Here is a 57,671-nt window from a genome sequence, read left to right as displayed (position 1 = left end):
GCCGTACGCCACCGTTGCGGCCGTCCCCTCCAGCACATCGTCCACCGGAAGATCCAGCGCCGTTCTGATGAATCGCTTGCGCGAGGTGGCAAGAAGCATCGGATAACCGAGCCCCACCAGATGATCCAGCGACGACATCACCTGCAGATTGTGCTCGTAATCCTTCGCAAAACCGATTCCCGGATCCAAAATGATGTTCTGCTCCTTAACGCCACCGGTACGTGCAATCTCGACACTGTCCAGCAGATCCCGCTTCATATCCTCCACCAGATCGACATAATTCATGTCGCGGCGGTTATGCATCAGGATGACAGGACAATCAAGCGCCGCTGCCACGGCAGCCATGTCGGGGTCTTCTTTAAATCCCCAAACATCATTAATGATATGCGCCCCGGCCTCCACCGCCTGTCTCGCAACCTCCGCCTTATACGTATCCACGGACAGCGGAATATGCGGAGCCTGCTGGCGAAGAGCTTCAATGACCGGCAGAATCCGAGCCAGTTCCTCTTCCTTGCCGACCTTCTGGTGTCCCGGGCGCGTCGACTCTCCCCCGATATCTATAATATCGGCTCCTTCCTCGAATAAGCGAAGAGCATGCTCCACCGCACGCCCGGGATCGTGATAACGGCCGCCATCGGAGAAGGAGTCTGGCGTCACGTTCAAAATCCCCATAATCAGCGTAGATTGGCCAAGCTTCAGCACCTGGCCGTTTCGCAGCCGATATTCACGTTCATAAATGGTTGTTTTCATGGCGATATAACCCTGCTTTCTTTCGGTATGCCTGCAGCAGCTTCCCGGTGAGCGGCCCGGCGAGCCCATCTCCGATCCGGTGAGAAGCGCCTTCCACATCAATCAACCTCGTGACAGGCACGATCTCCTGTACGGAGCCTGTCGTAAATACTTCATCCGCCCCGGCGAGCGCCCCCCAGCGGTAACGCCCTTCCTCGGCTTCGACGCCCAGTTCCTCGGCCAATTCAAGCACGACCGCCCGGGTGATGCCCGGCAGCACCCCGGTGCTGATCTCCGGTGTATACAGCTTGTTTCCCTTTACAAAAAACACATTGCTCACAATGCCCTCGGCGACATGACCATCCGCCGTCAGCATAAGCCCTTCGGCCTGCGTGCCCGTGGCCGCATTGCGCTCGTCTAGCTCCCGCTTGGCCATCACATTATTCATATAATGGAGCGACTTCAGTCGCACCGGCGTCTCCGGCGAATTTCTTGTAACTGACAACAGCTGCAATGCGCGGCCCTCAGTATATAGCGCCGCCTTGAGCGGCGGCAGCGCCTTGGTGAACAGGAGTGTGGCCGGATCCGTGTATTGACCGCTTGGCAGCCCCAACGGGGCTTCGCCTGCGGTCACGGTATACCGGACATACGCCTCAGATAGCCCATTCGCCGCCATCAGCTGCTGAAGCCAGCCGGTAATCATCACCGGATCAGGCTGATGATGAATCCCGAGCAGCCGGCAGCTGTCTGACAGACGCTTAAGATGCCGCTCAAGCAAGAAGGGGACGCCGTTATATGTGCGAAAGGTCTCGAACAACCCCATGCCATACAATAGCCCGTGGTCCATTACCGAGACGGCAGCTTGATCCTGCCTCACAACCGAGCCGTTTAATCCAACATAGCTCATGCTTTCGTTCCGGCGCTCCGCTTGAGGAAGTTGCGCAGCATCTGGTGACCGTGGTCGGTAATGATCGATTCCGGATGGAACTGGACGCCCTCAACCGGATAATCCTTGTGACGCAGCCCCATAATTTCGCCTTCCTCAGTCCAGGACGTAATCTCCAGGCAATCCGGCAGGCTCTCCTTCTCGACAATAAGAGAATGATAACGGGTCGCAGTGAACGGATTCGGGAGTCCCTCAAATACCGATGTGCCTGAATGGTGGATAGCCGACGTTTTGCCGTGCATCAGCCGCTCCGCACGAATCACTTTACCGCCAAACGCCTGGCCAATCGCCTGGTGTCCCAAGCATACGCCGAAGATCGGAATGCTACCTTTGAAATGCGAGATTACATCCAGGCTGATGCCCGCCTCATTCGGCGTGCACGGCCCCGGAGAGATCAGAATATGATCCGGAGACAGCTCTTGAATCCCTTCAATGTCAATCTCATCATTCCGGCACACCTTGATCTCCTCGCCAAGCTCGCCGAGGTACTGTACCAGGTTGTACGTAAATGAATCATAGTTGTCGATCACGAGTATCATGTTAGTTCCCTCCCATATGGACAGCCGGGGCTGCCGCTTCTTCTTCACTGCAGATCAGGGCCGCGACAAGCGCCTTCGCTTTATTGCGGCATTCCCTGTACTCCCGGTAAGGGTCCGAATCAATCACGATGCCCGCACCGGTCTGGATGTACCCGACGCCGTCCTGCACCACAAGCGTCCGAATAATAATGTTCAGTTCCATATCCCCGTTATAATCAATCCACCCCATCGAGCCGGTATACGGCCCCCGGGTGACAGGCTCAAGCTCCTCAATAATCTCCATCGTCCGAATCTTCGGCGCGCCGGTAATCGTGCCGCCCGGGAACGTCGCCGCAATCACATCATAGGCGTTATTCCCATGGCTGAGCTTCCCTTCCACCTGGGATACCAAGTGCATGACGTGCGAGTAACGCTCCACGGTCATCAGTTCCGGTACATGCACCGATCCATATGCGGCAATTCGGCCGATGTCATTGCGTTCGAGATCGACGAGCATAATATGCTCCGCGCGCTCTTTCTCACTGCCGGTCAGCTCAGCCTCCATGGCGGCATCCTCCTCCGGATTCGCCCCGCGGCGGCGGGTTCCCGCAATGGGACGCGCCGATACGACATCGTCCCTTACCTTGACAAGCAGCTCCGGCGAACCGCTCGCCAGCGTGAACCCGGGAGAGGTCAGATAGCCCATGTAGGGCGAAGGATTGAGCACCCTCATCCATTCGTAGATATCCTGAGGATGCGCATGGAGCTTGAGGTGCCGGCGAACCGACAGATTCACCTGGAACACATCCCCCTGCCGGATATACTCCTGGATCGCCAGCACCGCCTGCTCGAAATCCTCCTGCGGAAAATCACTTTCCAGCCGGTCCCAACCTTCAACCTTCGGCCCAAGCAGCTCCCCGGCTTTCTCCAGCCTTTCGTTTCGCAGCTGCTCAGCGGCAGCGTTCTCCTGATCCGCGCCAAACATGTCCCTCCACTGGGCATGCATCCGCCGCGCCCGCTCATTCGTATCCCGCAGCAGCGCTTCGAGCCTGAGCTTCTGCGAAGCCGTCAACTCCCTCCGCTCTCGCTCCGGGGTCTTCCGCACTTCCTTCCCTTCATCCAGCCATGAAACCGGCGCATGAACAGAACAGTACAGCGCATGCTCAATGTGGTCGTATATCCACAGCTCTTCCATTCGCATCCACATATAATCCGGAAACCCGGGCTCATCGCTAGCCAGCTGTGGCAGCTGCTCCAGAGAGCGAGCCACATCATAGCCGAGGAAGCCGACACATCCGCCGCGAAAATCAGGCCAGCCCGGCACTTTCGGGGAGGCAAAGGACCGCATCCAGCGCTCCAGAAGCTCCAGCGGCTGCCCTTCGGCGGTCGTTCGCTGTCCCGTCGCCAGCTCCAGCATCTCGCCTGACCCGCCTTTGCCTGTCAGGACGGACACCGGGTGAAGCCCCAAATACGTATACCGTCCGCCCTTTCCGCTCTCAAGCACAAATGCGTACGGCGAGCCCGCCTTCCACGCCTGTTTCCACGACGCAGGCAGACGGCCTCCTTCTCCCGACACTTTCACCAGATAAGGCAGCACGGTCCATCCTTCCTCAGCCCATGCTAGCCAGTCTGCCAGCTCTACATTCTTCACCATGCCTGTCCTCCTCGCGCCTTATAACAAAGCCGCACTCTTACTATTGCCTGTCAGTATACTGCATCCCGCCCCGCTTGAAAACCCCATACGCTGCAGTCGCCAAATAATGGGGCACGAAGTCTCCGGGAGCGGTGAAGGTTAAACTGTAGTATTCAGTATTTTGCCGCATTCGATTCTGATTCTCCCTGGTCCGCCTGGGCCGTAAGCATTTGAGTGCGGTTATGTTCGTTCTTCCTTTGATGCGATAGATCTCGCGGCGGATCTGGCCAGGCCTATCCCGTCGAGAATTACAAAAAAGCCCCCAATGCTCTGAACATTGAGGGCCTGGCATATCGAATATAGGAGATTATGCCTCGAAATTGTACAGCGGAGTGCTCAGGTAACGTTCGCCGTTACTTGGAATGACAGCGACCACGCGCTTCCCTTTGCCCAGCTCCTTGGCTACCTTCAGCGCTGCATATACCGCTGCACCAGAGGAGATACCGCCCAGCACGCCTTCTTCTTTAGCCACCTTGCGAGAGGTTTCAAACGCATCATCATTCTCAACATGAATGATCTGATCATAGATTTCCTGATTCAGAATTTCAGGAATGAAGTTTGCGCCGATTCCTTGGATTTTGTGAGGACCTGGCTTGCCTCCGGCCAAGATTGGAGAAGCCGCCGGCTCAACGGCATAGATTTTAATATCAGGGAACTTATCTTTAAGCACTTCCCCTGCACCCGTAATCGTACCACCGGTACCGATACCAGCCACAAATGCATCCAACGAGCCCCCGATGGACTCAATCGCCTCTACAATTTCAGGACCTGTCGTTTCGCGGTGAATTTTCACGTTCGCTTTGTTCTTGAACTGTTCAGCCATGAAGTAGTCCGGATTCTCCTTCAGAATCTCCTCCGCCTTCTTAACCGCACCGTTCATTCCTTCCGATCCCGGTGTCAGCACCAGCTCCGCGCCATAAGCGCGAAGCAGGTTGCGGCGCTCCATACTCATGGTCTCAGGCATAACGATGATCGCCTTGTAGCCTTTGGCTGCTGCTACCATAGCAAGACCGATCCCCGTGTTGCCGCTTGTCGCTTCAATGATCGTGCCGCCCGGCTTCAAGCGGCCTTCCTTCTCGGCCTCTTCCACAATGCTGACAGCAATCCGGTCCTTCACGCTCGCTCCCGGGTTCTGGTATTCCAGCTTCAGATAAATCTCCGCACTATCCTCCGGTACGATCCGGTTCAAACGCACCAGCGGTGTACCTCCGATCAGTTCTGTCACATTATTTACGACTTTTGCCATGAGTGAAGCCCTCCTCTGGATCTCAATATAATTTACAAACAGTAATTATGGATAACAAGCTCAGTTAAACCCTCTTCGTTGTGCGGATAGGAAGCATTCGCCCCACATCCTGATATCCGAGTAAATAGGTAGGTTTTCGTACATTCATCTTATCAAACGATATTGATTATTGTCAATATCATAGGGCAAGCGAATTCACAATTTCCGGGTAAATTTTCCTAGTCCATTCGGATGTGCCAACCGGCGCGCAGCGCCGATATTTAAAACAAGCCTCTGCCCGTTGGCATGCACGAAACATTTCCCGCTGGGCAAAGGCTATTATTTTCAATGAGTTCAATGGTGATGCATCGATGCACCAAGTGTTACGGCAGAACGCCGGCGAATATTTTTGCCTCATATTTCTCCCGCAGCTGCTGCTCCAGTTCGGACAACGAAACCGCCTGCTGCAGCGCAAGCTGCTTGCGAACCGCTTCGCGGATGCTCTCCTCGCTAAGTGTAGGCGGCTCGATCACATCATGCACATAGACGATGCCATACGTGTCTTCAAGGCGAATCGGACCGGCAATATCTCCGGCTTCCAGCAATGTAGCCGTCTCAAGCAGCGCTTGGGACTGAAAGGGATCATCCTCTTCCACCAGACCGATTCTTCCCCCATAATCCCGGGTGTATTCATCAATGGATACTTCTTGCGCCAGATCCGCAAAGTTTTCGCCATGCTCCAATCGATCCAGTACCTGTTCAGCTTCATCCAGGGTTGCAACTTCGATTACTGATATGTCTACTTGTTTTTTGGGGCGATATTGATCAGGATGCAATTTCAAATACTCGTCGATCTGATGTTGATCGATTTCAATGTCAGCTGTGGCAATCTTCTCGAGCAACAAGCGATATACCGTCTCATGTCTCAGCTCTTCTTCCGGAATGCCCAGCTGGCTCTCCATCTCCGCGATAAAGCGCTCCTTGGAGCCATAGCTTCTGCTCATCCGCTCAAACTCTGCCTCTAATTCCGCTTCACTTATGTCCAGTCCGCGTCCGCTGGCCTCCAGTGCGACAGCACGCCGGTTCAGCATCGTCATCAGCACATCGCGGCCATAACGCTTCTTCAGCTCGCCAACCCACTCGTCCTCAGTAATTGCCTTGTCCTGTACGGATGCAACCGCCGGAGAAGTTCCCTTGAATTGCTTGATCCCTTCGATGGAGCCTCCTCCTGAAAACAGCATCCAGCTGCCCATAAAGATAACGCCTGCTGTCAAGACAATGACGGTCGCCCACAATCCCTTCTCTTGTCTCGTCATTACGGTCGCTCATCCCAATACTTAAGATTTGGCCCGTGCCAGCACGGATTTTAACTGCTCTTCATCAAAGGTATAAGCTTCATTGCAGAAATGGCATGTAATTTCAGCCTGACCATCCTCTTCGATCATCTGCACAAGCTCTTCCTGGCCCATGCTGATCAGTGCCCGCTCGACCCGCTCATGGGAGCAGTCGCACGCAAAATGCACTTCCATCTCGTCCAGCTTGGTGAAATCCGGAACGACCCGCTTCAGAATGTCCTCCAGATCAAGGCCTTCTTCCAGCATCTCTGTAATCGGAGGCACCTGCTGCAGCGCCTTCTCAAGCTCCGAAACTTCCTCGTCCGTCACGCCCGGCAGCAATTGAATAATAAACCCGCCGCTGCGAGCAACCGTGTAATCAGGCGCTACAAGCACACCGAGACTTACGGCAGAGTTGGTCTGTTCAGATACGGCAAAATAGTACGTAAAATCCTCAGCCAGCTCGCCCGACACAATCGGAACGCTGCCCCGGTATGGCTCCTTGAGCCCCAAATCCTTAATGATATGGATGTGACCCGAGCGGCCGACAGCCGCAGCGACATCCATTTTGCCCGGCCGAATATTCGTCAGCTCGACATGCGGATTGTTAACATATCCGCGAACCTCACCATGAGCATTCGCTTCAGCCGCGATCAGCCCGATCGGTCCGTCACCGCGAACCTGGATGCTGAGGCGCTCCTCGCCCTTCATCATCGCACCCATCATTGCTGCTGCGGACACCGTCCGGCCTAAGGCGGCCGTTACAACGGGGTAGGTGTCATGTCTCCGGCGGAGCTCCTCCACCAAGTCTGTCGTACGGACAGCAAATGCCCGTACTTTTCCGTTTAATGCGGTTCCTCGCAAAATACGGTCATTGTGATTCCCCATCTTCAAGCCCCCTCATCTGCTTATGTCATAAATTAGATTGTACATTGTTAACGTTTCTATATAGGCATTAGTTGCGTTCATATATAATTCTTAACCCTTCAAGCGTCAAGAGCGGCGCAATCTCGTCAATCGAATCCGTCTCGCCAGCGATCAGCTCAGCCAAGCCTCCGGTGGCGATAACTTTAACATTGTCTGCCCCCATCTCGGCTTTTATACGCTTCACAAGCCCGTCAACCTGCCCGGCATAGCCATAGACGATGCCAGCCTGCATCGCGTGAACCGTGTTGCGCCCGATCACCTTCTTCGGTTTCTCCAGCTCGATCCGCGGCAGCTTGGACGCCCGCTGCACCAATGCTTCCGTTGCGATGCCGATCCCAGGCACGATCGCGCCGCCCAGGTAATTGCCCTTCTCATCGATGCAATCAAAGGTCGTTGCTGTGCCGAAATCGACGACGATCAACGGACCGCCTCCGTACAGCTCAACGGCCGCCACCGCGTTCACGATCCGGTCAGCTCCGACCTCTCGCGGATTCTCATAGCGGAGATTAAGCCCGGTTTTAATCCCCGGCCCTACAATGAGCGGGTCCTTATGCATGTACTTCTGGCACATCTCCTCCACCACGCCAACCAGCGGCGGGACCACGGAAGAAACGATAACCCCTTCAATTTCGCTTACCATGATATTGGACATCTGGAACAAGTTATGAATCAGGACGCCGTATTCGTCCACCGTTGCCCGGCGTGCCGTGCTGATCCGGAAATCATGCAAAAGCGTCTTACCTCTGTATACGCCAAGCACGATATTGGTATTGCCTACATCAACGACCAAGATCAAGCCGTGCCGCCTCCCTTCTTCGCGTTCAGATCCAGACTGATATCCAGGCTGCTGAAAGAATAGGTAAGCCGCCCAACCGAAATGACGTCCACCCCGGTTTGAGCGATTCCTTTAATCGTTTCGAGCGATACATTCCCTGACGCCTCGACTCGAACATGCGGAGCTTTGGACTTGATCATTCGAACCGCTTCCGCCATGGGCTCCAGTCCCATGTTATCGAGCATGATGATATCCGCCCCGGCCTGAATCGCTTCCTCTACCTGCTCCAGGCTTTCCGTCTCCACTTCAATCGTCATCGTGTGCGGGATATGGGCCCGGGCGCGGGTCACCGCGGCAGTGATGCCGCCAGCTCCCTTAATGTGATTGTCCTTGATCATGACGGCATCATACAGCCCAAACCGGTGATTGGCGCCGCCGCCGACACGGACCGCATACTTCTCCAGCATCCGGTGGCCCGGCGTGGTCTTGCGTGTATCAACCAGCCGGGTCGGCAGCCCCTCCAGCGCCTCGACATAAGTGCGCGTTCTTGTAGCAATGCCCGACATGCGCTGCAGCAGATTAAGAGCCAGCCGTTCCCCGGTCAAAATATGATGCGTGCTGCCCTCCACTTCCGCCAGAACCGTCCCCTTGCTCACCCGGTCACCATCCTCGACCATGGCCGTGAACTGCAGGGACGGGCTTACTGCGCGAAACACGGCTTCGGCTACCGGCATGCCTGCGATAATCCCGTCTTCCTTCGCATGTATGATCGCCTTGGACTCATGCCCCGGCGCAATTGTCGTCTGGGTCGTAATGTCTCCGGAGCCGACATCCTCTTGCAGCCAAAGCCGAATCCAATCCAGTAGACCCTCGTTATATCCATTAAACATCATCGCTGATTTCCTCCGTCATTCCTTGATCCCGGGTATGAATAATATGCTTCTGCCAGGCAGAATCATTCCGCTCCGGATAATCCTCGCGAAAATGCGCGCCGCGACTCTCTTCCCGGTGCAGCGCACCCTGTACCACCAGCAGCGAAGCGGTGAGCAAATTGGCAAATTCGTACTCCTCCCGCTTCGACAGCAGCGCTTGGAACAGCGGAAGCTGCCGCCCAAGCTCCTCCTGAGCCCGCAGCAAAGTGTCACGGCTGCGGCACAGGCCAGCGTAACGCACCATCACCTTTTGCAGCTTCAGCCGCTTCTCCACCATCGCCTGGAAAGGACCTTCAGTCCGGCCCAGACGGAATGACACTGCCGGGATATCCGAGCTTCGCTTCGGCAGGCTCGGAATCTGATTCACGATCCGGCTGCCATACACAACCGCCTCCGACAGCGAGTTGCTGGCAAGCCGATTGGCTCCATGCACCCCGGTCGAAGACACCTCCCCACAGGCGAACAACCGCTTGATGCTGCTCTCGCCATGCAGATTGGTCTTGATGCCCCCCATCATATAATGCGCAGCAGGGGAGACCGGAATCCAATCCGAGGATAAATCCAGTCCATACTGCATGCAGGTCTCATAAATCGTCGGAAAGCGGTGTTTTACCATCTCCGGCGATTCATGCGTAATATCCAAGTACACGAAGGTTGAGCGCGTCTCCTCCATCTCGCTGACAATCGCCCTGGCAACCACGTCTCTTGGGGCAAGCTCCAGCAGCTCATGGTAACGATGCATGAAACGCTCGCCTTTTATATTCCGCAGCACAGCCCCTTCGCCCCGGACGGCCTCCGAGATTAGAAAGCGCGGAGCGCCAGGATAACTGAGCGCGGTCGGATGAAACTGAATAAATTCCATATCACGAATCTGCGCGCCGGCCCGATAAGCCATCGCCACGCCATCCGCTGTTGCGACCTCCGGATTGGTTGTATAGCGATACAGCTGTCCGGAGCCGCCAGAGCAGAGGATCGTCGCCTGTCCGCGTACGAATACACGCTTCCCGTCCGGCATTTGCACCAGAACGCCAAGACATTCCCCCTGCTCCGTTACCAGGTCGATCACAAAATGATCATCCCATACCTCTACATTGTGAAGCATTTCAACCTGAATGGAAAGGGCTCTGACAATTTCGTAACCGGTAGCATCCCCATTGGCATGCAGAATCCGCCTGTGGCTGTGCGCCCCCTCCTTGGTCAAGGCCAGCTGGCCGTTCACCTCATCAAATATCGTGCCCAGGCGAATCAACTCCTGCACACCGGCCGGGCCTTCATTGACGAGCACATCCACCGCCGCTGAAGAGCAGAGGCCAGCTCCGGCCAGCAGCGTATCCTGCCGATGATAAGCCGGAGAATCATCCTCCGCCGTGACGGCGGCAATCCCGCCTTGCGCATAGCGCGTGTTGCTTTCGAGCAGCGATTTTTTGGTGATCAGCAACACACGATGCGTCGCACTCGCCAGAATAGATGTATATAAGCCGGCAATTCCGGACCCGATTACGATGACATCGGTTTCGACAACCGGCAGCTCCTGCAGATCAAAGTCAATCAGATATTGCGGTATCATGATCATTCACCTGTCTTTTCACGAAAGAGTAGCGCATGCTACTTCACTTGTAACATGCGCTCTAACGAAGTTCTGGCTTTCTCGGCAACGACAGGCGGCACATAAATTTGCGGCTTCATCGTCTCCAGAGCTTTTACCAGTTTTTTAAGGTTATTGACTTTCATGTTCGGACACACCAGGAATTTGGTTGCGAAATGGAATTGTTTATCCGGGCTGTCCAGACGAAGCTGATACCCCGTTCCATCTTCCGTTCCCACGATAAATTCCTTGGCCGGTGAATTTTTGCAATATTCAAGAATGGCGGTTGTGCTGCCTACAAAATCACCCATGGCGACCACTTCCGGACGGCATTCCGGATGCACCACGAACTCAGCATTCGGATACTTGGCCTTCATCTCCACGACATCCTTCACTGTCAGCATGTCATGGGTGTTGCAGTACCCTTCCCATATGATCAGCTTCTTATCCGTATGCTGCTGCACATAGTGGCCCAGGTTTTTGTCCGGTACCCATATTATCTCATCGGAATCCACCGATTGAATCACCTTCACCGCATTGGAAGATGTACAGCAAATGTCGGTCTCCGCTTTGATCTCGGCCGAGGAATTAATATAGGTGACCACTTTGGCATTCGGATGCTGGGCTTTCAGCTTCCGCAATCCATCTACGTTCACCATGTCTGCCATTGGACATCCGGCACGTTCGTCAGGAATGAGCACAGTTTTGTTCGGTGCCAAAATTTTGGCGCTCTCCCCCATAAAATGAACGCCGCAGAACACAATCACCTCTGCGTCCGTTTGCGCTGCCTTCTGGGCCAGCAAAAAGGAATCCCCTCGAAAGTCGGCTACTTCTTGAATTTCATCCCGTTGATAATAATGAGCCAAAATGATAGCATTTCGTTCCTTTTTCAATTGCAACAACCGTTCACGCAGCTCGCGATTCTGCTCCGCCTTACGCTCCAGCGCCAAAGCCTCCATGATCGACCCTCTCCCCTTATGTTGTGCGGCAGCTTGCCGCCGAATAACCAGATAGATAATCGGATGGCCACCAAGTTTGTGAAAGGAAGCGCATCCTTATGTAACATTAAATTTACACAATTCGCGTATTTCCTGTCAATGTGATAGAAAGCACAAAAAAACCGGAAAACGAATCTTCGTTCTCCGGTTCTTCAATATAATTCGGTATTTGGTGCTTTATCGGCCTGTTTTTACGCTAATGGTCCGCCGCTGCCTTTGTCCGAGCCGCTTGGAGGGTCCTTACGTTCCTCATCCTCACTGCTCCGGCTCTCGTCATCCATCGGATTGTTCGGAATTTCTTCCGTAGGAAGCGGTTGTTGTCCCTCTTCCTTTCCTTGGATACGCACCTTCACGTCGCCGATATTATCGACCGTCGGTTCGCCGCCTTCGGAGGAGCCTTCATCGTCGCTATTGCCTCCGCCGCTGTTGATCGAACCTGTCTCAATGAGGCTCTTGATCTGATCAAGCTCCAGTGTTTCCACTTCAAGGAGGGTGTTCGCAATCAAATGCACCTCTTTGGCATGGTCGGTCAGAAGCTGCTTACACTTCTCATAGCACTCACGGATAAACCGCTGCATTTCCTGATCGATCTCGTAAGCAATCTGGTCACTGTAGTTCTGTTCGTGTCCAATATCCCGGCCAAGGAATACCTGACCTTGGGAAGTGCCAAACTGCATCGGTCCGAGCTTCTCACTCATCCCGTATTCAACGATCATGCTGCGGATAATACCTGTCGCTTGCTGGAAGTCACTGTAAGCCCCGGTGCCGATTTCACCGATGAACAGCTCTTCGGCCACGCGACCGCCCAGAAGTCCGGTAACGCGATCAAGCAGCTCCTGCTTGGTAACCAGCATCCGGTCTTCCTTCGGAAGCATGATGACATATCCGCCAGCACGTCCGCGCGGAATAATAGTCACCTTGTGCACCATGTCGGCATGCTCGAGGAAGTAACCCACAATCGTGTGTCCTGCCTCGTGGTAAGCGACAATCCGCTTCTCGCGGTCACTGATCACGCGGCTGCGCTTCTCGGTACCGACGATCACGCGGTCAATCGCTTCATCCACTTCCGTCATGGAAATATCTTTACGATTGCGGCGTGCTGCAAGCAAGGCCGCCTCGTTCAGGAGATTCTCCAGGTCTGCGCCGGTGAAGCCCGTCGTACGCTTCGCGATAATGTCGAGCTTGACGTCCTTCGTCAACGGCTTGTTCCGTGCGTGAACCTTCAGTACAGCTTCCCGGCCTTTTACATCTGGGCGATCAACCGTAATCTGACGGTCGAAACGGCCCGGACGGAGAAGGGCTGGGTCCAAAATATCCGGGCGGTTCGTCGCGGCTACGATAATGATCCCTTCGTTCGCACCGAAACCGTCCATTTCAACAAGCAATTGGTTCAGCGTCTGCTCGCGCTCGTCATGACCGCCGCCAAGACCGGCGCCGCGCTGACGTCCTACCGCATCAATCTCATCAATGAAGATAATACATGGCGCGTTCTTCTTCGCGTTATCGAACAAATCCCGCACACGGGATGCACCGACACCGACAAACATCTCTACGAAGTCAGAACCCGAGATGCTGAAGAACGGAACACCTGCTTCGCCCGCTACCGCTCTGGCCAGGAGTGTTTTACCTGTTCCCGGAGGACCTACAAGCAGAACCCCCTTCGGTATGCGTGCGCCAACGGTATTGAATTTGCGAGGATCCTTTAGGAAGTCAACCACTTCGACAAGTTCCTGCTTCTCTTCGTCTGCCCCGGCCACATCTTCAAAAGTAATCCGTTTCTTCTCTTCATTATATAATCGGGCTTTGCTCTTGCCAAAGTTCATCACTTTGCCGCCGCCGCCCTGGGCCTGATTGAACAGGAAGAAGAACAGAGCGAACATGATGACAAGCGGGATAAAGGATGATAGCAATGTCAGCCAAATGCTCTGGCCCTCCATCGGCACAACCTTCAGTTGAACGCCGTTGCTCTCGCTGGCCAAAGTCAACTCTTCCATTGCTGCATCCGTAGCAGGAATATACGTTGTGAAATTCTGCGACTTATCTTCCGGGACGTCTCTATATTTACCGGTCACGAGGTATGCGTAACCGTCAAATTGAACCGTCATTTCCTCTATGTTGTTGGCTTTCATTTCTTGCCGCAGCTGATCATACCTAGGGGCGTCTACCGATTCGCCACCGTTAGTAACGAATTGTACTATGCCCACTACGACCAAAAATAGAATCAAATAAAAACCAGAATTCCGGATGAACCGACTCATCCCCTACCTCCTCTCAAGACACATAGATATTTTACCACGCATGTCTGGCCATCTCAACAAACGGGGATGGGCAGCGTTCCATGACCACTCGTGCGAATTATTTGCTGTAGATTTCCGGTTTCAAAATCCCGATGTAGGGGAGGTTCCGGTAATGCTCGGCATAATCAAGCCCATACCCGACCACGAACGCATCAGGCAACACGAATCCGGTGTAATCGGCTTGAAGATCAACCGTGCGCCGCGCCGGTTTGTCGAAGAGTGTGCACACGGCAACCGACTTCGCCTTCCGGTTCTGGAGCATTTCAATCAAATGACTGAGCGTAAGACCACTGTCAATAATATCCTCAACGATCAACACATCTCTTCCCTCTACAGACACATCCAGATCCTTGATAATCTTGACGACACCAGAGGACTTGGTCGATGCGCCATAGCTGGATACCGCCATGAAGTCCAGCTCAAGCGGTACTGTTATCGTTTTAACCAAATCTGCCATAAAAATAAACGCACCTTTAAGAACGCAAATAACTAGCGGATTGCGTCCCTCGTATTCGGCGCTGAGCTTGGACCCCAATTCCCTGATCTTGGCTTGAATCTCTTCCTCGCTGATAAGTACTTCCTGAATGTCGTTATGCAACGTTAGCCGAACCTCCTACGTTATACTATGAAAGCGTGAAACTTCGTTCATCACTTGCTACATTTCCACAAGCTCCATACGGAGCACACGCGATGTATGCTGCCCTACGGCAGCATGTATCGATCGCCTTACACCCGGAATCCACACGATATTCCCCGAAGGATCACAGACGATCGGAATACGGGACCTTTCGGAAGGAGGGATTTTCTCGTCAATGAGAATATCTTTCACCTTTTTGGTGCCGTTTAATCCCATGATCTTCATCTTATCTCCGGGCCTTCTGCTTCGGACCGTCAATGGAAACGCAAGCCGATCCGCGTCAAATTCCGCCTCGGCGGCTTCACTGCTGGGCCTGCCCCTGCCTCGGTCCTTGTGATGGCTGATGATCAGCGTCTTGCCGATCTCCGGAAGCCTGATCTCCGATATGGCCGGTGAATCAATCGTGTATATGTACTGTTCCTGCTCTGATGGCGGCTGTGGCCAAAAGACGATGGTATCGTACTCTCTGACACAGGTGATCCCTTCTCCAAGATCCAACCGCCAGTTGGATCGGTCCTTGCGGAGAATGCCTTGGCGCACCGATTCAATTTTACTGAAATCGGCATTTTCCTGCTCTGACGGCAGGTAATTTAATATTAGTTTAATCAAACGCCGTTGTAAAGCAACATGTAAGCCCAAAAAGGAAGGCGCCTCAAAGGCGAGCCTTCCGTTGTTCTCCCGGACCAAAGTTTGGTACACACGCCGCGCCTCAAGCTCCACAAAATCATCTTCCTGCTGAATCACTTCGGCCAGCTGATTGAGCGAAGAGGAAATATGCGGGTGGTAGGTCTCCAGAAAAGGCAGCACTTCCAGCCGGATCGCGTTTCGCCGGTACTTGGTCTGCAGATTGCTGTTGTCCACAGCATAGGCAAAGCCGCACCTGTCGCACAGCTCCACAATCTCCGCCTTCGATCGCTCCAGAAACGGGCGAATGATGCCGATATGCTGCTCCCTGCGCTTCATCCTCATGCCCGCCAGCCCCGATGGACCGCTGCCCCGAAGCAGTCTCATCAGCACCGTCTCTGCCTGATCATCCGCGTGGTGGGCAAGCGCAATCGAGCTTGCCTTATATTTATGGGCGGTTCGGAACAAAAATTCATATCTTTTATCCCGCGCCGCTTCCTGAGCCCCTTTCCCGCTTTCTTCCATATAAGAAGGAATATCGAAATAGGCCATCTCCAGCGGGATGTCCAGGCCGGCGGCCAGCTGCTTCACCAGCTCCGCCTCCTGATCCGACTCCTTACGGAAACCGTGATGGACGTGGGCACATACCAGATCAAGCCCCTGCCTTGTGGAGATGGCATGCAGCACATGCAGCAAAGCCACCGAGTCAGGCCCGCCAGAAACGGCTACAACGATGCGATCACCGCTAGTCCACAGCTTGTGGTCCGCCGCTGTCTTTTCGATGTGTTGTACGAATGATCTTAACCTGTCTTCCACCATGAACAATCCCCTTTGCTAACCCGAAGGCGCGCCCGGCGCACAAGACGGCTGGCTTTCTGTCATGTTTCGCCTACCGAAAGATGCGCGGCTAACGAAACAGAAAAAATATCGTGCACGCCAAAATAAATAACGATAGCGCGAACGCATTTCGGAGCCAGCGCGGGGTATCCTGCTGCCTGCTGCGGGCTCTGCCTGCGGACGGCCCCCGGATGCTGCCTCTCCATTGGTTCAACGCTTCCCGTGAATCCGCGAACTCCCCGGCCAGCGCCTTGTTCAGCCATGCGGCATATGGCTTGAACGCCGGGTTTCTTCGCACGAGCATCACAAGATCGGTCATGCTGCGCGTCTGGGGGAGCTGGCGAGACGCTTCTCTGAGCGCTTTCTCATCCAGCACTTGTATGCACATCACGGCAAACGAGAACAGATCATAGGAGATATCCCCGGTCCGGCTTCCGGCATTCCAGTACCCTCTGTCATACCATTCCGTAAATTGCTTGACGCTTCGTCCAATCGAGCTGACCCCGCCGTAATCGATCAGCTCCACCTTGCCATAGGGAGAGACCATGACATTATCCGGCTTCAAATCGCCGAAGACGTAGCCGGATGCATGCAGGAGCGACAGCTTCTCGAGCAGGTTAAGCCCCACGAGGCCGAGCCATTCCTTGCCCCGCCGTCCGATGAATCGATGCAGCGGGTCTCCTTCGATGTATCGCATCACATAGAAAGGAACATCTCCGCTGCTGTCCTGATGGTCATCCGCCTCCACTAGATAAGCGTTGTGCATCTGCTCCTTCAGCGCGCTCAGCACATTAATCTCCGACTGCAGATCCAGCGCATCATAGCCGACCTTCAATGCATATCGCTGCCGGACTCCGGCCCGATGGACCAGGTATACTCGTCCGTTTGCCCCTTTGCCGAGCGTACGCTCCACGATGTACCTGCTCTTCCGCCACTTCCCTGTAATAACGGTGCCGGGCGGATATCCCGCATTAGACAACGTAGTCACCAAGCATCCCTTCCTCTTGGCCGGTGTGACCCTTCCATGATTGATTATTTCCTAGTGTACCATATTGGAAAAATTCAATCACCTTTAACAATGCCGGACCCGTCGGCGTAGCTCCCTTCATCTGGAGGCGGCCGAACATGCTCCGCACCCCGTCCAGATCCGAGGTCCAGTTCACATCCAGCACAACCTCCTCCCCGCTTCCTCTTCCCGGGAAGTGGAAGACCGCAAGACGGCTGGCTCCGGCCCGCGCTTTCAGGCTGAGCATCAGGTCACGGATCGCCTCCTCCACGGCAGCGAGCTTCGGCTTCATGCTTGCACTGGCGTCAATGAGCAGCGCTACCTCCAGCGATGAGGTCTCGGCCAGCTCATCGACCACTTCCACAACCTGCGACCGCTTGTCCGGCGGAAGCTCCTCGAGCGAACCTCCTCCCAAAATATGCTGTATCTCCTTATTTACCGCCTGCTGGATCGTTTGAACCACCGTTTTTCTTGTCATCATCTGCATCGTCTGGGCCAGCTGCGGTGTGCCTACGATCCGGTGCAGTCCGCCTCCCGCTTTGGCAATCTCCTGAATTTCAAACGCGCCAAGCTCCCCGATGGTGCCATAGTCCAGAACGCCGACCACATTCACAACAATGCCCTCTGCCAGCGCATGCGCCGCCGCCATAACCGGGCTTTCCCCTACATTGGAGCAACCGTCCGTAATGAGCAAAATTTGTTTCATCCTTCGTCGCCTCCCGACTCTTCTTAGACATCAACCCTGTCTTATAGTCTCTATCATTTCCATATTTGAGAGACTTCAAACGAAGAATTGAAAGAATAGACGGGCAGACGCCGTGCTTCTGATCTGCGGGAAACAGCATTTCCCGGGCAATGGGCACCCCGGCCCTCGCTAACTTACCGTTCGCGGTCTTTCCATGCGGGCCATGCCCGGCACGCGCACATTGGACCATTCCGGATGATAATGATCCACCCGGCCCACGACCACCGTCATATCATCATGAATTTGATTCTGCTGATAGCGGATCACCTTCTCCAGCAGGCAATCCGCAATCTCCTGCGGATCACTGCTGTCAATCTCCTGAATCATGCGCTTCATCCACAGCTCCTTGTTCACGGCATACCCCGGCGCATCATAGATGCCGTCGGTCATCATGATCAACACATCGCCTACCTGAAGCGGAAGCGAGATCAGATCGACCTCGATTTCCTGAATAATCCCGATCGGCAAATTGCTCGCCGTAACCATGATGACCTCGTTGCCCCGTTTAATAAAGCTCGGCGTTGAGCCAATTTTCATAAAGGTCGTCCGGGCCGAATATTGATCAATTAACGCCATATCCACCGTCGCATATATTTCATCCGGCGACCTTAACATCAGTATCGAGTTCACCGATTTGATCGCCAGCTTCTCATCCATGCCGGATTGCAGCAGCTGCTCCAGAATGCTCAGCGCCGAGCTGCTCTCCAGCCTCGCCCTCTCCCCATTGCCCATGCCGTCACTCAGGGCGACGGCGAACGTGCCATTCCCAAGCTCCACCGTGCTGAAGCTGTCCCCGGACAGGACATCCCCGCCTTTGGCGGCGCCTGCTACGCCGGTGACGACCTCATAGGTTTTGGCCGAGCCGAACCGGACTGTCGCCAGACCGTCCCGAGGGTGGGTCATCGTCTCCTCCACCACGGCGATATGCTCACCGAGAATGTCCGACAGGAGCGGGGCTATAATCTTCCGGCATTCGTCATAGCCGCGGGTGTAGGCATGGATAATTTCGATCTCGACCCGGCCAGGGTCCAGGCTGACAATATCGATCCCTTGGATGGACAGACCCAAATGCTGAAGCGCCTCCCGAATCTGTTCCTCCTGCAGATGCATCGCCTGACTCTCGCGCTTGATTTCCCGTGCCAGATCCTCCATCACCTGGGACACGCCGGACAACTGCTCAGCCACAAGGTGACGGCTGTCGTATATTTGCCGTTTCCACTGCATATCATGTTGATATAAATGATACTGCTGCTTCAGAGTCTCCAGTACATCTTCCTTTTTGACACATAACCGGTTCCACTCCGGCGGCAAATCCTTCGGCTCCATGTCCGGATTCTCTTCAATCGCTGTCATCATATCCGTCATATATTTGTAGGTTTGATAAAATTTCATATCCCAGCAGCTGCTCCACTTATAGCAGGTCGCGCAGCTTCCCTCTGCCACGGCATTCATAAAGTGGTTCATCTCCTCCGTCCGTTTGCCGTGCGGATGCAGCGCACCCGAGGTCTGTCCGAAGCTCTGCGAGAGCTGGCGGAACACCTGCGAGAACTGGGACACCCGATCGGCTGTCAGATCGCGGACCCGCTTGGCATATTCATGCTGTGACCGGGTGTGATCCTGGGTGCCGGGTACATATTTTCCAATCGCCTGAATGACGCTTTTCGGTGTCAGTAAAAATAGCACAATCGCAGCGCAAGTCTCCCATGTGGATGTCATCACCTCTCCCGGACTGTTGAAGTAGATGGACAGGATCGTCGCTCCGAGCAGCATCCCGAGCGATACGCCTCCCTTCTTGCCGTCCTTGAGCATGCCTGCCAGCATGCCGGAGAAAGCCAGGAGGCTCATCTGGGCAAACGCCGAAATGTTCGCCAGACTAAGAATCAATCCGGTAATGACGCCGACCGATGCACCAAGCGGTGCTCCGCCCACCAGGGCAAACAGCAGGATGAGGTAGCGTGACAGCACATGCTCAACAGACATGGCTTGTACGGTCCACCCAACCGCACCGGTCATCACCGACGCCAGCAGAATGATGAGGCACAGAATCTCTTCATTGCGGAGCGCATAGGATTTCTTGCGCATCGTCAGCACCGGAATCGCCTGAATGAACACCAGGGTCAGAACAAAACTGAGCACGGCATTCAAGGTCAGCATCATCATCGCATACCAGGTCATCGACGGGCCGATCAGCACCGAGAACAGGTTCACCAGGAAAGTCGAGACAAACACCATTAACGGCGCGTAGGATATTTCTGCCCGTTCATACGTTTCAAGGCCCCGCAGCAGAAAATAAAAGATCAACAGCTCCGCCGGAATCATCCAGAATGCGGGGGATGGCGCGAACATGCTCCCTGCAATGATGGCCGCGCCTACAGGCATCATATAGTCTCTGCGCATGAACACGATGACGGCGAAATAAGCTGCGGCAAACGGCGAAAGCTCGTTTAATATCATGGCTCGTCCCAGTAAAAAGCCCATAAAGGTTAAGAGGAGCATCCACTTCTTGGCTGCAAACAGCTGGAGGGGGCCCTGCAGAAAAGACAGCTGCCCGATCCACTCAACGAGACGGGAACGCCAAGCTCCAGACTTCCCTTTTACCGTCTCCGTACCCGGAAACATCACCAAATTTCTTCTATCCATCATTACGGCACCCCATTCTTCAGGAATTTGTGGTAGGTCCCATTATAAAACCCCATCCTGAGAAAGTTTGTCAGAACACCGTAGGTCGTCCAAAGAAATTTCCGACAAAAAAGCCCGGTTCTGCGAACGGTTGCGAAAATGCCGCTCATCCCCGTGCCCGCTGGTGTCGGGGTCGTTCTCATTCGTTTATGCTGTCGGTTCTTCCGTCCGAAATGACGATCCCTCTGCCCCTTCCAGGGCTGCCGATGGCCGTAGATTGCGTAGGAACCTGTCGTACGCTTGGATGCGGCGACAAAAAAACCGCAGAAAGCGTATCGCCTCTGCGGTGGTTATATATTTTATCGAAATTACATGCGTTTGGCTCCGCGTCCGCCGCGTTTGCCTTCCGTATTCTTCTTCAGCGAAGAAATCCGTTCTTCACTATCTTTCAGGAAGCGTGACATTTTATCCTCAAAAGAAGTCTTGCTGGCTGCGGGCTTAAACGGGCGTCCGCCGCGTTCACGGTTGAATCCACCCCCGCCACCTCCGAATCGTTCTCCGCCGCTGCGTTCCGGTCTTGGTCCCCGGGGTGGGCGGCTCTCTTCAGCCGGTTTGTCGACGGCCTGCTTGATCGAAAGACCGATCTTGCCGTCCTTATCGACATTAATCACCTTAACGGTAACGACATCATTAATCTTGAGATGGTCGTTGACGTCCTTCACGTAATTGTCGGCGATTTCCGAGATGTGAACGAGACCCGTGACACCTCCTGACAGATCCACAAAAGCTCCAAAATGCGTTATGCCTGTCACCTTGCCCTCTAACTTGGTGCCCACTTCAATTGCCATAGAATAAAATGATCCTCCCTTAAAAATATACAGTTCGATTATTGAAAATCTCGCTGCGGTGATTTGATTATACGATAGTGCCTGAACAAGGTCAACAGACGTATGTCATGCCTTTTTACGGTTCTTTAACCGAATCTTGGGGCTGTATGATCGGTGTCTCATTCGGCAGGTACAAACCGAACTTTCTCCGCGCAATCTGGCCGATATATTCCGGATCCTCCAGGCGCTCAACCTCATGCTGGAGCTCCGCCAGCGACTGGTTCACAGCCGTATACTCCTTTTGCCTCTCCGCCAGCTTCTCGTTCTGATTATAGATGCGGTCATTGAGAGAGAACAGCGTCGAGCCAGCCCAGACCAAAAACAGTGCCATCATCGTCAAGTAAATTCGTTTCCGTCTGCGGGCACCTTTGTTTATCGTTTTCTGCTGGGGAGCCTGCTTGTGACTGTCAGCAAATCTTCCCATGACCATTTCCCTCCCTAAAACCAGCGCTTCCACGCCTTGATAACCTTGTCCGTTAATCGCCTGCTCCATGCCGGAAGCCGGAGCCGGGACGTAATCGGGCGCAGCATCCATGTGAAGAGGCGCCAAAAAGGCATCAGACACCTCAGAATCAGACGCAGCAGCGATAGGACGAACCTCCAAATCAGCTTAAGCAGCCCTACCAGTAATTTAAGAATGCCGATGACGGGATTCCATATCAGCACCCGTAGCAGTCTTGACAAAAAAGACAGCAAGCTTTTTGTCACCTGAATTAACATTACCACAAAACGCCGGGTTATAACACTCCATAATAAAAAATAGATCCAAACCCCTATAAACAGACCGATAAACACATAAAACCGCAGCTGGCCGTCATTGGTCGCGTAGAGCATCCGGAACACAAACAGGGCGGCTGCAATCCAATAGATGAGGTCCAGCGCATGCTGTGACCATCTCGGGAAGCGGAGCTGGCCGGCCAGCTCCCGGTAGCTGTCGAAGGCCAGTCCCATCGCCGCTCCGGAGAAGAGCATCCAGAGCAGCGTGATCCATTGTACACTCGGGTTCATTTAAACAGCTTGCCCAGGAGGCTTTTGTTTTTCGTTTGGGAACCGGGATTCAAATAGATCAGCGAATGCACCAAACCCTCAATCGTCAATAGCCCCTCTTCCAGGCTCAGGTTTTTAATATGTAAATTTTGCCCCCGAATGGTGAGATGCCCAAGCTCGGTCTGAAGCAGAAATTCTTCGCTGTCAAAGCTCTCCACGTTTTGAACCCCGGTGATGTCCAGCAGCTTCCGGTTCTGCATCCTCAGGTCATGGCGCTTGCTCTTCCCTTGGTCGATCATGGCATGTACCCCTCCTTTTTATCAATAGCTTATGGGGAGGGGTCTTTCTTTAGAACCTGAACCTATAACACATGTCCGGCCGGATCGCTGGCGGGTTTCGCTTCAGGTCATCTGCAGCACGCGCGGGATTTACGCTGCATGACGGCCGGAGACCGCCTGAGCTACATGCCGGGCAAGGTGTACAAATACCAAAAAACGCCCCTCCGACGAGCGAAGGGACGCTTTATGAAGCCATAGACATGGACCGTTACCAGTCCAATCCGTTGTCTTTGGCAATCGGTTCTTCCTTGACCAAGGTGTACAGGCTGGCCGCTTCGTCCTTGCGTGTGCTGTCTGCTAGACGCTCCACCCGGACGGTGACCAGCTTCTGGCCAAACTGGACCGTAATCTCGTCGCCCACCTTGACCGCGGTGCTTGGCTTGGCCTCTCGGCCATTGATCAGCACCCGACCCTGATCAGACACATCCTTGGCTACGGTACGCCGCTTGATTAACCTTGATACTTTCAGGAATTTATCAACGCGCATTATTTTACGGCTTCTTTAAGCTTGTTGCCCGCTTTGAACGCAGGAACGTTCGATTCAGGGATTTCAATCGTTTTGCCTGTTTGCGGGTTGCGGCCCGTGCGGCCAGCGCGCTTGCGAGTTTCGAAAGTTCCGAAACCGATCAGTTGAACTTTATCGCCATTAGCCAATGCATCGGTGATTTCGCCAAGGAAACCGTTCAGGACGTTTTCAACGTCTTTTTTAGTCAATCCGCTTTTGCTGGAAATGTTGTTGATCAGATCTGTTTTGTTCATGAATAAAATCCTCCCAATTATCAGAAAAGTAAAAATTGCGGTCATTTACCGTGAATGATGGCTGCTGCGTCGCAGTATGCCATCTAAAAGGATATTCTGGGTTGCTTGCAGAATTCCTGCCGCAATTCCTTGATTTTTTTAAAATAGATGTGAAAAGTTATAGGTGTTCACCCGGGATATCGCCATCTTCGCCCGCTTTCGACTTCGCTTCCTGCCACAGTGCCTCCATCTCTTCCAAGGTGCTGTCCTTCACAGACCGGTTCCGGGCAGCCAGCTGCTCCTCTATGTAATGGAAGCGCTGAATGAACTTCCGGTTCGTGCGAGAGAGCGCCTCCTCCGGATCTGCCCCGATAAACCGCGCCGCGTTGCATACGGCAAACAGCAGGTCCCCAAGCTCCAGTGCCTGGGCTTCGGCTGCCTCGCCTTCCGCCACTGCGGCCCTCAGCTCGGCAAGCTCCTCCTCGATCTTGAGAAAGACGCCGTGGATGTCCTCCCAATCGAATCCGACCTTCGCCGCTTTCTTCTGCAGCTTGTAGGCCTTCATCAAGGCCGGCAGATCGCGCGGTATGCCGGCCAGCGCCGAGGCTTCCTGCGGATTCTGTCCCTTGCGACGCTTCTCCTCCTGCTTCATCTGCTCCCAGTTCTGAAGCGCGCTCTCGGCATCATTGGCGCTGCGGTCGCCAAAGACATGCGGATGGCGGAAGATCAGCTTGTCATTCAGGCTCTGGATGACATCGTACACCGTGAAGGTGCCGAGCTCTTCCTCCATCTGGGCATGGAGCATGATTTGAAGCAGCAGATCGCCAAGCTCTTCCTCCATATGCTCGGGATCGTCCTCGTCAATCGTCTCCAGCACCTCGTACGTTTCCTCGATCAGATTCTTGCGGATCGACTCATGGGTCTGCTCGCGGTCCCACGGGCATCCTTCCGGACTGCGGAGAATGCCCACGATCTCGTGCAGTCTTGCGAAGGAACGCTGTCTGAGCCCGGCATCGTCGCTGCGAGGCACATAGACAAGCGACAGGTTCCCGTAGCCGTCGATGCGGTCCAGATCATACAGCGGAACCTGCTGGATGCACTCCTCGCCTTCCACGCCGAGGGCATGGCCAACAATGACCGGATAATCATCGGGATAAATCTCCATCAGCGCCAGCTTGACCTCAGAGGCCGTGAACATATCGTACACCTGGCCGATCAAGGTGTGCAGCTGGGGTTGTACCATATGGCTGTTCAGCTCGGCAGCGTCGAGCAGCTGAAAGCCTTCAATCGGATCGAAGCCAAGGCGGACAAAGGCTTCGTCCAGGAAGCTTTCGCCGCCGAGGACGGTCAGCGCCACCTGCTCCTTCGGGCACCGTTCGCGCAGGAGCCGCACCGTCGCTTCCGCTACCATCGGATGGCCGGGAACGGCATAGACGACCTCCGACCCTGCTTCCCCTGCCTTCGCCAGATTGATCAGCTGAGAGGCAATAGACTCATACACTTCCGGAAATGTATCATGCGTCTCATAGACATGATCAAACGACTCCAGCTTCACCTGAAGTTCCTCCAGCGCAGCCATCACCGGGTGGGATAATGTCCGCACATATACCCGGGAAGCGCGCTGCATCGTTTTCAAGATACCTAAGGTTAGACGGTCGGGATTCCCCGAGCCGAGGCCAACCACCGTAATTGCTGCGCTCATATGATACTTCCTTTCGCTATTCGTTCGCGGGATTGACGTTGATATCGTACACTACTATAGCACAGAAGATCAAACATCTCACGTCTGGCCCGCACCGGCTCGCGTCTGTCCATACTTAGCGGACGCCATAGCGGGCCAGAGCGCGTCCGGCTCCGCAGCAGCCGCAGCCGCTGCATGCATTGGTGGGCGCGGCATTGGGCATGCCAGGCGCGGGTGCGCGAGGCGGCATTCATCGCCGCTGCCCTGGCATGCGCGCGGCCAGCATGGCGGCGGGTCAGACGGCCGCACGCGCCGATAAGGGCGGCTGGGCCGTCAAGCCGCCCAGAGGGCCGCCGGGCGCGCGAATGCGCCGGCGGCCTCTGCCTTGCCCAAGCTGCCCAAGGCTACCGCAGCACGCGCATGGCCCGCAGCAGCGCGGCCAGCGGCTTGCCCACCTTGGGCAGCATCCGAAGCTCCTCCGCTGTGAGGAGCTTCGTCCAGGCGGCGCCGAGCACAAAGGCGCCGCCCCCGGCCGCCACGCCGCACAGGCTGGCGGCGGCCGCAGCCGCGCGGCCCGGGGCGAAGCCGGCCGCGCCAAGCAAGCCGCCTGCCGCGCTGCTCGCGGCCCAGGCGGCCAGCGCCACGGCCGCGAATACGAGCGCGGGCCGGGCGAGCAGTTGGCCGGCGGCTGGGCGGACGCCGGCGCGGCGCATCAGCAGCGCGATGTTCAGCGCTGCTGCAGTGAGATAGGCGCATACGCCGGCGGCGGCCGCGCCTGTAATGCCAAGCTGCGGCACGAGCAGCAGGTTCAGCGCAAGCTTGATCCCCGCCGCAGCGAGCAGATGCACGGCTGGGGCGCGCACGATGCCGACCCCTTGCAGCAGCGCCGCCGAGATGATGCTCATCGTGCCGCCAACCGCAGTAAAGGCGACCCAGCGCAGCGTCCCGGTCCCGGCGGCATCCTCATACAGCATGATGTTGATCGGTTCGGCCAGCACCGCCAGCCCTACCGATGCGGTCATCCCGAGCAGCCAGAACCAGCGCAGCGCCATGCGGGTCTGCCCTTTCAGGGCGTGAACGTCCCGCTTGTGCTTCGCCTCCGCCAGCGCAGGAATAAACAGCACCGACAATGAAGTCGCGAGCATCGTCACGAGCTGGACCAAGGGCAGGCCCCGGTTGTACAATCCAAATTCCGTCATCGCCCCTCGCCCTGTCAGTCCGGAATCGCTGAGCAGACGAGGCACCGTGAACGTATCGACCAGCCCGATGAGCGGAACGGCAAGGAGGCTCAGACAGACCGGAATCGCATAGGCGATCAGACGGCGAAGAAGAACACCGGTCCCCTCCTTACTATCATCGGCACTTCCTCGAAATTCATTCACCTCCAGCTGCGCTCCGCCGCTATGCGCGCCGGGCCGAACGCCCTCCCTCCTGCGCAATCCGGTCTGCTTGCGCCAGTACCAGCCCATGACGAGCAGACCTGCGGCCCCGCCAGCCGCTGAGCCGAGCAGCGCGCCCGCGGCGATCCTGTCCGGGGATGCTCCCTGCCGGATCAGGATGAGCAACAGCACGATCATGACGGATACGCGAACGCTTTGCTCCACAATTTGCGAGACGGCCGTCGGAACCATGTTATGAAGACCTTGAAAGTATCCCCGCAGCACGGCCATCCAGGGCACAAAAGCGAGCGCAAGCGCCGCGCCGCGAATGGAAGGCACAACCTGACTCGTTCCAATCCAGTGCCCGAGGAGCGGTGCGCCGATATACATCAAGGCACCGAGCACCATACCGAACGACACCAGCAGCAGGGATGAGAGGCGAACGATCCGGAGGCTGTCCTGCCATCTTCCTTCGCTCTCATATTCGGCGACAAACTTCGATATGGCCGCCGGAAATCCGGCCGCTGCTATCGTAATCACCATCGTATATAGCGGGTTTACCGTATTATAAATGCCAAAGGCCTCGTCTCCGCCCAAATTTTGAAGGGGGATTTTCTGCAGCGTGCCAATCAGCTTTGAGGCAATCGCAGCCGCACTAAGCACAAAGGCTCCCTGAAGGAGCCTGGCTCCTGTCTGATTCGGTTTCATCATCTCTCCGCCTTTATATCCCCAGCCTCCATATGAAGGCCTTGCCTAAGGCCGATGGAGGATTGTTTAACAGCTACAACAAATCCATTATACCGGGACGCGCCAGCAGGCACAAAAACCGGATGCTTCGCCAGAACATAAAAAGCTCCCGGCTGCCCAAGAGCGACGCTCTTGTTCAGCGGGAGCTGTAGACCATTTCGTACTAGGGATAACAGGCCAGCTTATTGTTCCATTTGCTTGCCAAGGAATCCGGCCGCGGTTTCCGCCATTTTGATTTCCATTTCACCCATCGTGACAGACTCATCCTTATTCAGCAGCACCACGCTGCCGATCGGATCTCCTCCCGCGATGATTGGCGCCGCGACAAACGAAGACAGCGTCTCTGGATGATCCTTACCAATCTCGTATGTGCCGCTGTTCGCTTCCAGGACCGTTTTGCGATTCTCCATGCAATTCTCCAGCAGATTGCCGATCGGCTTGTCCAAATATTCTTTCTTCGATCCCCCCGCAACCGCAATGAATGAGTCGCGGTCGGAAATGATCGTAATGTGGCCTGTGCCTTCATACAGAGATTCGGCATATTCTTTCGCGAAATCTCCGAGCTCACCGATCGGGGAATATTTCTTCAGGATTACTTCCCCGTCCCGGTCAACAAAAATCTCGAGCGGATCTCCTTCGCGAATCCGTAAAGTACGTCGAATTTCCTTAGGAATGACCACGCGACCGAGGTCATCGATGCGGCGGACGATACCAGTAGCTTTCATGTCACTTGTTGCCCCACTTTCTTAAGAAGATTTTTCAACTACTGTCCAGTCGGGAAGAGGATGTCCCCAGGTATATAAGTTAATGTCTGACCATAGTATTCATCCGTTCCCAATTCCTTATACATCATCTGTGCAGACATTGCCTGAAATGGGCATCGACTGAAGCGATGCGCTGAACGTTACGAAGTCGAAAATCCATCATCCTGTGTGTAAATTCATGCTGTTCGTTGGTTCCAAGCCACAGCTTTACTCGCCGTTGTTGCTGTCAGTTGTATCTTCCGGAGTTCCTTCCGCCGGCTGGCCTTGATCACCCTGGCCTTCCGGTCCTTCCGTTCCTTGGTTTCCGCCCTGTTCGCCACTGTTCTCACTCTTCGGGAGATCCATGCTTTCGATGATGTCATTCAGCTCGTTCTGCATGAATTCATCGATTTTACCTGCGGCGAGTTCATTGCGAATGTCCTCTTTATCTTCATCCGGCATCGTGTCATACGTTATCTCCTGACGGGCTTCCACCTTCATGACATGGTATCCGTAGGAGGTCTCAACCGGATCGCTGATCGTGTTCAGTTCCAGGCTCAGCGCCTTCTCCTTGAATTCTGGGACCCAGTCTCCGGCACGCCGGTTCTCATACAGGCCTCCCGTTTCCTTCGAACCCGGGTCTTCGGAGTATTCCTTGGCAATCGCAGCAAAGTCTTCTCCCGCCTCCAGCTTGGACTTCACTTCGTTCGCCAGCTTGAGGGCATCCTGCGGCGTCCGCTCATTGCCTTCGGCATCCGTGAACTGGATCAACACGTGGCGTACGGTGACCCGGGTGAAATCCGTCGGGTTGTCTTCGAAATATTCCTTGATCTCATCGTCGCTAACCTGGTTCTTCTCATACTCCGACACGGTCATGATCCGATGCATATAATTTCTCAGATCTTCTTCGGTCAGGTTGCTCTGCTCCAGATAGGACTGAAATTGACTTTCGCCGCCCATCCCGGTTTTGTACTGGGCGATCTGGTCATCCACCTGCTTCTGCGCAGCTTCCTTGGCGGCATCATCCGCCTTGGCAAAGAGATATTCGTAGGTCACGCTCTGGCGTGCCAGGTACTCCTTGAACTCATCCATCTCCAGGAACTGAGCATATGCCGGCGACATAAGCGCGATGATCCGCTGCTCCAGCTCGAACTCCTTCTCCGTAATTTCTCCACCTGTATATTTGACAACCACTTTGCTGTTGTCCACTTCGGGCTCCGTATTGTTCTCTTTCCCGCACGCTGTAAATATCGACAAGGTCAGTACGGCTGTCATCGAGACGACAATCGTTCTCCATGCCTTGTTATTTCTTGATGGCATTCTGTAGTTCTCCCTTCAAATGAAATGGCTCCTTGGCGGCTTCTAGGAACTGCTCCAGCAATTCGAGCAGCTGCTGATCGGATAATCCCTTGCCTTTAATTCGGATCACCATGGATGGCCCTTGTTCAAATTGTACACGTCTTTCGAACATATTTCCAATTCGCGCAAGTTCTGTTGCATTTACAGCCCTATCCTGTCCTTCGTAAAACTGCAACACAACATCGTCGCCGCGCTGTACAATCGAATCGATGCCATACCATCTGCCGTACACCTTCAGCCTGGAAACGGCGAGAAGGTTCTTGACCGCCTGCGGAGGTTCTCCGAAGCGGTCCAGCAGTTCATCCTCCAGCTCCGCCGACTCATCGATTGTCGAGACGACAGCCACTTTTTTATAAATTTCGATTTTTTGCATGCTGTCGTAAATATAGTCCGAAGGCAGATACGCATCGATGCCAAGGTCAATAGAGGTGTTCCAATCCTGGGTCGGCGCTGCCGGCTCGCCCAGCATGCTCACTTTGCGCTTCTGGATCTCCTCGGCCAGCATCTGCGAGTACAGATCGAAGCCTACCGAGGCGATAAATCCGTGCTGCTCGGCCCCAAGCAGATTGCCTGCCCCCCGAATGGCCAGGTCGCGCATCGCGATTTTAAAGCCCGAACCCAGCTCGGTAAATTCCTTGATCGACTGCAGACGCTTCTCCGCCACCTCTGTCAGCACCTTGTCCCGCTGGTACGTGAAGTAGGCATAGGCAATCCGGTTGGATCGGCCCACACGCCCGCGCAGCTGGTACAGCTGGGATAAGCCCATCTTGTCAGCATCGTGCACGATCAGGGTGTTCACATTCGGAATGTCGACCCCGGTTTCAATAATGCTGGTGCTGACCAGCACATCATATTCTCCGTCCAAAAAGTCGAGAATCGTCTTCTCCAGCTCGGTTTCCGTCATTTGGCCATGGCCGACGCCGACCTTCGCTTCAGGCACCAGCATGGAGATCTGGGCCGCCATTTCCTGAATGCCCTGAACGCGGTTATACAGGTAGTACACCTGTCCGCCTCGGGCCAGCTCACGCTCAATCGCTTCGCGGACCAGCGTCTGGCTGTGCTCCACAACATACGTCTGCACCGGGAAGCGGTTCTCCGGCGGTGTCTCAATGACCGACAGGTCCCGCACCCCGAGCATGGACATATGCAGCGTACGCGGAATCGGCGTAGCCGTCAGCGTCAATACGTCCACATTCGTTTTCAATTTCTTGAGCTTTTCCTTGTGCGTCACGCCGAACCGCTGCTCTTCGTCGACGATGAGCAGGCCCAGGTCCTTGAACACGATGTCCTGCGACAGCAGGCGATGCGTGCCGATGAGAATGTCCACTCCGCCCAGCTTCACCTGCTTGATCGTTTCATTCTGCTCCTTGCGGCTTCGGAAACGGCTCAACACCTGAATGTTAATCGGGTAGTTAGCAAAGCGCTCACGGAAGGTTTCGTAATGCTGCTGTGCAAGAATCGTTGTCGGCACCAGAACGGCCACCTGTTTGCCTTCAATGGCCGCCTTGAATGCTGCCCGGACGGCCACCTCGGTTTTACCGTAGCCCACATCGCCGCAGAGCAGGCGGTCCATCGGCCGGTTCTGCTCCATATCCTTCTTGATTTCGGAGATCGCCCGAAGCTGATCCGGCGTCTCGTCATAAGGGAACAGATCCTCGAACTCCTGCTGCTCCGGCGTATCTTTCTCAAAGCCATAGCCCGGAGCGGCCTGGCGCTCGGCATACAGCTTGATCAGATCGTCGGCAATATCCTGAACCGAGGAGCGGACCTTGTTCTTCACCCGGTTCCATTCGTTGCCGCCGAGCTTGTAAATCTTCGGCTCCTTGTCCTCGGACCCGACATACTTCTGAATCAGATCAATCTGTTCGATCGGTACGGACAGCTTGTCGCCGCCGGCATACAGGATATGCATGTAGTCCTTGTGAATGCCGTTAATTTCAAGCGTTCCGATTCCCATATATTTCCCGATCCCGTGGTTTTGATGCACCACATAATCGCCGACCTTCAGCTCGGTATAGCTTTTGATCCGCTGGGCGTTGTCCATATTTTGGGTCGTTTTGCGTGTCTTGCGCTGCTTGGAGGTGAACATCTCGCTTTCGGTGATGATGGCGATATGAACCGAAGGCATTTCGTAGCCGTTTTGCAGATGGCCCTCCAGAATCGTCGGCTCCTCAATGCCATAGTCGTCAAGCACCCGCCGAATCCGGTCCATGCGCTCGGCATCGCCGGCGAGCATGAACACCTGTACGCCGGATTTCTTCCAGCGCTCCATCTCGGCTTTCAGCACGTTCATCTGGCCATGGAAATCCTGCATGCCGCGCGTAATGAAGTTGACGATGTTTTTCGGCTGCATCTTGGGAACCTGCCGCAGGAAGATCGAGATGAGCAGCGCCTGATAACGATGCTCATAGATCAGCTCCTCGCTGTCGAGCGACAGCGGCAGGTTCGGCAGCGTTTTGCCGTTTTGCATCAAATGCAAATTCCACTCCGCCTCATCCCGCTCCAGCTGCTTCGACGTTTCAAGCAGACGTGCCGGCTCATCCATAATGAGCAGGGTATCGTCCGGCATGTAATCATACAGATGGGTCTTTTCCGGATACAGCAAAGAAATATATTTATAAATTTCAGGGAAATACATGCGTTCTTTCAGCATCTCCAGCTCACGGTGGATCTCCTCGCGAAGACGCAGCTTCGCCTGACGATCCGTCATCGCCTCCAGCTGGGCTTCCAGCAGCCGCTGCACCTTGTCCGCTGCCTGCCTCATCCGCTCTTCGGTCGCAATAATCTCCTTGCACGGGGTAATGACAACCTCGCGGACCTTGTCAATCGACCGCTGATCGGACGGGTCAAAGGTGCGGATGGAATCAATATCTTCGGCAAAAAGCTCAATCCGGTAAGCAAGCTCCGACGTCATCGGGTAGAAGTCCACAATGCCGCCGCGCACACTCATCTCGCCGCGGCTTTCCACCCGCTCGACACGCTCGTAGCCCATCTCGATCATCTTGTTCAGGAATTGCTCCAGCACAAGGGTCCCTCCGTCCTGAAGGGTGATTCGGGCTTCGGCCATCGCTTCAGGCGTCGGCAGAAGGCGACGAACGCCCGAGAAAGGCGCAACGACAATGCCCCGGAAGCCTCTGGCGCAGCGGGTAAGCACATCGATCCGCTGCGCCAAAGTCTCGGGGCTGGATACCGCCGATTCCGCAGCGACCAGTTCATTGGCCGGATAGAGCAGAACCTGATCCGGTGAAAGCGCATCCTGAAGATCATCTGCAATTTTCTGAGCGGAGAACATGTTGTGGGTCACGACCAGCAGCGGACGCTGCTGCTCCTGATACAGAGCCGCCATTAAGATTTGCCTGGACGAACCGGAAAGACCGGAGATCAATTGCTCCTTCATGCCGGCACGAAGGCCGGCAGAAATCGATTGGAAATCCGAATCTTTCGAGAATACATCAATAAGTGCTTGTAACAAAAGGGGCACCTCTCTTATGCACAAGAAATAAAAAACTTAAAATCTACTGCAATTCCATAATAGATCCAATATATAACCGAAAAGAGCCTTGAGCATAAAACTGCCAAGGCTGAGGCGGCATGACGAACAGCCGCCGGTGTGTCTTCGAGGATAGCAACTCAAGATCCGGGGCTTCCTTCCGGTTACTGAAGCGGATTGGTAAGCAGGCTGAGCTCGGGATTAGCCTCCAGCGCCTCTCTGCAGTGATCACAGGTCACCCGCACCGTAACCTCCCCGTTAAAATCATACGCTATTATATCCCTGCGCTCCTCGGGGGTCAAGGAATCAAAGCCTAATCGGGCTTCTGTCACCTCGTGGGAATCAATTCTGCCCTGAAACGTCCGGCAATGTCTGCAAATATAGTTTATCGCCATCATATGCCTCCTGAAGATCGTATATACCTTCAGTATGCCCGGTTCAGCCGCGTTTCAGACGAACAATTGGTGAACACTACCCGATGTTTCCAGATTCCTCTACGCCGTCTATGACTTGTTGAACTTGGCCATCGTCTGCTCAAACGTATGGTCAAGACTGTATTCCAGTGCATCACAGGTGTGCTCGATCATCTGCTTCAGCGGTTCCTGCTCCTTCTTCGGAAACGCACCAAGCACGTAGTCCACGATGGCATAGCCCGGCTCTGGCCGCGATATGCCCATCCGAACCCGGTTAAAGGTCTGGGTTCCGGTATGCTGGATGATGGATTTAATGCCGTTGTGGCCGCCTGCACTTCCCTGATAGCGAAGCCGGATTTTCCCGACTTCGGTATCCAGGTCATCATAGACCACGATCAGATCGTCCAGGGAAACCTTGTAATAGTCCATGTACGCGCGGACCGCTTCCCCTGATAAATTCATAAACGTCATCGGTTTGATTAAAACCGTTTTCGTACCAAGGATCATTCCTTCCGCAATAACCGACTTGCATTTGCTCATCGTGAATTTCATACCATGCCGCTCGGCAAGCGCGTCCAGTGCCATAAAACCGACGTTGTGGCGCGTCTTCTCATAAGCAGGGCCAGGGTTTCCCAGCCCGACAATCCATTTCATCTCGTCCAAGTTCCTTTCATCATTTTTGCTTTCTTCTTTGCCTTTTTCTGAGTACAATATGATCATACTCTAATCACGGATATAACAGGCCATACCGAAGCATAAATTCGAATACGCCCCATGAAGAAGGTGAATCGGCATTGAAAGAGTTTGATCAGCGTTTAACGCACCACAGCCATTTTCAATACCATATGAAGCATGCCATTCCCGTCCAAGTCTACGAGCGGGACTGTCACGTTGATGTGGGCTTGATTACAGCCGTGGACCCCAACTTCGTTGAAATCGAGGGAACGCTGTACAATCGACAAACATTCGTATTTGTATCAAGACCCGGCTACTAGTCCGACGGCCTCTGGGCTGCTTTGTTGTGAAAGCGTTTTCCCATCGGGAGTCCAGCCGAACCAGCGGCTCACTGATCCTGGTGTCACTCATAGCCGACAAGGGCTACATTTCCACCGGACGGTGGAGATGTAACCCTGCAGGCACGGTTTATTATTCTATTTCAAACAACTTACTGATTGATAATTCCTCATGTACCCGGATGATCGCTTCGCCCATCAGCGGTGCAACAGACAGCACGGTCAGCTTGCTGCTCGGGTTCGGATTCGTGATCGGAATCGTATCGGTGACAACCACTTCCTTGATCGGCGAGTTCTCCAGCCGCTCATGCGCCGGCCCGGAGAGCACCGGATGCGTACAGCACGCGTACACCTCTTTAACGCCGCCTTCCATCAGCGCATTCGCGCCCAGCACAATGGTACCGGCCGTGTCGATAATATCGTCGATCAGAATCGCCGTCTTGCCTTCGATATGACCGATGATGTTCATCACTTCGCTGACATTTGGTTCCGGACGGCGCTTGTCGATAATCGCAAGCGGCGCATTCAGGAAATCAGCCAGCTTTCTCGCACGGACAACGCCGCCATGGTCTGGCGATACGATAACCGGATTCTCAATCTGCTTGGAACGGAAATACTGGGCAAGAATCGGCACGCCTAGCAGATGATCGACCGGAATGTCGAAGAAGCCCTGGATCTGCATCGCATGCAGGTCCATCGTAATGACGCGATGCGCGCCGGCCTTCTCGATCAGATTCGCAACCAGCTTCGCGGTGATCGGATCTCTGGAGCGGGCTTTCCGGTCTTGACGGGCATAGCCGTAGTACGGGATGACAACGTTGATGCTTTTTGCCGAAGCCCGCTTCAGCGCGTCCACCATAACCAGCAGTTCCATCAGGTTATCGTTAACCGGATAGCAGGTCGACTGCACAATGTAGACATGGCAGCCGCGCACGCTCTCGGAAAGCTTCACTTGAATCTCCCCGTCGCTAAAGCTGGTCGTGTGGGATTCCCCCATCGGAATACCGATGTAATCTGCAATCTGATGGGCAAGTTTAGGATTGGAATTACAGGTGAATATTTTTAATTTAGAATCAAGATAAGTCATAGAATAAATAACCCTCCGTGCTGGTTCGTTGAATTAGGCTGTCCGATCACCGCTTGTTCAATTACCGGGAACCGGCGTTACGATTTTTTCTTGTTCTTTTTGGCGAGTGCTCTTGCCCGGATCTTCTCGGCGTATCCCGGCTTGTTCTCCTGTCGTTGTCTGGCAATTGCCAGATCGTTCTCCCCAACGGATTGGGTGATAGTCGAGCCGGCGACAACAAATGCGCCCTTGCCGACAGTGACCGGAGCGACAAGATTGACGTTGCTGCCGATGAAGGCATCGTCCTCGATCTCGGTAATGGACTTATTATAACCATCATAGTTGACCGTTATCGCGCCGCAGCCGATATTTACATTCTTGCCGACTTTGGCATCGCCCACATAGCTGAGATGAGACACCTTGGAGCCGTTGTCGATCGTAGCATTCTTCACCTCAACAAAATCCCCAACCTTCACATCCTCGCCCAGCTTGGCTCCTGGCCGCAGGTATGCGAATGGGCCGACAGACGTCCGGGAGCCGACTTCAGCCCCGCTCAATACGGAATGCTTGACGGACACGCCGTCTGCAATGACGGAATCCTCGATGTCCGAGTTCGGACCGATCGTGCAGTCCTGACCGATGACCGTATGTCCTTTCAGCACCGTGCCCGGATATAGAACGGTATCCGATCCAATCTGTACATCAGCCCCAATGTAAGTGGAATCCGGGTCGATGATGGTGACGCCACTCAGCATATGCTGCTTGGCAATCCGCTTCCGCATAAAGCCTTCCGCCTCCGATAGGGCAAGGCGGTCGTTAACGCCGATGGATTCTGCATAATCGCTGGTCTGGTAAGCAAGCACCGTTTCACCGGCATTCTTCAATATGCTGATCACATCGGTCAGGTAGTACTCCTGCTGCGCATTCTGATTGGTGACTTGTTCCAGTGCAGCAAACAGTTTTTTATTATCAAAACAATAGGTACCGGTATTAATCTCCTGCACCGCATCTTCTTCCGGACTGCAGTCCTTCTGTTCTACGATGCGCAGCACACTGCCCTCACTGCTACGAATCACGCGTCCGTAACCTTGCGGTTGGTCCAGATGTGCCGTAAGAATGGTAGCCGCTGACTGCTGCTCCTCATGAAGCGCCAACAGCTTATCTAAGGTCTCTGCTGTAACAAGAGGGGTGTCTCCGCAAATGACAATCGTGGAGCCGTCCACCCCGCCAAGAAGATCCTTGGCCTGTTTCACGGCGTGGCCTGTCCCGAGCTGTTCCTCCTGAAGGACATATTCCGCCGCGTCTCCAAGGTATGCGCGAACCGCGTCGGCACCATGTCCTACCACCACAACACTGCGCTCGCAGCGCGCCTGGCGGACCGTATCAAGCACATGTCCTACCATCGGCTTGCCGCAAACCGGGTGCAGCACTTTATACAGTTTCGATTTCATTCGTTTGCCCTGCCCAGCAGCGAGCACAATAGCATATCTTTTCAAGGGCCATGCCTCCTCCTCTTGAACTCAATACTGAATATATATCATTCTACAAAAAAAGAAAAGAGAGCCACGAGTATGGCTCTCTTTTCCTTGAACCCCAATTTTGAATCTTAAGCGCCTTCTTCAATCACTTCTTCTTCCGTGGCAGCGCGTTCATACTCGGCCAATACAGCCGATTGAATCTTCTCGCGAGTGCCGGAAGAAATAGGATGGGCAATGTCGCGAAACTCTCCATCTGGAGTGCGCTTGCTCGGCATGGCAACGAACATTCCGTTGTTACCGTCGATAACGCGAATGTCGTGAACGACAAATTCATTATCGATGGTAATGGATGCGATTGCTTTCATTCTCCCCTCAGAGTTGACGCGGCGGAGTCTGACATCCGTAATTTGCATGTGTGTTCACCACCTTTTTCCATCAGAGACTTGGGTAGTTTAATTCCACACAGCAAACCCGAAATCCTTCTTTTTTCTAGTATAAAATGTCCTAAAAACAGGAATTTTTTTTAGAAAGTGATGTTTTCGACAGACTTCGTGCTGATTCGAATGAAAACGCTAACGTGCTCGACATAAATCGCCGCTTATTGTTCGAAGTAATTTCCAGGGGTTACCTTAATCATCTTGGTTTTGGAGTCGACATCCGACAATCTGGCCAGAGAAATATAGTCCTCCAGCAATCGTTCCTCGGACTCCACCGCTCCAGACTCCACCAGAACGCCTACACCTGCTACTTCAGCATTAAATTCGCCGAGCAGGTCGACCATGCCCTGAATCGTGCCGCCGGCCTTCATGAAGTCATCCACGATAAGCACCCGGGACTGTTCCTTCAGGGCTCGCCGGGACAAAGACATCGTATGGATGCTCTTGTGGGATCCGGAGACATAGTTGATGCTCACCGCTGAGCCTTCCGTCACCTGATGGTCCCTGCGAACCAGCACGACCGGCAGGTTAAGCTGTGCCGCAGTGGCATAGGCAAGCGGTATCCCTTTGGTTTCCACTGTCATGACCACATCGATATCTCTGTCGGCAAAAGCCGTGGCAATAATCTTGCCCGCCTCGTTCATAAGCGATGGCTGGCCCAGCAAATCCGACATATACAGGTAACCGCCCGGCAAGATCCGATCGGGCTGCTCCAGCTGATGGCACAGCTTCTCTGCAAACGCATAGGCATGCTCCTTGTGCAGCTTCGGAATATACTGTACTCCGCCTGCCGCTCCAGCCAGCGTCTGAAGCTCGCCGATGCCCTCGTTCTCGAATACATCCTTGATAATGGCCAGGTCCTCGCTGATCGACGACTTGGCAGCTCCGTAGCGCTCGGCGAAGGTCGTCAGGGGAATCAAAGTATGCGGTTTGGTTAATAAATATTGGGTCATATCGACCAATCGTTCACTTCGTTTTAGTTTTTTCACATGGGTTCCTCGCTAAATCCGAATATTATACTGTAAATATAACACTTTTGTACGTATTTTTACAATATGGATTGCAATTCCACCCGTTATCGTCCTTGTCTCTTTAGCTGCATGAGCTCACGGTTCAGGTGAGCAGGCGAACTGCGTACACTTCTTTGCAAAATCCGCGAAGCCCGTTATAGATGCGGGCCACCTTCGATTCCTTCGCCACCAGCCCGAATACGGTCGGACCGCTGCCGGACATAAGCGCCCCGTCGGCGCCCAGCTTCAGCATCCCCTCTTTCAGCTGCTGAACCTCCGGATGCATCTTCAGCGTCACTTCCTCGAGCACATTGCCGAGCGACGCGCACATGTCGCGGAAGCTCCCCTGCTCCAGCGCCGCGATCATCGCCTCCGCCGATGGATGATGCTGCACATTGTCAGCACGCAGTTTGCCGTACACCTCGGCCGTCGATACGTTAATCGGCGGCTTCGCCACAATGACCCAGCACTGCGGCGGGCTCGGGATCGGTGTCAGCTTCTCCCCGCGCCCTGTCGCAAGCGCCGTGCCTCCCTGGACGCAGAAAGGCACATCCGAGCCGAGTTCAGCGCCTAGCGTGAGCAGCTCCTCCTCGGGGATATGAAGCCCCCACAGGCGATTCAGGCCGCGCAGCGTGGCTGCAGCGTCGCTGCTTCCTCCGGCGAGACCGGCTGCAACCGGTATTTTTTTGTCCAGGTGGATATGTACTCCCTTACGAACGTCGTAACGCTCCTTAATCAGCCTGGCTGCCTGAAAGGCCAGATTCTTCTCGTCCAGCGGAATATATCCCGCCTGACTCGTAATGATAATCGTATCGCGGGGCTGTTCCGACATCTCCAGGCGGTCGGCAAGGTCGATCATGGTCATGACCATCTCAACCTCATGGAAGCCGTCTGGCCGCTTGTGGAGCACATCCAGCATCAAATTGATTTTTGCCGGCGCTTTTTCGTATATTTTCACGACGTTCACCTATCCTTAGCTTTTCCCTTATGCATGAGCTTCCTATTCGCGAGAATAATCTCTAGTGCTTCTATCTTAACAAACTCGTGTCGCGAAGTCATGAATTCCCTGACAAACGAATGCCGGAATTTGCATGATGTCAAAATGACAGGCATCGCCTTGGCGGACATCCGGATGGATAAAAGAAAGACAGGACCCTCTAAAAGGCCCTGTCTCTCCATGATGGCTGACGATTAATCCGATTTGCGGGCTGCCTGTTCAGCAAGCTGGATGGCCCGTTTCACCATGTTGCCGGCATCCTTGGCCTTGATGCCTCCCCAGCCTTCCTTCTGAACCGTATCGTAAAACCCGAGCTCTTTAGCCAATTCATTCTTCAATTGATCTGACATGATGCGTCTTCGTCTGCCCATCGTGCCGCCTCCTTAAAATGATCATGATGGCCTAAAGTCAGCTTCTGAGTCACGCGTCTTCCGGCTCACTGCCGCTGCAATGGCCCCGTCACCGATCAGATCAGGTGTGAAGATCGCGCTTTTATATTATGCTCGCCGCACTCCGCCCTCATGCGGCAGGCAGCTGTATGGCAACAAAAAGCAGCCCCGCAAAGAGAGCTGCTTCCTTTAAAACATGAAGTTTAGGACTTGATATAGGTGATTCGCATCTGGCTGTCATCGCCAGTCACCATAATTTCTACAGTTTCCGTGAGAATATCAGCGTAGCTGTAGGATACGCGTTTAAAGGTTTGCTGGTCCTGGTCCAGCTTTACAATGAAAACAGAAGGGTACGTTTCTTCCAAAACACCAGTGCGCTCTACGGTCTTACGGCGACCACCATTAGCCCGAAGGGTAATTTTTTGCCCTAAATGGGCATCGAGACTGCGTTTGATTTCCAACAGCGCGTTTTTAGCCATTGTCGACGACCACCTCTTTCCTTGTCCATTATATATGATACCGGGGGCAAATGTCAAATCAAAAATATTTAATTATATCAGCATCAAAAATGTATTGTCAATGAATTTTTTTCGAAAGAGGAACCGCGACTTCCATTTTGATTAATATGCACCATTCTTGCTTCAATTATGTATCCTCATCGGCCCATGCCAAAAAAGCGCGGGCTGCAAGGAAATCAAATTCCTCGCAGCCCGCGCTTCAGGATCGCTCCTAGGTTCCAGGGCTGTATGAGAGCCATTCCTGGCCCCCTTGTGCAATTAATTGACCGTTGGCGTCACCTTCAAGGTGGAGAGGTCCTGAAGGCGCGGCAGACCGATGCGGTAGCTGCCTCGCGTCTCAATACCTCCGAGCCCCTGGCTGCCGCTAATGGTATGGTGAATAATATCGGTTATGTTCACCGTGTCCCTGACGGACGTGTAAGCGGCCTTTGCAGCCACGTATACCGGGTCCAGCGCATGGATCAGAATGCGGCCTGGAGAGCTTGCAAAGTTGGCGCCCGCCTGAAGCAGCGCCTCAAAATGAGACTGGCATGCCCCTGCCACAATGATCAGGGAGTCCATATTGCGTTCATATTGACGCGCGACCTGAATCGCCGAAGCGAAGTTTTGCGAATTTTTGTAACTGTCGAGACTGTACAGATTGTACGGTTGTCTGCGCTTGAGCACGCCGTCATGGCCTGTGATGACGACAATGTCGGGCCTTACCCGCGGCAGCATATGGTACAGCACATCCGCCATGGCCGATTCATTGACGTAATGCCCTTCCGCCGGTACCCGAAGCTGATTGTACAGTGCCAGGCTTTTTTTCAAATATTGGGGGTCTCCATCCAGATGAAGAACCTTTCCAGGCACGTCAAAATAACCTTTATCCACGTTCTGGCCCCATTCATTCCGAAGGCTGGCCAGTTGACGCTCACTCTGTTCCTGCTTATGCTTCTCCAGGCGGCTTAATGACTCGCTGGCCTTAATCCGTGCCTGCTTTGTTCGTTCGCTTACAGCGGGATACGGCGCCTTGACCAGATCATCAGCCGGCGAATCAGCCAGCAGCCTGAATTCTGTCCCTTTAATGATGATGTTCTCCCGCCGCACATCCTCCACCCGGAACGTGATATCGCCGCCGTAGGATTTACGAACGACCAAATCTCCCAAGTTCATCAACATCACCCCTACCCTATGGTATGGGCATAAGCGGTGATTGGTTCATGCCGGATTCAAATTAACTGCGTTAACGGATGCCAGCCTCGTACAGAACGCGGCTAAGCCGCGCGTACTCCTCAATGCTGAGTGTCTCCCCGCGCCGGGACGGCTCGATCTCTGCTTCAGCCAGAAGCTGCTCCAGCCGCTCTCGCCCTTTCTCCGGGAAGAAGCGGCTCTTCAGATTGTTCGCAATCGTCTTGCGCCGCTGGGCGAATGAAGCCTGTACCACTTCGAAAAAGAACCCTTCATCCGGCACCGATACCGGCGGCTCCTCGCGGACTTCCAGCCGAATCACCGCTGACTCCACATTCGGCTGCGGAATGAATACGGTATGCGGAACCGTACAGACGAGCTTCGGCACGCTGTAATACTGAACCGCGATGCTCAGGCTCCCGTAATCCTTGCTTCCCGGAGACGCAGCCATTCGCTCTGCGACCTCCTTCTGGATCATGATGACGATATTCTCCAGCGGGAGCTTCTCCTCCAGCAGCTTCATCAGAATCGGGGTAGTCACATAATACGGCAGATTGGCCACCACACTGACCTTGGCCTTGTCCGCAAAATCCGTACGAAACAGTTCGTGCAGATCCACCTTGAGCACATCGCCGTGATGGACACGAACGTTGCCGTACGGCTCCAGCACTTCCTTCAGGATCGGAATGAGACGCTGGTCGATTTCGACCGCGGTGACTGCGCCAGCGGTTTGCGCCAGCTTCTCTGTCAGCGCCCCGATCCCCGGTCCGATCTCCAGCGCCCCTTTCGTTTCATCGAGCTCGGCAGCCTCCACGATCTTGTGCAGAATGTTCTGGTCGATCAGAAAGTTCTGCCCGAGGCTCTTCTTGAAGGAAAAGCCGTGGCGCTGAATGATCTCCTTCGTTCGCCTTGGTGTTGAAATATCTTCGATTCGCGTCATGATGACTCCAAGCCTCCTTCATCCAGCTTCGCCAGCGCAGCTGCAAATTCCTCACGTGTAATCTGGAACATTCCGAGCCGCTTGTAAAACTGCTTGCTGTTGCAATAGCCGATCCCCAGCAGATTGCCCATCTGCATGCGCCGCTGGGCTGCATCCGGATGAACCGTTAACCCGGCGTCAATCAGGTCGTCCATACTGATCTGGCTCTCTCTGCCTTCAAATGACGTATGCACACGTTCAAGCGCCCTTCTAATAGCCTCCGGCGATGCGTTCTCCACCCCGATGTCCCCTTTGCGGGTCGCATCTTCCTCCGGGATGAAGGCATGCTTGCAGCCAGGCACATGCCGATCTATAATCTTCCGGATTCTCTCGCCTGCATGATCGGGGTCAGTCAGAATAATGACGCCTCTCCGCTCCTTGGCAAGCGCGATCCGGCGCAGCGTATGCTGGTTGATGGCCGAGCCGCCGGTTTCAATCGTGTCGGCTTCAACCGCCCGCTTGATCGCAACCGTATCATCCCGGCCTTCCACCACGATAACTTCCTTGATCATACGATACAATCTTCCTTCCTCTTTCGCATCCGCCAGATGGCGTTCCGGCACATCGTTCATTCCAGCCGGTGCCAAGCTGTCCAAATCACAAAATAAAAGAAGAGGATGATCATCCTCTTCTTATCGTCAATGTATATTATAAGCTACATAGTATAGCATTATCATGGCAAAGTAAATTGGAATTATGGCTGGTCCAGGTTAATTGACATTCGGTTTTACCGGGCCGATGACATAGACGGTACGCCCGTTTTTGCGCCCGAAATTAATGGCTGCATTCAGCGAATCATAATAGACGTCGATTTTGTTGCCTTTGATCGCGCCGCCAGTATCTTCAGCGCGGCGGAAGCCCAGTCCTTCGATGTATACCCACCAGCCGATCGGAATGACGTTAGGGTCAACTGCAATCGTACGGCCCTCGGTCACTCGGGTTCCCGAAGCGGTACGTGTCCCGATGCCCGGCTGTTCCGAGGAATAGGCGGTCATGGATACATTGTTCAACACCTTGGTATATTTAAAATCAACACCGGCTTTGGAGACGACATTATTGTTATTCTCCGCTGCCTTGGCTTCTGGCGCCTTCTTCGCGGTGGCCAGCTTCGCAGATGTAGCCTTAACATTCACAGCAGCCGTCTGAACGGTCTGCTCCTCGACGATCTCCGGCTCCGGAGCCTTCTTGGTGCCGACTGCAATAATCTTATCCTTCGTTCTCCGTTCTACCTCTTGACCGATCTTCGTCTTGGAAACGAGCTTTCCGTCATGGTATACCTTCTCGTAATGATGAATCAGCACCCCGTTCTCGCCGCGTTGAATGACGCGGTTATCGCCTTTGACCAGAGAAGGGTCCGCCGTCTTGATCACGCGGAAGGTGCGGCTTTCCGGCTCCTGAACGGTTTGTTTCGTGACGCGGATGACACGGATATCCATGTTACCGGACAATTTCGTGTCTTCGGATGGCACAACTTTATCATCTACCCCGACCGTGATGCGAGCTTCCTTGAGCACATCAGCGACCGTATTCTGGGTGGTGAACAGCGTTTGAGTTTTGCTGTCAACTGTAATTTGGATTGGAACCGCACGCTCGATAATGATCCGGTCGCCGTCCTGAATCGCTCCATTCAGGGGCATCGACACCTGATCCTGCGGGTTCAACGTAATCGCCTGCTCATCCAGCACTTCTTGAAGCAGGGAACCACGCGTTTCGACTTTGGTCACTCGACCATCAACCACAAGATGAACTTCCTTACCCGTCTGATCATGAACAACCAGCGACACGAGCAATGAGACGGTGATGGCACCCATGGTGCCAAGCAACACCAATTGACGCAAATTTTCATGCTTCCATCGTAATGCGTAAGACATGCTGGATGATTGTGATTCATGGGTCTTCTCAGATTGAAAAACGCCCACTATTCCATCCTCCTTCATAGTCCCGCCGTCTGACAACGCATGAAATGCATTTGACGTGACTATAGCAAATTTTCCCACAGAGCGAACTGCTACTAAACGCCCTGCGTCAATCCCCGTCTTCCCGTCCATGCTTCGTCACCTCCTGTTTACCAACAGTATGACGATCACCTCTCCAATATTCAAAAACAAAAGAAGCCCTTGAAAGAGTACTAGAGGCTCTAACGTGGCTTCCTGATGACAATAATCATGGAAAAGGTGTGCACGAGAATTCCCCTCTTACTTCGCTTACGGAGTTAGCTGTCGGGTTTGGACGTAAGAGTGACGCCCTATGTCGGGAGCTTCGCTCATGGCGAAGTCCGTTCAATTCACCCCAAAGACTCGAATTACTGAAATCAAATACGGCCCGGCATCCCGCGGATGCATAAAGCTGTATCGGTTCCCCCGTTCCCCAAAAAGCAGGGATTAAGCGAGACGGTTCATGAAATGGTCCGCTGCAGATTCGAAATCTTGGCAGCTTCTTATCACTGAAAAGATGATATCCTGTTTACATGCAGGTTGTAAAGCAACAATCAACCACATTTTTCGAAGTAAATGGTTAAAATATTGTAATATCAACCTCTTTTGTATTAAAAAATCTTTAATTAATCGCAAATACTCTCTTTTTCACCGCTTTTGCTCCGGATTTTGTTTAATGGAAAATCGTTCCATAGCATTTCTCGTGGTAATCTCAGCCAGTTCTTCCACGGTAATTCCTTTCAATTCGGCCGCAGCCTCGGCCACCATCTTAACATATCCGCTCTCATTTCGCTTCCCCCGGAACGGGTGCGGTGTCAAATACGGCGAATCCGTCTCGATCAATAAACGATCCATCGGAACCTGAACAAGAACCTCCTTCGGCTGCTTGGCATTCTTGAACGTAATCGGCCCGCCAAAGGAAATATGAAAGCCCATATTCAGGCACAGCTTTGCCGTTTCCCAGCTCCCTGAGAAGGAATGCATCACGCCGCCTACCTCGGACGCCTTCTCCTCCCGCAAAATCTTCACAATATCCTCATGCGCATCCCGGTTATGAATGACAATCGGCATGCCGAGTTCACGCGCAAGGCCAATCTGCCGGCGAAGCACGCGGTGCTGAACCTCCTTCGGGGAGGTGTCCCAGTGATAGTCCAGGCCGATCTCTCCGATCGCAACCACCTTCTCGTGAGCACAGAGCGAGGCGATCCAGTCCAGATCCTCGTCCTTCATCGTAATCGCGTCTACAGGATGCCAGCCAACGGCCGCATAAATAAAGTCATAGGACTCCGCCAGCTTCATCGTTGTCGGAATGGTCTCCCGGTTAAAACCGATATTGATCATTCTTGATACGCCCGCTTCAAGCGCCCGGGCAATGACGGCCTCCCGGTCCTCGTCGAATTGATGCGCATCCAGATGGGTATGTGTGTCGAACAGCATCGCGTCATTTCCACTCCTTTGGGTTGCTTTTTGTCGCAAACTTGCTTTGCCTGCCCCCGATCTGTTTAAAAGTATAAGGGGGAACGCCGAGATTTCTAGCGCAGCCAGAATCTATCTTACAAGCTTTGTCTGAAAATATCTGTGATATGTTTAGGCATGCGGTCAAGCGCATCCTTCACTTTTTCCGCCGGGAAATACAGATGATAACGCCCTTGGTGAATCCCGCTTATAGAGCGCACAATCTCCGATACCTCCGAGATTTCCCGCAATTGATCATGACGATCAAGCAGCAGGATCTGCTTCTCGCTCGAAGGCATGCCCGAATGAAACCTATCATAAGGAAGATCGGTCGGAAAATCAATGGCAAGGTCATATTCCGGATGAAGGCCTGCTTGCCGGAATGCCTCGCGAATATCGTCGATGAAAGACTCGTCCATCATGTCAAATTCCACGTATTTATACAGTTTCCGGTGCATGAATCGACCGCATAATTCGCTAAGCTGCTTGTCCTCCTCGGCGGTCCATTGCAGAAATGCCGTTTGGATCAACGCTTCATCCAATTGCAAATACTGGCGGACGGATAGCGAACCTTCAAAGAGGGACGGCAGCGGCTCGATCATGAACTTAAATCGGTATCCCTGGCTATGCAGCTCCTTCGCTCTGCGGAAGATCTGTCGCAAAATAATTTCGGAGCTTCGCGTCACCGGATGGAAGTATACCTGCCAGTACATCTGATACCGGGACATCAGGTAATCCTCTACAGCGTGCATCCCTGATTCCTTGACGACGATGCGATCACGAAACGGACGCAGCAGCCGCAAAATCCGGTCAATATCAATCGTGCCATAATTAACCCCGGTATAATACGCATCGCGGAGCAAATAATCCATACGATCCGCATCCAGCGGGCTTGTCACGAGATTCATTACGATCGGCTTGTCATACGTCTTGCGAATGACGGAGGCTACCTTCTCTGGAAAGTCATCGCCAGCCTCCCGCAACACCTCGTTCACACAAGTATCTCCGAGCACAATTCTGCATGTCCAATCTTCGTGATCCATATCAAACGCTTCTTCCACCGAGTGGGAAAAGGGACCGTGACCTAGATCATGGAGAAGAGCCGCGCATAATGCTACCATACGCTCGTCCATCGGCCAATCCGTATACCCTCTGCGCTCGAACTGCGAAATAATTTTCCGTGTAATTTCATATACCCCAAGCGAATGCGAAAATCGGCTATGCTCTGCCCCGTGAAAGGTCAGATACGACGTCCCGAGCTGACGCACCCGGCGCAGCCGCTGAAACTCCGGCGTATTGATGAGACGCCAGATCATATCATCCTGGACATGAATATAATTGTGAACCGGGTCTTTAAATACTTTTTCTTCCGATATTGGAGACAGCATCCTTCCTCAACTCCTTCTCATTTATCGTTCATTTTGGCCGATAAGCACTTTTTTTGACACTTAATGTCGAATAGTGTCGAAATAAGTAAAATCACGCCTTCCAAATCGACATCCAGGAAATCAGGCGCTTTTCAGGTCCTGTAATAGTAACTTTGTCGTAAGTACAAGGGTTCAGTACACTATATTTTCGTAAACAGGTTCCGATTTTTCAAAAATATAGGTTGACTGTTTTGGGAATCGTTGGTACTATAAATAACATAAAAGATAGAACTATGTCGAATTATGACTTTTTTAAATTATGGCGAGAGGGGCTATTATAAGTTATGATGAAATCAACAGGAATTGTAAGAAAAGTCGATGAGCTGGGACGGGTTGTTATTCCGATTGAATTGCGCCGCACACTCGGAATCGGCGAGAAGGACGCTCTTGAAATTTATGTAGACGGTGAGCGGATCATGCTCAAGAAATACGAGCCTGCTTGCATCTTCTGCGGAAATGCTGAGAACGTGACTTATTTCAAAGGAAAAATTGTATGTCACGAATGTATTTCTGAGATCCCTACACCTGTGACAAATTAAAAATAATAGTATATAATAAGTATATTCACTTTGTTAATTCTAACCTTTTTCATATCTCCTTGTGCCTTCCTCGGCTATGAACCCGGCCGCAGGAAGGTTTTTTTTGATCATGCCGGACAAACCGGCGCTTCTCCGCTTTTTCTGTCTGTTGAGCCCCTTCCACCGCTTGTTCCGGAGCCTCTGGCGCTGCCGGTTGTCAGACCCCGGAAACGAATAATATTCTTGGAAAAATTGGATTTCTTCTATTATAAATACCCCTTATGTCCTTGCGCTACGCTGCGGCCTGTTCTGCTGACCGTCCCTGCCCATGACCCATTCGTCTTCCGACTTGAGTCATGCAGCGAGACACCGCGCACGGGGAGCTGCGCGCGATGCAAAAAACGATGCCCTCCACGCTTACAACACCATGCTACAACAATGCGTTGTACACATCCCGCTTTGATACGCCCCGGTCGCCGGCAGTCCGTTTCATCGCATCCTTGCGGCTCATGCCCTCCTGCTCATAGCGGGCGACATGCTCTTCAAGCGACAGCTCCTGCCACCAGGCATTTTGTTCACGCAGCTCATCCTCGATGGATGCGCCCTGCACGACGATGCAATATTCGCCGAGCGGCGGGTGCTCCTCGAGCCATTGCTGACACTCGCTTACAGTCCCCCGGACAAATTCTTCGTAACGCTTGGTCAATTCCCGGGCCAGCGCAATGCTGCGGTCGCCCAGCGCCTCCTTAAGCAGTTCCAATGTTCGTTTGACCCGGTGCGGAGATTCATAAAAAATCAATGTCCCACTCGCGGCCCCCAGCCCCTGCAGCTGCTCCATCACATCCTTTCGTTCACGGGGCAGAAACCCGATAAACGTGAATCTTTCGGTCGGCAATCCCGATGCGATCAAAGCCGAAAGCGCAGCGTTCGCGCCGGGGATCGGAATGACCGGAATTCCGTCTGCAATCGCCAGTCTGACAAGGTCGGAACCGGGGTCGGAAATGGCTGGCAGACCGGCATCGCTGACCAGCGCCACATTTTTTCCTTCTATTATATAGCGTATGATTTCAGGACCGCTGGCAGCCTTGTTATGCTCATGATAACTGAACAGCTGCTTGGCCGGAATATCAAAATGCGTGAGCAGCTTTCGCGTCTGCCGCGTATCCTCCGCCGCAATAATATCACACTCCCGCAGCGTCCGAATCGCCCGATATGTCATATCCTCCAGATTGCCGATCGGCGTGGCCACCAAATACAGGCTGCCGCCCGGATGCTGCCCTTGATTGGCTTGAGCAAAGCTCGTTTGAACGATTGGTTTCATTCCTCTTCATCATCCTTATACGATCCAAAATAAATATCCATAAATTCGTCGCAGTATTGGCCCTCTTCGTTGTACACGATCAGCGGCGGCTTCAGTCGAACCTCCGGCTTGCCATCCCGTATGCCCTCGATCAGCACCATGTTGGCCTCCATATTCGCCCTAGGATGCACGAAGCGGATCACCTTCGGCTCAACTCGATACCGGCTCATCAGCGTAATAATCTCCGCAAGACGGAGCGGCTTGTGAACCATGCTCATTTTGCCGCCTTGCTTCAGCAGACGTGAACCTGCCTCAATCACTTCCTCCAATGTGCAGTGAATCTCATGTCTGGCTATGGCCTGGTATGGATTCAATTTCACATCACTGCCGTTCATCGGCATATAAGGCGGATTGACGGTAATCGCATCATAGGCGCCATAGCCGGTTTCCTTATACAGCTCCCTTAAATCGCCCTCGCGGATCGTAATTTGCTGCTCTAGCCCATTCATCTCCACGCTTCGCCGTGCCATATCCGCCAGCCTCGGCTGAATCTCAATGGCCTCGATCGGCGCTGAGGTGCGGGTGGAGAGCAGAATGGGAATGACCCCATTGCCTGTGCACATATCCAGGATTCGGCCGCGGCGAGGGATGCTGGCAAAGCGGGCGAGCAAAACCGCGTCCATGGAGAAGCTGAACACTTCTTCACTTTGAATGATGCCCAGCTCATGGGTGAGCAGATCGTCGATGCGCTCGGACGGCTGGAGGCTGATTTGTTTCAGTTTCATAATTTCATTCCTTTTTAGCATTGATAGTTCCGGCACCTCGGCCAGGAGGAAGGCGCTAGGTACACGCAGGTGATCTGGAGTGATGGAGCAGCTGCCTGCTTCAGCATCCATATAGCATCCATACAGTATAACCTTGCAACCTGAGAAAAAAACCGTAGGCGTTTTTCTCCTACGGCTTTCTCATTTATTCAGAAAAGACAGGCAGAACAGGCAATCCCCTTCCGTACGCAAATGCCCGTAATAGACATTGCATATATGGAAGCCTTCGTGGTACAGCCGGGCCAGGTTATCATAACCTTCCCCGACCACATCTTCCCCATGCTCCTCAGCCTTGTTCGGCTGCGGATGGTTCGGAGCAATCGGATGGGTCGCTTCTGCCGGATCAGCTTCCCTTTTTAATATCTTTCGGAGCTGTTCATTTTCAAAGCTGAGGCGATGGTTCTCTTCCAGCAGTTCCTTGATGACCAGCTTGAGTCCACCGAGTTCACTGTGCATATGTCCCATCTGTGTTTCCATCTCTTGAATGAGCGCAAAAATGTTTTTCTTCTCCAAGACTACACCCCGAAAACAAACATTGTATTTGTCTATTTGACTACAACGTCATCCATTGGAAGTTCCTTGACCTTACCGATCTCAAACAGCTGAACATGAACGGTTCGTTTATCCGCATTGAGTCCGACCACTTTGCCGTCCCCAAGCGAGGTGACAACCAATTTCCCGACGGATGGAAGCTCTTCCTTGACACTTTCATAATTATCATGCTCAAACTTCAGGCAGCACATCAATCTTCCGCATAGCCCGGAAATTTTGGTAGGGTTCAGCGACAAGCTTTGATCCTTCGCCATCTTGATCGATACCGGTTCAAAATCTCCGAGCCATGAAGAACAGCACAGTACGCGTCCACAAGGTCCAAGGCCGCCAAGCATTTTGGCCTCATCCCGTACGCCGATTTGTCGCAGCTCGATTCTTGTCCGGAATATGCTGGCCAGATCCTTGACCAGCTCACGGAAGTCCACACGGCCTTCTGCTGTGAAGTAAAAAATGATTTTGTTGCGGTCAAACGTGAACTCCACGTCCACCAGCTTCATTTTTAATCCGTGATCCCGAATTTTATTTAAACAGGTTGTAAATGCATCCTTAGCCGCCTGCTTGTTCTCTTCAACCACACGGGCATCAGAATCGCCGGCAATGCGGATGACCTTCTTCAGCGGAAGGACGACATCGGATTCACCCACCTGCTTCTTACCAATAACAACCTGACCATATTCAATGCCGCGAGCCGTCTCTACGATGACGGATTGCTCTTTCTCCACCGGAAGATCGAGTGGATCAAAGTAATATATCTTGCCCGCTTTCTTAAAGCGGACACCTACTACACTGTACAAAAATAAACCCCCTTGTGCCTGTACATCTAGGCCCGTATTCGCGCGCCTGGGGGTTTCGCTCACGCCGGAGTGTTACCGCCCAAGCCGATCAACAGCTGCTCCAAACAGAGCTGTCCATTGACATTATAGCGTAACTTCTTCTGACACTCTGCGGCCAAATCCATACAGGATACCCACTGTGCTGTGCTGCGGGCTGACGCATGACCAGAGATATACTCCGCCTGATCTATGAAAACGAGAGACTCTTTCCTTCCGTATTGGACATGGATCATGTCCTTACACCATAAATGGAACAAACTGAACATCATATCCAGATGCTCCGAGAGTTCGGTTTTGAACACCTTCTGACTCGCGGTAATGATCGCAGAGCCGCTTCGGTTCAAAGACTCCTTCCCTAATTGTAACACTACGTTTCTAATTTCTGCAAACCAATTCTCGTTCAATATTTTCCTGCACCCCTCAAGTCCGGATGCAAGCTGAACCGCGCAGCGCACAAGCGCGTGAGGGTACCCCTCGCCCACCAGCATCTGCTCCATCATTTGCGGTGGAAGCGCCCGGAAAGGCACCTTCTGTACCCGCGACTGGATGGTCGGCAGCAGTGCCTGTCCATTCTCGGCGATCAGAATGGCGACGACCGGAACCTGCGGCTCCTCCAGAAACTTCAGCAAGCTGTTGGCCGCCTGCGTTGTCATCTTCTCCGCCTGCTCAATAATATACACTTTCGGGTTGCGATGCTCCGAGCGATACGAGAATAAGCGCTGAAGCTCACGGATTTGGTCGATCTTAATGCTGGCGCCATCCGGACCGATCATCGTCAGATCGGGATGGTTGCCATGCTCGACCTTGCGGCATTCAAGACATTGCCCGCAGGCATCGTCTTCAAGCTCCGTGCAGAACAACGCTTTGGCAAAAGCGACAGCCATATCCGTCTGTCCCGCTCCCTTCGGGCCGCTGAACAGATAGGCGTGACTGACCGCCTGACGGCGAAGAGCGCTTTGCAGCAGCTGCTTGGCAGCCTCTTGACCTAATATATCATTAAAAGACATAAGTCCTCTCACTTTCTATGTTCAATACCTGTTCTTGTTTCTGATTCTAGAGCTTGTTCATATCTTTGTCCGAGCCAAGGAACGCGAACCCGGTATAATGGTTCTATCAAAATGCGTATGTTGTCAAAATACCAGATTAATCAATATGCCGCGAATTTCGCCGACCTTGTTAAGCAAATCAATTCTTCCCTGCTCCGTATCCAGAAGCTCGTCCGCCATGGAGAGCAGAACCGAATCAATCTCATCAATAATATTGTAACGCTTGCCTCGTCCTCTGCGGTCCCAGCCTCGCGTCTCTTTCATTTTGACCCCGCGACGGACGGTCTCTTCCAGGAATCGGCGCACCATTTGCTTATAAGCCTTCAGTTCCCGGACATTCATCGATTTCAGCAGGCGATCGCCCTGCAGGGCAATCTCCCGCATCTGGCGGGTCAGTTCCTCATGGGATGCCCTCTCCCCCTGCTGACGCATCATATCCGAGAAGGATTTCTGCTGCACGGGTTTAGCGGTATTATCCGGGACGGTTAATTCACTTTTGATGGGCCTGAAGCCCGGATTAATCTTCAACTCAATCCACCGCCTATATAATAAAAAATGCTATATAGACTGAACCAAAGAAAACAATCATCATGCTGGGTGCCCACCTCCCTATACAGGAGGGATGCTGTTATTCCCTAGTTCAATCTATATAGGTCGAACAACAGAACCTAAGAACTTTCTCTTAGAAGTGCTCAAATCTCTCGACAGGGAGGACAAATACTGTTGCGCCGCCCACTTGCACTTCAACCGGAAGCGGCAAGTAGGAATCTGTCGTTCCACTCATCGGGGTAACCGGCGTGACGAGCTGCTCGCGAACTTTACAGCTGGTGCGAATGACGCTCAGTACGCTTTCAACCTGGGAATCATCGACCCCGATCATAAAGGTGGTGTTGCCCGCCTTCAGGAAGCCACCTGTACTTGCGAGTTTGGTTGCCCGGAAATTCGCTTTCACCAGCGCGGCGGAAAGACGGTTGCTGTCCTTATCCTGTACAATCGCAACAATTAATTTCATTGCAAATCCTCCTTATCGTTTTTTGGCAGCTTAAAGCGCCATGCCTTATTATTTGACAAACACCCTCAAAAATCCTTTAAAAACGCGTCCAGATGTCTAATCATCTCCCGTTCGACCTGCTCTGGAGGTCTGGAAGCATCAATCAAACGAATTCGGTCCTTAAACCGCTCGGCCAGCTGAAGATAACCTTCCCTGACCTTTTCATGAAACGCCAGACTCTCCATATCCAGCCGATTCACTTCGCGCTCGGCATTCATCAGAATCCGGGACATGCCTGCCCTTGGCTCGATATCCAGCAGCAGCGTCAAGTCGGGCATCCGCTGATTGATAGCAAAGGCGTTAATGCTCCATACTTCTTCTATACCCAATTCCCGGGCATATCCTTGATATACGAGACTGCTGTCCACAAACCGGTCGCACAGCACCGTGACTCCCTGCTCCAATGCAGGCTCGACTTTCTCTACGAGATGCTGACGCCTGGCTGCAGCATACAACAGGGCCTCCGTCCGTGCGTCCATCGCGGTATGTTCCGGATCTAGGATAATCGATCGGATCTTCTCGGCGATGTCGATGCCGCCCGGCTCGCGGGTAATCAGATACGGCATGGATCGGTTCTGCATATACGCGGACAATCTGCCGATCATCGTCGTTTTTCCTGATCCTTCTCCACCCTCGATGGTGATAAATAACGGTCTGTGCTTGTTCATCGACAATCCTGCTTTCATGATGATTTAGGCTTGAAATGTTAGTCAAGGTGTCTTACGTGACTAGGAATATCTCATCTTAAGGGGCACGCTTAGATGCCTTCTTGGGCGCTTATCCCTCTCTGTGTCTCTGTGTATGCTTCGGTATCTTTTCTATATCTTTCTGACTCTCTACTGTCTCAATGGCTGGTGCTGTCATGTCGAGGGCTTCCCTCCCGGTCTAATCCTTATAGACAACGATCGTGTCCATGTCCGGGTCGGCCGTACCCTGACACTTGACGCCGGCATCTCGAAGACGGATTAATCGCGAGGCCATCGGCCCTGTGATTACCTCGCCCGGATACAGGACCGGGATGCCCGGCGGATAAGGGATGACCATCTCGCCAGCCACGCGTCCTGCGCTTTCTTCCACGCGGATAGCTTCAAGTTTCTGCGGATCGGCAGGCTGGAGAGAGAACGAGACGGGCGATGAATACGAACGCTCGCCGCTTGAAATGTTCCACGTGGAAACATCGGGAGCGGCAGGTGCGGCGTGATCGATGTCATCCAGGTTTAGCTCCGGCTCCTGCTTTACAATATGCACAAGAGCCCATAAGAGGTGATTGACATCTTCCAGTGTCGATCCCAGGGAGAAGAGCAGGACGACGCGCCGCTCGTCACTCATCTCCGGCACACAGCCGCGCGCTTCGAGTGCGCGCTGGAGTGCGTACCCGCTAAGGGCCCCGGTGCGGTCATATATGACCGCTTTGAAGGGGTCCTGGCGGGTATACGCCGCCGCCCGGGCGCTGCTGGGCCCCGGCGGCGGGGCTGCTCCGCCGGCTGCGGCCGTGCCGGCGGCGGGGGTTGCGGGCTGCGGCGGCTGCAGCAGCCCGAAGCGCGGCAGCTGCGCGAGCCCGCGCTGGAAGGCGTCCACGGCGGCCAGGCCGGCCGTGAAGGCGTCCTGGCCCTGCGCGTGCAGCTGGCGGCGGGCCAGATCCAGCGAGGCCATGAGCGGGTAGGAGGGGCTTGAGCTTTGCACCATGGCCAGCCGCTGCCGCAGCAGCTTGCGGTCCAGCAGCTCGCCCTGCACATGCAGCATCGCCCCCATCGTCATGGCCCCCAGCATTTTGTGCGTGGACTGTACGACAGCGTCAGCGCCGCAGGAGAGCGCACTATCCGGCAGCATCGGATGCAGTCCGAAATGCGCGCCGTGGGCTTCATCCACGAGCAGCGGAACCCCATGCTGATGACAGGCTGCCGCCAGAGGCTTCAAGTCGCTTCCCATGCCGTAATAGTTCGGCATCGTCACCAGCACGCCCTTGGCCTCCGGATAAGCCTCCAGAGCTTGTCTCACCGTCTCCTCCGAAGGAGCCACCGCAAGGCCGCTGCCTGCATCTGTCTCCGGCTGGAGAAATACGACCTGTGCTCCGGCGAGCATCAATCCGTTCAATACCGATTTATGAACATTCCGCTGCACCAGCAGAAGATCCCCCGGTGCTGTGCACACGGTCAGGATCATCGCCAGATTGCCTGACGTGCTGCCGCCTACGAGGAAATAACTCTCCTCAGCCCCAAAGCAATCCGCAGCAAGCTGCTGTGCCTGCCGAATGACACCTTCCGGATGATGCAGATCATCCGTCCCTGTAATTTCCGTAACATCAATCCGCATCACCTCGCGGAGCAGATCCGCCTCTTGTACGCCTGCGTAGGCCTTGCCGTTTTTATGTCCGGGAACATGCAGCGAGACATTCCCTTCTTCTCTATAACGCAGCAGCGCTTCTAGGAGCGGTGCCTGATGCTTGTTCATACTCCCCATTGCGTTTCCCTTCGGATTATAATATCTACCCTATTTTATCGCAAATTGGCATCTGCGCCTATGGCAAAGACCGCAAATGACCCATAGACAGCAAAAAAGGCCTCTTCATCAGGGGCCTATGCACAGGGTCTCACTATTAAACATTTTTCGGAATGACGATTTGCTTTAATTGCCGAATAAAAAAATGATATTTTGCATCGTCCGCACTGGTATGCACAATCTCGGATTCGCAGTCCTCACATACGAATTGCGAAACAATCGTAATGCCTTCCGCTTTAGGTTGGTTGCAAACGATGCAGACTTGTTCGGTCAGCTCTTCCATTGATAACCACCCCACCTTGTTCCTTTTCCTATTAGTATGGCACAGTTTCTATTATTTTAAACCTTTTCATAGGATTTCTTTGTTACGCTTTATGTATATGTCGGTGACATTTCGCTTGTGTCTGTACCTTTTTTGGTGCTTAATAATAATATCGCTTCTACCGATAAAATACATAAAAGCAATGTTTCAAACTAGCTCTACCGGATCATCATAGACAAAGGAGGACAGCTACGCCCGATGGCAGAACAACCGCACGGTCAAGCCACCTTTTATCAATACCGATTATTAAAAAAAATTCCGATGACCAAGACCCTGCTGGCCCTCTATCTGATGCTACCCTTGATCGCGGCTGTGGCAGGGATTATTGCTGTGTCCTGGAGCACGATCCCGTACATGCTGATGGCCATCCCCATCGTATTGTGGATTCAATACTTCATAGGTCACTCGGCGCTGCTTCTGATGGGACGCAATTATACGAAAAGGTGGCGGTTCCAGCTCCGGCTTCCTTGGCCGGGCTATATGCCGGACCAGCACATCAGCCGGCGGGTGTTCCTCACCGTACAGCAGCATACTAGCTGGATTGGCTTGTGCCTGTACGCCCTGGTGGCACTGTGGACGCCTCCGTTATTTACGCTATCTCTGGTATTCTGGCATCTGTGGCTTCTTTTGCCGCGTTTCTACTTCCTCGTTCGCTTAAGCATGAAGTATAAGGACGGTATGTTAAAATTCAATGCGGAGGATGTTTCCTATTACAAGCAATAGGTCGCTGTCTTCCAACCTTTGAAAACCATGTTGCTCATCTCACAACATTTATCCCGGCGAACGCCGGAAGATAAGCCGCATTTCTAAAAACAGCAAAGGGAACTCCTCACCGCGCGGGAGCTCCCTTTTTCATTCTCCGAATGAATCATGAACATAGAAAAAGACCTCATTTCGAAGCCCGAAAGAGGTCTTTTATTTCTTGCTCTCCAAGCCTTGGATGGCTTGCTTCTTCGTCTGACTGGGTACCATGATGATCAGATACCCGTCATGAACCGTGAGATGAACGATACTGTTTCCTTTCTCAAAAACGAGGGAGGCGCCAGAATCATCCTTCCGCTGCTTCCAGCCCCAGGACTCGATTTCGTTCAAATAGGGTTCTGGTATATCGTCTCCTTCCTTTATGCCAGGAAGTGCGTAACGTACGTAATCCAACTCGGTATTGCCTGACGTCTGTTCCGTCTTGTTAGCTTCTCTCGGGACGGGGAACGATTTGACGTTAGCCGCGCCATTGAAGGAATTCCAGCTGGGTTCAGCATGGGTTCCACAGGCAGAGCTGGTCAATAATATCGTACCAGCGCATATAAGACCAGCTACGTGCCGCCGGCTTTTAAGCATCGCAATTTTTCCTCCTCTCCTCATTATACCGTGTGCTGCGTGTAGTTCTTAGGTAATGGTATAAGGAGAATCTCTGCATTCAGGCTACATACCTACTGCTTTTCGCAAACAGGTAAAATACATCAGCCCGCATATGCCCGAATATAACTAATTCTATTATACTGATTTCCTTTGTTATATCGGTAACAAAATCTTCATCTGTTCACACCTTTTGAAGAGCCATGTTATATAACAGTTCGGCTGAATAAATGAAAGTACGGTGATCAAACATATCTTAATAAAAAAATAAAAACCACCGTCGACTACTTCGACAGTGGTTCTTCGCC

At 53.5% G+C, this 57,671-nt stretch carries 57 protein-coding genes and 1 riboswitch (1 of these 58 running past the window's edge); of the genes, 3 read left to right on the top strand and 54 right to left on the bottom strand.

Translation table 11 applies throughout. The annotated features are described in order from the left end of the window. From folP to pth, 30 genes are all read right to left on the bottom strand, one after another. Positions 1-750 carry the 5' portion of a dihydropteroate synthase gene (gene folP / locus CHH75_RS22295; protein WP_095399181.1) on the bottom strand. Its footprint begins 111 nt before the window's first position, so 750 of the gene's 861 nt are visible here — the first part of the coding sequence; it begins with the start codon at positions 748-750; its stop codon lies off the left edge, out of view. After that, positions 731-1,636, bottom strand: a complete 906-nt coding sequence (locus CHH75_RS22290) for an aminotransferase class IV (RefSeq protein ID WP_095399180.1) — start codon at positions 1,634-1,636, stop codon at positions 731-733. The genes folP and CHH75_RS22290 overlap by 20 nt, the downstream gene beginning before the upstream one ends. Beyond that, entirely contained in the window at positions 1,633-2,214 is a 582-nt protein-coding gene (gene pabA / locus CHH75_RS22285) for an aminodeoxychorismate/anthranilate synthase component II (protein ID WP_095399179.1), read from the bottom strand. Before pabA ends, CHH75_RS22290 begins: the two co-directional genes overlap by 4 nt. A 1-nt stretch (position 2,215) precedes the next feature. Continuing rightward, positions 2,216-3,847 carry an anthranilate synthase component I family protein gene (locus CHH75_RS22280; protein WP_095399178.1) on the bottom strand — a complete coding sequence of 544 codons (1,632 nt, stop codon included), beginning with the start codon at positions 3,845-3,847 and terminating at the stop codon, positions 2,216-2,218. Positions 3,848-4,193: 346 nt separating this feature from the next. Then, positions 4,194-5,132, bottom strand: coding sequence for a cysteine synthase A (gene cysK, locus CHH75_RS22275; RefSeq protein WP_095267704.1), 939 nt, complete (start codon positions 5,130-5,132; stop codon positions 4,194-4,196). Between the two features lie 362 nt (positions 5,133-5,494). Further along, the gene (locus CHH75_RS22270) at positions 5,495-6,427 is read right to left on the bottom strand and encodes a peptidyl-prolyl cis-trans isomerase (protein WP_095399177.1); all 933 of its coding nucleotides are present in this window, start codon (positions 6,425-6,427) and stop codon (positions 5,495-5,497) included. A 21-nt stretch (positions 6,428-6,448) separates the two neighbouring features. After that, positions 6,449-7,333, bottom strand: coding sequence for an Hsp33 family molecular chaperone HslO (gene hslO / locus CHH75_RS22265; RefSeq protein ID WP_095267702.1), 885 nt, complete (start codon positions 7,331-7,333; stop codon positions 6,449-6,451). Between the two features lie 67 nt (positions 7,334-7,400). Further along, entirely contained in the window at positions 7,401-8,168 is a 768-nt protein-coding gene (locus CHH75_RS22260) for a type III pantothenate kinase (protein ID WP_095267701.1), read from the bottom strand. After that, positions 8,165-9,040 carry a carboxylating nicotinate-nucleotide diphosphorylase gene (nadC, locus tag CHH75_RS22255; RefSeq protein WP_095267700.1) on the bottom strand — a complete coding sequence of 292 codons (876 nt, stop codon included), beginning with the start codon at positions 9,038-9,040 and terminating at the stop codon, positions 8,165-8,167. Before nadC ends, CHH75_RS22260 begins: the two co-directional genes overlap by 4 nt. Beyond that, positions 9,030-10,646 carry an L-aspartate oxidase gene (gene nadB, locus CHH75_RS22250; RefSeq protein WP_095399176.1) on the bottom strand — a complete coding sequence of 539 codons (1,617 nt, stop codon included), beginning with the start codon at positions 10,644-10,646 and terminating at the stop codon, positions 9,030-9,032. Before nadB ends, nadC begins: the two co-directional genes overlap by 11 nt. 38 nt (positions 10,647-10,684) lie before the next feature. Beyond that, the gene (gene nadA / locus CHH75_RS22245) at positions 10,685-11,623 is read right to left on the bottom strand and encodes a quinolinate synthase NadA (protein ID WP_095267698.1); all 939 of its coding nucleotides are present in this window, start codon (positions 11,621-11,623) and stop codon (positions 10,685-10,687) included. Positions 11,624-11,853: 230 nt separating this feature from the next. After that, entirely contained in the window at positions 11,854-13,920 is a 2,067-nt protein-coding gene (gene ftsH / locus CHH75_RS22240; RefSeq protein ID WP_095267697.1) for an ATP-dependent zinc metalloprotease FtsH, read from the bottom strand. A 97-nt stretch (positions 13,921-14,017) separates the two neighbouring features. Beyond that, positions 14,018-14,557, bottom strand: coding sequence for a hypoxanthine phosphoribosyltransferase (hpt, locus tag CHH75_RS22235; RefSeq protein ID WP_095267696.1), 540 nt, complete (start codon positions 14,555-14,557; stop codon positions 14,018-14,020). Positions 14,558-14,614: 57 nt separating this feature from the next. Next, on the bottom strand, positions 14,615-16,039 hold the full coding sequence (tilS, locus tag CHH75_RS22230; protein WP_095399175.1) for a tRNA lysidine(34) synthetase TilS: 1,425 nt from the start codon (positions 16,037-16,039) through the stop codon (positions 14,615-14,617). Positions 16,040-16,127: 88 nt separating this feature from the next. Continuing rightward, complete coding sequence (locus CHH75_RS22225; RefSeq protein ID WP_095267720.1) at positions 16,128-17,045, bottom strand: protein kinase domain-containing protein; 918 nt, start codon at positions 17,043-17,045, stop codon at positions 16,128-16,130. Next, positions 17,029-17,769, bottom strand: a complete 741-nt coding sequence (locus CHH75_RS22220) for a vWA domain-containing protein (RefSeq protein ID WP_095399174.1) — start codon at positions 17,767-17,769, stop codon at positions 17,029-17,031. Before CHH75_RS22220 ends, CHH75_RS22225 begins: the two co-directional genes overlap by 17 nt. A gap of 168 nt (positions 17,770-17,937) precedes the next feature. Continuing rightward, the gene (gene spoIIE / locus CHH75_RS22215; RefSeq protein WP_176475635.1) at positions 17,938-20,451 is read right to left on the bottom strand and encodes a stage II sporulation protein E; all 2,514 of its coding nucleotides are present in this window, start codon (positions 20,449-20,451) and stop codon (positions 17,938-17,940) included. Between the two features lie 344 nt (positions 20,452-20,795). Further along, entirely contained in the window at positions 20,796-21,275 is a 480-nt protein-coding gene (locus tag CHH75_RS22210) for a S1 domain-containing RNA-binding protein (RefSeq protein ID WP_095267693.1), read from the bottom strand. Between the two features lie 115 nt (positions 21,276-21,390). Beyond that, the gene (locus tag CHH75_RS22205; protein WP_095267692.1) at positions 21,391-21,738 is read right to left on the bottom strand and encodes an FtsB family cell division protein; all 348 of its coding nucleotides are present in this window, start codon (positions 21,736-21,738) and stop codon (positions 21,391-21,393) included. Positions 21,739-21,752: 14 nt separating this feature from the next. Continuing rightward, complete coding sequence (yabQ, locus tag CHH75_RS22200; RefSeq protein WP_095267691.1) at positions 21,753-22,322, bottom strand: spore cortex biosynthesis protein YabQ; 570 nt, start codon at positions 22,320-22,322, stop codon at positions 21,753-21,755. After that, positions 22,319-22,600, bottom strand: coding sequence for a sporulation protein YabP (gene yabP, locus CHH75_RS22195; protein ID WP_095267690.1), 282 nt, complete (start codon positions 22,598-22,600; stop codon positions 22,319-22,321). The genes yabQ and yabP overlap by 4 nt, the downstream gene beginning before the upstream one ends. 247 nt (positions 22,601-22,847) lie before the next feature. Continuing rightward, positions 22,848-23,126 carry an RNA-binding S4 domain-containing protein gene (locus tag CHH75_RS22190; RefSeq protein WP_095267689.1) on the bottom strand — a complete coding sequence of 93 codons (279 nt, stop codon included), beginning with the start codon at positions 23,124-23,126 and terminating at the stop codon, positions 22,848-22,850. Beyond that, complete coding sequence (locus CHH75_RS22185) at positions 23,126-23,398, bottom strand: HU family DNA-binding protein (RefSeq protein ID WP_095267688.1); 273 nt, start codon at positions 23,396-23,398, stop codon at positions 23,126-23,128. Before CHH75_RS22185 ends, CHH75_RS22190 begins: the two co-directional genes overlap by 1 nt. Before the next feature lie 157 nt (positions 23,399-23,555). Next, positions 23,556-25,079 carry a bifunctional methyltransferase/pyrophosphohydrolase YabN gene (yabN, locus tag CHH75_RS22180; protein ID WP_095267687.1) on the bottom strand — a complete coding sequence of 508 codons (1,524 nt, stop codon included), beginning with the start codon at positions 25,077-25,079 and terminating at the stop codon, positions 23,556-23,558. Between the two features lie 383 nt (positions 25,080-25,462). Further along, a complete protein-coding gene (locus CHH75_RS22175) occupies positions 25,463-27,145 on the bottom strand; it encodes a putative polysaccharide biosynthesis protein (protein WP_095399173.1) in 1,683 nt (560 codons plus the stop codon). A 221-nt stretch (positions 27,146-27,366) separates the two neighbouring features. After that, on the bottom strand, positions 27,367-27,909 hold the full coding sequence (gene spoVT / locus CHH75_RS22170) for a stage V sporulation protein T (RefSeq protein WP_095267686.1): 543 nt from the start codon (positions 27,907-27,909) through the stop codon (positions 27,367-27,369). Positions 27,910-28,155: 246 nt separating this feature from the next. After that, a complete protein-coding gene (locus CHH75_RS22165; protein WP_095267685.1) occupies positions 28,156-29,247 on the bottom strand; it encodes a peptidylprolyl isomerase in 1,092 nt (363 codons plus the stop codon). Beyond that, the gene (gene mfd / locus CHH75_RS22160; protein WP_095399172.1) at positions 29,231-32,758 is read right to left on the bottom strand and encodes a transcription-repair coupling factor; all 3,528 of its coding nucleotides are present in this window, start codon (positions 32,756-32,758) and stop codon (positions 29,231-29,233) included. The genes CHH75_RS22165 and mfd overlap by 17 nt, the downstream gene beginning before the upstream one ends. Before the next feature lie 182 nt (positions 32,759-32,940). Next, the gene (fin, locus tag CHH75_RS22155; protein WP_095267683.1) at positions 32,941-33,171 is read right to left on the bottom strand and encodes an anti-sigma-F factor Fin; all 231 of its coding nucleotides are present in this window, start codon (positions 33,169-33,171) and stop codon (positions 32,941-32,943) included. 108 nt (positions 33,172-33,279) lie between these two features. Next, positions 33,280-33,843, bottom strand: coding sequence for an aminoacyl-tRNA hydrolase (gene pth, locus CHH75_RS22150; RefSeq protein WP_095399185.1), 564 nt, complete (start codon positions 33,841-33,843; stop codon positions 33,280-33,282). 140 nt (positions 33,844-33,983) lie between these two features. Between pth and CHH75_RS22145 the strand changes: the two genes are divergently transcribed. After that, positions 33,984-34,184 carry a hypothetical protein gene (locus CHH75_RS22145; protein WP_095267682.1) on the top strand — a complete coding sequence of 67 codons (201 nt, stop codon included), beginning with the start codon at positions 33,984-33,986 and terminating at the stop codon, positions 34,182-34,184. Positions 34,185-34,335: 151 nt separating this feature from the next. On the opposite strand, the gene CHH75_RS22140 is transcribed toward CHH75_RS22145, so the two are convergent. The 13 genes from CHH75_RS22140 to CHH75_RS22075 form a co-directional block, all read right to left on the bottom strand. Beyond that, complete coding sequence (locus CHH75_RS22140; RefSeq protein ID WP_095267681.1) at positions 34,336-35,289, bottom strand: ribose-phosphate diphosphokinase; 954 nt, start codon at positions 35,287-35,289, stop codon at positions 34,336-34,338. A gap of 77 nt (positions 35,290-35,366) precedes the next feature. Next, a complete protein-coding gene (gene glmU / locus CHH75_RS22135; protein ID WP_095267680.1) occupies positions 35,367-36,764 on the bottom strand; it encodes a bifunctional UDP-N-acetylglucosamine diphosphorylase/glucosamine-1-phosphate N-acetyltransferase GlmU in 1,398 nt (465 codons plus the stop codon). Positions 36,765-36,874: 110 nt separating this feature from the next. Continuing rightward, the gene (gene spoVG / locus CHH75_RS22130; RefSeq protein WP_006207419.1) at positions 36,875-37,159 is read right to left on the bottom strand and encodes a septation regulator SpoVG; all 285 of its coding nucleotides are present in this window, start codon (positions 37,157-37,159) and stop codon (positions 36,875-36,877) included. A gap of 185 nt (positions 37,160-37,344) precedes the next feature. Then, a complete protein-coding gene (gene purR, locus CHH75_RS22125; protein ID WP_095267679.1) occupies positions 37,345-38,172 on the bottom strand; it encodes a pur operon repressor in 828 nt (275 codons plus the stop codon). Between the two features lie 124 nt (positions 38,173-38,296). Beyond that, positions 38,297-39,151: a 4-(cytidine 5'-diphospho)-2-C-methyl-D-erythritol kinase gene (gene ispE / locus CHH75_RS22120; protein ID WP_095399184.1), complete on the bottom strand. Its 855-nt coding sequence runs from the start codon at positions 39,149-39,151 to the stop codon at positions 38,297-38,299. Positions 39,152-39,384: 233 nt separating this feature from the next. Beyond that, positions 39,385-39,561, bottom strand: a complete 177-nt coding sequence (locus tag CHH75_RS22110; RefSeq protein ID WP_095267677.1) for a small, acid-soluble spore protein, alpha/beta type — start codon at positions 39,559-39,561, stop codon at positions 39,385-39,387. Between the two features lie 221 nt (positions 39,562-39,782). After that, complete coding sequence (veg, locus tag CHH75_RS22105) at positions 39,783-40,058, bottom strand: biofilm formation stimulator Veg (protein WP_095267676.1); 276 nt, start codon at positions 40,056-40,058, stop codon at positions 39,783-39,785. A gap of 297 nt (positions 40,059-40,355) precedes the next feature. Then, positions 40,356-41,252 carry a sporulation peptidase YabG gene (yabG, locus tag CHH75_RS22100; protein ID WP_095267675.1) on the bottom strand — a complete coding sequence of 299 codons (897 nt, stop codon included), beginning with the start codon at positions 41,250-41,252 and terminating at the stop codon, positions 40,356-40,358. Positions 41,253-41,322: 70 nt separating this feature from the next. Beyond that, entirely contained in the window at positions 41,323-42,207 is an 885-nt protein-coding gene (gene rsmA, locus CHH75_RS22095; protein ID WP_095267674.1) for a 16S rRNA (adenine(1518)-N(6)/adenine(1519)-N(6))-dimethyltransferase RsmA, read from the bottom strand. Continuing rightward, complete coding sequence (gene rnmV, locus CHH75_RS22090; RefSeq protein WP_095267715.1) at positions 42,204-42,758, bottom strand: ribonuclease M5; 555 nt, start codon at positions 42,756-42,758, stop codon at positions 42,204-42,206. Before rnmV ends, rsmA begins: the two co-directional genes overlap by 4 nt. A gap of 198 nt (positions 42,759-42,956) precedes the next feature. Further along, a complete protein-coding gene (locus tag CHH75_RS22085; RefSeq protein WP_095399171.1) occupies positions 42,957-44,165 on the bottom strand; it encodes a resuscitation-promoting factor in 1,209 nt (402 codons plus the stop codon). Between the two features lie 266 nt (positions 44,166-44,431). Further along, a riboswitch (cyclic di-AMP (ydaO/yuaA leader) is annotated at positions 44,432-44,644 on the bottom strand. A 184-nt stretch (positions 44,645-44,828) separates the two neighbouring features. Continuing rightward, complete coding sequence (locus tag CHH75_RS22080; RefSeq protein WP_095399170.1) at positions 44,829-45,617, bottom strand: TatD family hydrolase; 789 nt, start codon at positions 45,615-45,617, stop codon at positions 44,829-44,831. Between the two features lie 116 nt (positions 45,618-45,733). Then, positions 45,734-47,023, bottom strand: a complete 1,290-nt coding sequence (locus tag CHH75_RS22075; RefSeq protein ID WP_095267671.1) for an HD domain-containing protein — start codon at positions 47,021-47,023, stop codon at positions 45,734-45,736. Between the two features lie 323 nt (positions 47,024-47,346). On the opposite strand from CHH75_RS22075, the gene CHH75_RS22070 reads away from it, so the two are divergent. Next, the gene (locus CHH75_RS22070; protein ID WP_006207408.1) at positions 47,347-47,601 is read left to right on the top strand and encodes an AbrB/MazE/SpoVT family DNA-binding domain-containing protein; all 255 of its coding nucleotides are present in this window, start codon (positions 47,347-47,349) and stop codon (positions 47,599-47,601) included. A gap of 409 nt (positions 47,602-48,010) precedes the next feature. Here CHH75_RS22070 and rsmI read toward each other — a convergent pair whose 3' ends face one another. From rsmI to CHH75_RS22020, 10 genes are all read right to left on the bottom strand, one after another. Next, entirely contained in the window at positions 48,011-48,901 is an 891-nt protein-coding gene (gene rsmI / locus CHH75_RS22065; protein WP_095267668.1) for a 16S rRNA (cytidine(1402)-2'-O)-methyltransferase, read from the bottom strand. After that, a complete protein-coding gene (locus CHH75_RS22060; protein WP_095267667.1) occupies positions 48,898-49,665 on the bottom strand; it encodes a tRNA1(Val) (adenine(37)-N6)-methyltransferase in 768 nt (255 codons plus the stop codon). The genes rsmI and CHH75_RS22060 overlap by 4 nt, the downstream gene beginning before the upstream one ends. A gap of 180 nt (positions 49,666-49,845) precedes the next feature. Then, on the bottom strand, positions 49,846-50,217 hold the full coding sequence (gene yabA / locus CHH75_RS22055; RefSeq protein ID WP_095267666.1) for a DNA replication initiation control protein YabA: 372 nt from the start codon (positions 50,215-50,217) through the stop codon (positions 49,846-49,848). A gap of 32 nt (positions 50,218-50,249) precedes the next feature. After that, positions 50,250-51,050: a PSP1 domain-containing protein gene (locus CHH75_RS22050; RefSeq protein WP_095267665.1), complete on the bottom strand. Its 801-nt coding sequence runs from the start codon at positions 51,048-51,050 to the stop codon at positions 50,250-50,252. A 59-nt stretch (positions 51,051-51,109) separates the two neighbouring features. Then, the gene (gene holB / locus CHH75_RS22045) at positions 51,110-52,096 is read right to left on the bottom strand and encodes a DNA polymerase III subunit delta' (RefSeq protein ID WP_095399169.1); all 987 of its coding nucleotides are present in this window, start codon (positions 52,094-52,096) and stop codon (positions 51,110-51,112) included. A 123-nt stretch (positions 52,097-52,219) separates the two neighbouring features. Beyond that, a complete protein-coding gene (locus CHH75_RS22040; RefSeq protein WP_095399168.1) occupies positions 52,220-52,663 on the bottom strand; it encodes a YaaR family protein in 444 nt (147 codons plus the stop codon). A gap of 154 nt (positions 52,664-52,817) precedes the next feature. Continuing rightward, positions 52,818-53,147, bottom strand: a complete 330-nt coding sequence (locus CHH75_RS22035; protein WP_006207400.1) for a cyclic-di-AMP receptor — start codon at positions 53,145-53,147, stop codon at positions 52,818-52,820. Positions 53,148-53,212: 65 nt separating this feature from the next. Further along, on the bottom strand, positions 53,213-53,854 hold the full coding sequence (gene tmk / locus CHH75_RS22030) for a dTMP kinase (RefSeq protein ID WP_095267662.1): 642 nt from the start codon (positions 53,852-53,854) through the stop codon (positions 53,213-53,215). A 217-nt stretch (positions 53,855-54,071) separates the two neighbouring features. Then, a complete protein-coding gene (locus CHH75_RS22025; protein ID WP_413773641.1) occupies positions 54,072-55,646 on the bottom strand; it encodes an aminotransferase class I/II-fold pyridoxal phosphate-dependent enzyme in 1,575 nt (524 codons plus the stop codon). Positions 55,647-55,782: 136 nt separating this feature from the next. Continuing rightward, on the bottom strand, positions 55,783-55,968 hold the full coding sequence (locus CHH75_RS22020; protein WP_095267661.1) for a sigma factor G inhibitor Gin: 186 nt from the start codon (positions 55,966-55,968) through the stop codon (positions 55,783-55,785). A gap of 237 nt (positions 55,969-56,205) precedes the next feature. On the opposite strand from CHH75_RS22020, the gene CHH75_RS22015 reads away from it, so the two are divergent. Next, entirely contained in the window at positions 56,206-56,730 is a 525-nt protein-coding gene (locus tag CHH75_RS22015) for a hypothetical protein (RefSeq protein WP_095267660.1), read from the top strand. Positions 56,731-56,922: 192 nt separating this feature from the next. On the opposite strand, the gene CHH75_RS22010 is transcribed toward CHH75_RS22015, so the two are convergent. Beyond that, entirely contained in the window at positions 56,923-57,345 is a 423-nt protein-coding gene (locus tag CHH75_RS22010) for a hypothetical protein (RefSeq protein WP_095267659.1), read from the bottom strand. Between the last annotated feature and the right edge of the window lie 326 nt (positions 57,346-57,671).

Source organism: Paenibacillus sp. 7541 (assembly GCF_002276395.1).
Taxonomy (GTDB): domain Bacteria; phylum Bacillota; class Bacilli; order Paenibacillales; family Paenibacillaceae; genus Paenibacillus_AQ; species Paenibacillus_AQ campinasensis.
Note: the sequence above shows the minus strand (reverse complement) of the source record. Positions and strands in the feature narration are given on the sequence as shown.

What these genes read in the sequence shown, in the direction of transcription:
- CHH75_RS22290 (WP_095399180.1), bottom strand. Translation starts at nt 1,636, where the DNA reads ATGAGCTATGTTGGATTAAACGGCTCGGTTGTGAGGCAGGATCAAGCT.
- pabA (WP_095399179.1), bottom strand. Translation starts at nt 2,214, where the DNA reads ATGATACTCGTGATCGACAACTATGATTCATTTACGTACAACCTGGTA.
- CHH75_RS22280 (WP_095399178.1), bottom strand. Translation starts at nt 3,847, where the DNA reads ATGGTGAAGAATGTAGAGCTGGCAGACTGGCTAGCATGGGCTGAGGAA.
- cysK (WP_095267704.1), bottom strand. Translation starts at nt 5,132, where the DNA reads ATGGCAAAAGTCGTAAATAATGTGACAGAACTGATCGGAGGTACACCG.
- CHH75_RS22270 (WP_095399177.1), bottom strand. Translation starts at nt 6,427, where the DNA reads ATGACGAGACAAGAGAAGGGATTGTGGGCGACCGTCATTGTCTTGACA.
- hslO (WP_095267702.1), bottom strand. Translation starts at nt 7,333, where the DNA reads ATGGGGAATCACAATGACCGTATTTTGCGAGGAACCGCATTAAACGGA.
- nadC (WP_095267700.1), bottom strand. Translation starts at nt 9,040, where the DNA reads ATGATGTTTAATGGATATAACGAGGGTCTACTGGATTGGATTCGGCTT.
- nadB (WP_095399176.1), bottom strand. Translation starts at nt 10,646, where the DNA reads ATGATACCGCAATATCTGATTGACTTTGATCTGCAGGAGCTGCCGGTT.
- nadA (WP_095267698.1), bottom strand. Translation starts at nt 11,623, where the DNA reads ATGGAGGCTTTGGCGCTGGAGCGTAAGGCGGAGCAGAATCGCGAGCTG.
- ftsH (WP_095267697.1), bottom strand. Translation starts at nt 13,920, where the DNA reads ATGAGTCGGTTCATCCGGAATTCTGGTTTTTATTTGATTCTATTTTTG.
- tilS (WP_095399175.1), bottom strand. Translation starts at nt 16,039, where the DNA reads ATGGTGGAAGACAGGTTAAGATCATTCGTACAACACATCGAAAAGACA.
- CHH75_RS22220 (WP_095399174.1), bottom strand. Translation starts at nt 17,769, where the DNA reads ATGAAACAAATTTTGCTCATTACGGACGGTTGCTCCAATGTAGGGGAA.
- spoIIE (WP_176475635.1), bottom strand. Translation starts at nt 20,451, where the DNA reads ATGATGGATAGAAGAAATTTGGTGATGTTTCCGGGTACGGAGACGGTA.
- CHH75_RS22210 (WP_095267693.1), bottom strand. Translation starts at nt 21,275, where the DNA reads ATGGCAATTGAAGTGGGCACCAAGTTAGAGGGCAAGGTGACAGGCATA.
- CHH75_RS22205 (WP_095267692.1), bottom strand. Translation starts at nt 21,738, where the DNA reads ATGGGAAGATTTGCTGACAGTCACAAGCAGGCTCCCCAGCAGAAAACG.
- yabQ (WP_095267691.1), bottom strand. Translation starts at nt 22,322, where the DNA reads ATGAACCCGAGTGTACAATGGATCACGCTGCTCTGGATGCTCTTCTCC.
- yabP (WP_095267690.1), bottom strand. Translation starts at nt 22,600, where the DNA reads ATGATCGACCAAGGGAAGAGCAAGCGCCATGACCTGAGGATGCAGAAC.
- CHH75_RS22190 (WP_095267689.1), bottom strand. Translation starts at nt 23,126, where the DNA reads ATGCGCGTTGATAAATTCCTGAAAGTATCAAGGTTAATCAAGCGGCGT.
- CHH75_RS22185 (WP_095267688.1), bottom strand. Translation starts at nt 23,398, where the DNA reads ATGAACAAAACAGATCTGATCAACAACATTTCCAGCAAAAGCGGATTG.
- yabN (WP_095267687.1), bottom strand. Translation starts at nt 25,079, where the DNA reads ATGAGCGCAGCAATTACGGTGGTTGGCCTCGGCTCGGGGAATCCCGAC.
- CHH75_RS22175 (WP_095399173.1), bottom strand. Translation starts at nt 27,145, where the DNA reads ATGAAACCGAATCAGACAGGAGCCAGGCTCCTTCAGGGAGCCTTTGTG.
- spoVT (WP_095267686.1), bottom strand. Translation starts at nt 27,909, where the DNA reads ATGAAAGCTACTGGTATCGTCCGCCGCATCGATGACCTCGGTCGCGTG.
- CHH75_RS22165 (WP_095267685.1), bottom strand. Translation starts at nt 29,247, where the DNA reads ATGCCATCAAGAAATAACAAGGCATGGAGAACGATTGTCGTCTCGATG.
- fin (WP_095267683.1), bottom strand. Translation starts at nt 33,171, where the DNA reads ATGGCGATAAACTATATTTGCAGACATTGCCGGACGTTTCAGGGCAGA.
- pth (WP_095399185.1), bottom strand. Translation starts at nt 33,843, where the DNA reads ATGAAATGGATTGTCGGGCTGGGAAACCCTGGCCCTGCTTATGAGAAG.
- CHH75_RS22140 (WP_095267681.1), bottom strand. Translation starts at nt 35,289, where the DNA reads ATGACTTATCTTGATTCTAAATTAAAAATATTCACCTGTAATTCCAAT.
- spoVG (WP_006207419.1), bottom strand. Translation starts at nt 37,159, where the DNA reads ATGCAAATTACGGATGTCAGACTCCGCCGCGTCAACTCTGAGGGGAGA.
- CHH75_RS22110 (WP_095267677.1), bottom strand. Translation starts at nt 39,561, where the DNA reads ATGGGCAGACGAAGACGCATCATGTCAGATCAATTGAAGAATGAATTG.
- veg (WP_095267676.1), bottom strand. Translation starts at nt 40,058, where the DNA reads ATGGCTAAAAACGCGCTGTTGGAAATCAAACGCAGTCTCGATGCCCAT.
- yabG (WP_095267675.1), bottom strand. Translation starts at nt 41,252, where the DNA reads ATGAACTTGGGAGATTTGGTCGTTCGTAAATCCTACGGCGGCGATATC.
- rsmA (WP_095267674.1), bottom strand. Translation starts at nt 42,207, where the DNA reads ATGACGCGAATCGAAGATATTTCAACACCAAGGCGAACGAAGGAGATC.
- rnmV (WP_095267715.1), bottom strand. Translation starts at nt 42,758, where the DNA reads ATGATCAAGGAAGTTATCGTGGTGGAAGGCCGGGATGATACGGTTGCG.
- CHH75_RS22080 (WP_095399170.1), bottom strand. Translation starts at nt 45,617, where the DNA reads ATGCTGTTCGACACACATACCCATCTGGATGCGCATCAATTCGACGAG.
- CHH75_RS22075 (WP_095267671.1), bottom strand. Translation starts at nt 47,023, where the DNA reads ATGCTGTCTCCAATATCGGAAGAAAAAGTATTTAAAGACCCGGTTCAC.
- CHH75_RS22070 (WP_006207408.1), top strand. Translation starts at nt 47,347, where the DNA reads ATGATGAAATCAACAGGAATTGTAAGAAAAGTCGATGAGCTGGGACGG.
- rsmI (WP_095267668.1), bottom strand. Translation starts at nt 48,901, where the DNA reads ATGAAACCAATCGTTCAAACGAGCTTTGCTCAAGCCAATCAAGGGCAG.
- CHH75_RS22060 (WP_095267667.1), bottom strand. Translation starts at nt 49,665, where the DNA reads ATGAAACTGAAACAAATCAGCCTCCAGCCGTCCGAGCGCATCGACGAT.
- holB (WP_095399169.1), bottom strand. Translation starts at nt 52,096, where the DNA reads ATGTCTTTTAATGATATATTAGGTCAAGAGGCTGCCAAGCAGCTGCTG.
- CHH75_RS22035 (WP_006207400.1), bottom strand. Translation starts at nt 53,147, where the DNA reads ATGAAATTAATTGTTGCGATTGTACAGGATAAGGACAGCAACCGTCTT.
- tmk (WP_095267662.1), bottom strand. Translation starts at nt 53,854, where the DNA reads ATGAACAAGCACAGACCGTTATTTATCACCATCGAGGGTGGAGAAGGA.
- CHH75_RS22025 (WP_413773641.1), bottom strand. Translation starts at nt 55,646, where the DNA reads ATGGGGAGTATGAACAAGCATCAGGCACCGCTCCTAGAAGCGCTGCTG.
- CHH75_RS22020 (WP_095267661.1), bottom strand. Translation starts at nt 55,968, where the DNA reads ATGGAAGAGCTGACCGAACAAGTCTGCATCGTTTGCAACCAACCTAAA.
- CHH75_RS22015 (WP_095267660.1), top strand. Translation starts at nt 56,206, where the DNA reads ATGGCAGAACAACCGCACGGTCAAGCCACCTTTTATCAATACCGATTA.
- CHH75_RS22010 (WP_095267659.1), bottom strand. Translation starts at nt 57,345, where the DNA reads ATGCTTAAAAGCCGGCGGCACGTAGCTGGTCTTATATGCGCTGGTACG.